Genomic DNA, 40,933 nt, shown 5'->3' on the forward strand with positions numbered 1-40,933 from the left:
AAGGACTTCCTGGAGCAATTCAGCGGGTCGCGGGTCGAGCGGCTGCGCGCGGTCTACTCCGGGATGGACGACGACCCCGTGGTGCGTCACGTCCTGGACTCCCTGGAAGAAGCCACCGACCACGTGTTCGACTCGGTGCACCAGGTGCGGATGCCGCGGTGGAGCAGGGGGCGGGTCGTGCTGGTGGGGGACGCGGCCTGGTGCATGAACCTCTACTCGGGCATGGGTGCCACGTCCTCGCTGCGCGGCGGCGCCGCACTGGGCGCGGCCCTGCAGGAGCACCCCGACGACCTCGCCGCCGCCCTGGACGCCTGGGAGACCGGCCTGCGTCCGTTCATCACCAAGCACCAGCGCACCGCGCGACTCAAGCAGCAGATGTTCGTCCCGTCCAGCCGTCGGGCCGCGGTACTGCGCTCGGTCCTCATCGGTCTGGCCCGCAGGATCCGCGGCCGCCGGACGGCGAAGGAGGCGGGCGGGCAGCAGGTCTCGGCGCTGTCCGGCGCGTCGCGGTGACGACGGTGTCCGCGTCGCGGAGAGGCAATGCGTGACGCCGGAGCCTGGTGCGCTACGGGCATCGGAAATCGGACCAGCACAGCGAGGAAGGTAGCTCCTGGGGCAATGCGTATCGAGAAGTGAAAGAAACAAGCCAAGCGTAGGTCGCCGGGTGGCATTATTTTCACACGGCGCGCACCGGCCGGCCGAATTGGCCCCGACGCGCAAATTGCCGGGGCCATACAGGCCACCGGCGAATCCGGCACGACCTCAACGCAGCCCAAGTGTCCTTGCGGAAAACCGTCGTTGACAATTCTAGGCTCATGCTTTTAGCGTGAATATCACATACCGGCAGGCGCGAAAAGGGAGTCAGAGAATGCTGTCCTATCTGCGAGCCGATGTGCACTTCGAGAACACCAACGGCGCATACAATCAAAGTTACTGCTTCGCCAACAAGGGCACCTACAACTTCGCAGCGAGCGGCCCGGGCATCACCGTGTGGGTCGACAAGATCTCCACCGGAAACAACAGGGTCAAGTACCACGACGTGAACGGGACAACCGGCACCTACCCCAAGCACTACGTCATCACCTTCCCCAACAGGCCGCCCCACGTCGACTGGATAGAGATCCTGTAACAGAACGTGTTGGGTATGCGGCTGCCGGGCTTCGCTCGCCCTGTCGTTCGGCAGCCTGTGGACGAGGCAGGACCGTCCTTGGCGCTGGTCCTCGACCAAACCCGGGCTGCTGTCACAGCCGGCTTCGACAGAGTCCGGCTGAACCAGCGCACGAGCCGAGCCGGGAATGCACCGACCACTCTGGCGATCATGGGGCGTGAGGTGCCCGACATCGAGTTCGGCACCTCGGTGGTCCCCCGGCCCCAGTTTGCCGGCGGAGATCACCGTCGCGTCGTCGGGCGGGCGGGTGTAGAGGCCGAAGATTCTCGGCCCATGGAACAGGGCTTGTCGCTTACTGGCCCAGGCGGGCTGATACAGCAGATGAACCGGGACGGGATCGACCCGAACTGATGACAGCCCAGGTGTGCCGCCGAATTAAGGACGATACCGCGGCACACTCATCGAGAAACGAGGAGAAAATGCCGAAATCGCTGGTGCACAAGAACCTGGCCATCGGGCTAGTGATCACGGCCGTCATCACGACGCTGTCGGTAGTTATGGCGGACGACGGCAGCAAGATGGAGGAGTTCAGGACGTCGCTGATGGTGGGCTTCTTGGTGACGGGGGCAGTGACAGGGGGTACCTGGCTGCTGCAGCGGAAACGTTCGGCACCGTGACGGGCGTTGGAGCGTCGCGGTGTCGGTGTAGAGGATGTCCATGCTCCCGTTGGAGAGATAGGGGGCCTTCCTCGCCGACGACGCCGACATCGTGGCCTTCCTGAAGGCACGCGGGAGGAGCTGAATGTTGGTGCGGGGTCTGGCATGTCGCGGTGACAGGTGGGGCAGGCGCCGGTCCAGATCGCGAGGAGTAACTGCAGCTCGCGAACGACTTGGTAGAGGCTCAGGCCGGCGCCGTCTCTTTTGGGGATCGGCTCAGTCGCTGCAGGGTGGAGAAGGCGTGGGCGACCGAGACGAGGGTGACGTGGTGGTGCCAGCCTGGCCAGGTTCGGCCTTCGAAGTGGGCCAGGCCCAGGGTCTGCCAGCAGCCAGCGGACCGGGAGCCCGGTGCCGGCCGTGGCCTTGCGGATCTCACGTCCGGCGGGCCGGACCCGCAGGGCCACGAAGCGCGAGTACATGCGTTTGTGTCCGCTGCGGCCACTGCCCGGCCGCGATCCCTCCCGCCACTGCACCGGCCGCGCGGCGCGTTTCCCGGCCGCGATGACCAGGCTCTTCACGGTCTGCGCGGGCTCGGGGCAGGCCGGGACCGGCCGTCGGCCCAGGCCGGAGTAGGCCGGGGTGCACGGCTGTGCATGTATCGGAAGTGGGTCTTGGAGCGGCTTGGAATCTGGGTATACAAGCCTGTCTCGCAAGATCGGCAGCGGTCGATGGGCAGGTACTGGTAGTAGTCGGCTGTGGCAGGAGACGTGTGGACCCCAGTGATTTCGATAGCCGGTGTGGCTGTAGGTGGTGCGTTGACGTACCTGACCCAGCGCACGACGCAGCGGGCAGCTGACCGGGCTGACGGGCAAAGGCGGGCTGCGGCGCGAGCGGAGGAGCGACGTGCTGAACAGATCAGGACCGTGCTGGAGTTCATCCGGTGCGCGTTGGAGGCTGAGGGCGTGGCGCATGCGAGGCCGCCCCGATGGGAGGTCGGCGATGACTGGTATGTGACGGCCAGACCGGCGATGGACGGTCTTCGAATAGCCGAAAAGAGCATCGAGTTGCTGTGCGCCCCTGACCTTCACACACCGACGACTGCCTACGCCCGCGCCTTGAATCAAGCGGTCTGGCAGGAGCGTGACGAGGGGAACCTGGCCGAGCGCCTGGAGCCGGTCAAAGCGGAATTTCTCGCCCTGGCACGCCGCAGTCTGACGTGACGCCGTCAGGTCACAGCCACTCGTTGATCGCAGCCATCAGTACGGTCGCCCCGTAGCGCACGGCCAGCTTGTCGTACCTCGTGGCCACGGCCCGGTGCCTCTTGAGGCGGTTGATGCCGCATTCGACAGCGTGGCGCTCACGGTAGTCGACCGGGTCGAACGTCGGCGGCCGGCCGCCGCGGGAGCCGCGCTTCCTGCGGTTGCGGGACTGGTCGGCTTTGTCTGGGATGGTGCAGCGGATCCCGCGCCGTCGCAGGTAGGCGCGGTTCTTCCGGGAGGCGTACGCCTTGTCGGCGCGCACTCGATTGGGTCGGGTGCGCGGCCGGCCGGGTCCGAGGCGTGGCACGCGTACCTTGTCCAGGACGGGCTCGAACTGGGGCGAGTCTCCTCGCTGCCCAGCCGTCACCACGATCGACATAGGCTTCTGGCCCTGCTCGACGATCAGGTGCAGCTTGGTGGTGAACCCGCCGCGTGAGCGTCCCCCTCCATGATCACGGCGTTCGGTGAAGTTACCGCCCGGCGGTTCCTTCTGCAGGTCGCCCTGCTTCCTTGCCCCGGCCGCATGCTGATGGGCGCGGCGCACCGTGGAGCCGACGCTCAGGTCCCACACGATCTCACCCTTCGCGTCGGCCAGGGACTGAAGCCGTGAGCATTGTTTGGTCATGACCTGTGGCTCTCCCGGCGGCGGACCCCACAAGTCGTGCCGCCGTGGCGTCGGTACGGACCACAAAAGGCGTTATGGACGCTGCTGGCCGCGTGAGGCTGGGCCCCTTGTCCTCGGTCGCCGTCCCGGCGTGGGCGGGCGCGGCTCGGCGTCGGGCCGACGCGAGGACGGCCGCCTCCGCCGTAGCGTTCGAAGCAGATCACGGAGCAGGTGTTTCCAAGGAGGTGGCTGAGGGCTGCCTCGACGAGTCGGTCGGCGAGGGCTGTTCGGTCGGGGTGCTCTGCCTGCTGTCTGCCTCTGCCCCGGCTCCCGTGAAGAGCAGCATCAGCGCGGTCACCACCGCCGCGGCGACCATGATCGCTTCGCCCGCGTTGCCGGGCGCCGCAGTGCCGGGCACGGCCGACTGCGTCTGTGAACGGCGGTAGATGGCGTACCCCACCACACAGGCGATCACGAAGATCGCGAGGGGTACGCCCTCGATGTGTACCGTCATTACGGGCCTCTTCGGCTCGGGGAGCACCGCCCGTCTCGACCCGCCAAGATCCCGGCGGACGGTGCCCCAATCAGGGCCCTGCGGATGCATGGCCCTACGCCCCTTGGGGAGGTCCGACGGGTCTCAGACAGCACTGAGGACCCACCTCCACAAATGCGGAGCGCGGGTCCTCTGTCGTTAACGAGAGGATTGTCATCCGCCGTTTTTCCCAAACAGTGAAGTGAGTCACACTGTGCTTCACCTGCGGCTGGTCACGGTCGTCGCGCTGCGCCCCGCCGCCTGATGCTCCGGTCTGCTGCCGCGTGTCTCAGTCCGTCGCCGTTCTGGTTCTTGATAATGCTCATTTTCTAGAACCAGAGCTGAAAGTGGGCCACATGGACGGAACAGCCCGTCAGTTGGCCGTCGTCACGGCGGCCGCCGACGTCGTGGAGGCGGAGCTGGTGGACGACGAGACGGCCGGCGCCTCCCCGGTCGTCCACGCGGGCCGGGGCCGGCACCTGTCTCCCGAGACCGTCGCCGCCATCCAGGCGAGCGTGGCCGACTCGCACCCACCGTGCCTACGGCGCCGACCGCGACACGTTCACCGCCTGGTGCACGAAGGAGGACAGAACGGCCGAGATCACCGGGCTCTACGAAACTCGGTACAGCTCAAGGTGCTGACCAAGACCATCACCCGCTACGGCCGACTCGATCTTCTCTGCATTGATGAGCTGGGCTAAGAGGACGTCTCAACTGGCTTGATCACTAGGCTGACGGCCGTGATGGCGATGGTGGGGCGTCTGATGCCGGACGGGTTGTGGGAGTTGTTCCAGCGGGTGGTCCCGGCTGCGCCGATGCGTCCGCAGGGTGGCGGCCGACGCCGCTACGGTGATCGCGAAGTGCTGGCGGCGATCCTGTTCGTGGCTACGACGGGGTGTACCTGGCGGCAACTGCCACCGGTCTTCGGCCCGTCCGGGCCGATCGCGCACCGGCGGTTTACCGAGTGGAGCTGGGCCCGGGTATGGGGCAAGCTTCACCGCCTGCTCCTGGACGAACTCGGCGCGCGTGGCGAGTTGGACTGGTCCTGGTGTGCCATCGACTCCGTGAACATGCGCGTGAAGAAAGGGTGGGACCTGACGGGTCCGAATCCCGTAGATCGCGGCAAGAAGGGACCAAAGATCCATCGGGATCTCCGCCGCGAACACCCACGACAGCCAGGGACTCGAGCCCCTGGTGCGCGGCATTCCGCCCATCTGCTCCCGCCGCGGACCGCGCCGACGACGGCCCGCCAAGCTCCATGGCGACAAGGGGTACGACTACCACCACCTTCGCTGGTGGCTACGCTCCCGGAGCATCACCCCACGCATCGCCCGCAAGGGCATCGAGTCCTCCCAGCGCCTGGGCCGTCACCGATGGGCCGTGGAACGCACGGTGGCCTGGCTTGCCGGGTGCCGCGGTCTCCACTGCCGCTACGAGCGCAAGGCCGAACACTTCCTTGCCTTCGCCGGCATCGCCGCCGCGCTCATCTGCTGCCGGCGTCTGGCTGCGTGAGCCGGTTCATGCGACTCCGAGGAACCCCGGGTCGGCGCCGTCGAACTGCAGACACGAGTCGCGGCTCAGCCCCAGGAGTTCCGCCATGGGCACCGCACGGCGACTGGTCGCCAGCAGGTCCTGGCGGGCCTCAGCCGACCACAACGGCGGGAAGAACGACAATCCCTGCCGGCCGTTCAGCACGGACACCTCGCTGCGCCAGCCGTCCCACCGCAGGCCCCCATAGAACTCCTGTAGCCCTCCGGAGAGAATCCAGGACAGCCAGGCCGAGTGCCCGGCGCCCAGCGCCTCCCAGCCAAGGGAATCAGGGGCGAAGTAGAGGATTTCGCCCGGCTCGCCGGGCCGACCGGCGGCACGGGGGTTTCCGCTGTTGAGGGCGAACACCCCGCCCAGCACATCGTGCGCAACCACGAGTCCCGCCCCTGGCCGCCAGGCCGGATCGAACGTCGAGGGCATCGCGTTGATCTCCGCCAGGCCCGGCAGCCTCTCGGCATGGGCGCCTCCCGGGCTTCCGAAGATCCGCAACCAGCCGCTGTCCACCAGCAGACCGCCGCTATTCAAGACAATCCCGCCCAGGTTCGACCGGGCCGAGACCTGGAGCTGCACCAGCGAGGCGCAGCCTGTCTCGGCATCGCCGGGCAGCACCTCGACTGGTACGTCAGTGCCGGACAGTTCCTGGAGGAGGAGCGGCCAGGCTGGATCATCGACGTTGAGCAGCTCATCGACCTCGCGCATGCCCGCATCGTTGCACCAGCACTGAAGATGCAGTCCGCCGGGGCACCTTCACTTCGATCCACCAAACGAGATGATCTCTAAATGGAGCTCGACCGCAGGGGCGCTGAGCTGCTGTTCCAGGTTCTGACCGAACGCGAGGAGAAGAACAGCGTCGCCATCGCCTCGAACGAGAGTTTCAGCAGCTAGACCAAGACCTTCACCGACCCCCGGCTCTGCGCGGCCATCGTCGACCGGCTCACCTTCGGCGGCAAACTCATCCAGACCGGCACCGAATCCTACCGCCTGGCCCTCACCCAGGCCCGGGCCGCCGCACAAGACGCCTCTGGCTGACGTCTAGCTGTTGTGGGGCAGGACGTTGGTGACGGGGGGCGGGTCACGCCTGCCGCGGGCTGAGATCAACGTGGACCTGATTGAACCCCTGGTCCAGCAGGGCTGGACGGTCCGCGTTCCCGTCTGATCGGGCCCACTGGCTGGATACAGCGTCGAGTACAGCCGTGGCGGCATTGGTGAACAGATCGGCGGTGTACGGGTCGAGGTCGGTCCCTGGCCGATTTTGGAGCGCGTCGCTGACTCGCCTGCGCCATTCGGTTCTGCGTTGGTGGAGTCGCCCGGCCAGTGCGGGCGTTGCCTCGATCAGGCGGATGGTTGCGAGCGCCTGCTCACTGGCGTGGATCTCTTCCTGCCAAGCCCGCAGGACCTGGTGCAGGCACTCCCACGGCCCTTCGCCCGCTGGTCGCATTGCGATGTCGGCGACGACGCTCTCTCCGGTGAGGTCGATGCCGTCGAAGACGACGTCTTCCTTGGTCGGGAAGTAACGGAAGAAGCTGCGCTTGGTCATGCCGGCTACTCGGGCGATGTCCTCGACGGTCGTCTCGTCGAAGCCCTGGCGGGCGAACAGGTCGATGGCCACCTTGGCGAGCTCCGCCCGCACTGCTCGGCGGGTGCGTTCACGCAGTCCCTCTTTCATGCGCTCAGTCTACTTTGCATCATTCGATGACTATCATGTCACCAAGTGACAGATTTCGAATGGGGTGGTGGCAGTGGAAAGCAAGACCGTCCTGGTGACCGGCAGCACGGGTGGCATCGGCAAGGAGACCGCGCGACAGTTGGCCGCGCTCGGCGCGAGCGTGATCCTCGTCGGACGGGACAAGTACCGCGCCGACGCTGCTGTGGCGGATCTTCGTCACACCAGCGGGAACGACGACGTCACGGCGATCACGGCCGACATGTCCCGGCTGCGCGACGTCCGTCGCCTCGCCCAGGAGGCCAGCGGCCGGGCCAGCGGCGTGGACGTGCTGATCAACAACGCCGGAGCGACCCGATCCCACCGCGAGGTGACCGAGGACGGCATCGAGACCGCGTTCGCGGTCAACGTGGTCGCGCCGTTCTGCCTCACCCACTGGCTGATGCCGGCCCTGACCGCGTCCGGGCAGGCCCGGGTCATCAACATCACCGGCGGCATCCCCCGGGGGCACATCGACCTCAACAACCTGCAGGGCGAGAAGTCCTATGTCGGCCTGTCGTTCTACAACCAGACCAAGCTGGCGCAGATGGCGATGAGCTACCGCTTCGCCCAGGAACTTGCGGCCACACCGGTAACGCTGAACGTCGCCTACCCCGGACACGCCTACACCTCGATGAACAAGAGCCTCACCGTCGGCACCTATCCGCCACTGGCTCGCCCGATCGTCCCGTTGCTGCGGCTGGCGATGCCCGTCGTCTACGGCCGCCGGGCACTGCTGAGGGCCACGCGCTCCAGCGTGTACCTCGCCTCCAGCCACGAGGAGCGCAAAACGAACGGCGCCTACTTCAACAGCAAGGGCAAGCGGACCCCGTGGCCCGATGCCGTCCTGGACGACACCACCCGCAACACCATCTGGGAGCTGTGCGAGAGGCAGCGCGACCGTCCGACCACGGCGTAACCCTGTCACCGACGAGAATGGACGTGCCCATGGTGCATCGCAACGCCCCGCTCAGACTCGAGGGGCGGCGCCGCCTGATCGCTCGGTGCCGGACTCGACCGATCGCTCACGTAACAGCCGAGATGGGAATCTCGCGTGCGTGCGCGTCCAAGTGGGGATGAACCGATGGCGGCGATATGGCGAAGCCGGTCTTCAGGACCGCCCCTCGACGCCGCACAGCAGCCCGACCAAGACGCCGCCCGAGACGATCCAACAGGTCGAGGCAAGCGGCGTGAGCACAAGTGGTCCGCCCGACGGATCACCGACGAACCCGCCGACCTGGGCATCGTCATCGACCGACGCACGGTCAGCCGCCACCTCAGCCGGCTCTGGCTGGGCCGACGACGGTTCATCGCCCCCAGCGGCGCACCAACCGCAGGCCAGGAAAGATCATTGCCCGCTGGCCCGGGCACATGGTCCACCTGGACGTGAAGAAGGTCGGCCGGATCCCCGACGGCGGAGGCCGGCGGGTTCACGGCCGAAACAGCGACCAGGCCAAAGTGACGGCACGGGCGAAGACGGCCGGCGCGAAGCACGGCTACATCTACCTGCACTCCATCGTCGACGGCCACTCCCTGCTCGCCTACACCGAACCCCTGCACGACGAGAAGGGCTCCACCGCGGCGCCATTCCTCGCCCGTGCGAGGGTTTGGTTTGCCACCCACGGCACCAACCACATCCACAGGATCGTCACCGGTAACAGTGCCTGCTACCGACCCGGCGACTTCGCCCGGATGGCGGCAACCAGACCCGCCACCAGAAGACCAAGCCCTACACACCCCGCCACAACGGGAAGGTGGAACGCTACCAGCGCATCCTGGCCGAAGAACTGCTCTACGCCCAAGACTTCACCAGCGAAGACGCGCGATCGGCATCGATCGCCAGGGTGCTCGTAGGTCCGGGCGTGAGGAAGTGGGAAACTCGCCCGTCAACCCCGCGACTCAGCCCCCCGGACTGCCCGCGTCGCGGACGAGGAGGGCGATCTGCACCCGGTTGGACAGGCCGCAGTTGGACCGGCGCTGCTCCGTTGTGCTCGGCGGCCGTCACGTCGAGGACCTTGAGCTCCTGGCCGAAGATGCTGATGGCGCCGTCCCGGTCGTTGATGCGCTCCTGGACGGAGATCACGCTGTCCTCGACCAGGGCGCCCAGGACGAGCTGGTAGGCGGCGGGGAAGAAGAGGATCTCGATCGTTCCGTCACGGTCGGCGAGGTTCACGATCGCCCAGGCGTTGCCCTGCTTGGTCACCTTGTTCTGGACGCTGGTGATGAGCCCGGAGAGCCGGACCGTTCCCTCGGTCCGCCCGGAGGCCAGCAGGTCGGGGACGGTGGTGTCCCGGTGGGCGGCGAGGATGTGTTCCGTGCCGTCCAGGGGGTGGGCGGAGACGTACATGCCGAGCATCTCCCGCTTGGTGGACAGGAGTTGCTTGCGCGACCACTCGCCGTCGTCGATCCGTACGTCGAGGCCGAAGCCGGACTCCCCGTCGTCGCCCGTACCGCCGCCCAGCCCGGCGAAGAGGTCGTCCTGGCCGTAGGCCGCGGCCTTCTTCAGCGGCACGACCGCGTCGATGGCCGTCTCGTGCACGGCACACAGTCCCCTGCGGGTGTGCCCCAGCGAGTCGAACGCGCCGGCCTTGATGAGCGACTCGACGGCCCGCTTGTTGAGAGCCGGAAGGTCGGCCTTGTCGAGGAAGTCGGCGAAGCTGGTGAACTTCCCCTTGGTCTTCCGGGCCGTGATGACCGTGTCGATGACGTTGTCGCCGACGTTGCGGACGGAACGAAGGCCGAAGCGCACGTCGTCGCCGACGGCTGTGAACTCGGCGACGGACTCGTTGACGTCCGGAGGGAGAACGGTGACGCCGAGTTTGCGGGCGTCGGCCAGGTAGATCCCGGCCTTGTCCTTGTCGTCGCCGACGGACGTCAGAAGCGCCGCCATGTACTCGGCCGGGTAGTTGGCCTTCAGGTATGCGGTCCAGTAGGAGACGAGCCCGTAGCCGGCGGTGTGGGACTTGTTGAAGGCGTAGCCGGAGAAGGGGAGCATCACGTCCCAGATGGCCTTGATGGCCTCCTCCGAGTAGTTGTTGGCTTTCATGCCGTCGTGGAACTTCTCCCACTCGGCGGCCAGGACCTCGGGCTTCTTCTTGCCCATCGCGCGGCGCAGCATGTCGGCGCCGCCGAGCGTGTAGCCGGCCAGGGTCCGGGCGATGGCCATGATCTGCTCCTGGAAGATGAGCAGGTGGTGGGTCGAGCCCAGGATCGGGTCGAGGACTTCCTTGAGTTCCGGGTGGATGGGATCGGGCTCCTGCTTGCCGTTCTGCCGCAGCGCGTAGTTCGTGTGCGCGTTGGCGGCCATCGGGCCGGGCCGGTACAGGGCGAGGGCGGCGGCGATGTCCTCGAACCGGGTCGGTTCCATCAGCTTGAGGAGCGCGCGCATGCCGCCGCCGTCGAGCTGGAACACGCCGAACGTGTCGCCGCGGCCGAGCAGCTCGAAGGTCTTCCTGTCGTCCAGCGGAATGACGACGGTGCCGCTGTCGCCGTCCATCGGGTCGACGGTGGCGAGCCTCACGCCGCGGTTCTCGCGGATGTTCTCGATGGCGTGGTCGATGACGCCGAGGTTCCGCAGGCCCAGGAAGTCCATTTTGACCAGCCCCATGTTCTCGCAACTGGGGTAGTCGAAGCCGGTGATCTTCACGCCGTCGGAGGCGCGCATGTGCAGCGGGATGCGGTCGGTGAGCCTGGTCTTGGACAGGATGACGGCGGCCGCGTGCACACCGGTCCCGCGAGTCAGGCCCTCGACACCCCTGGCAGTGTCGATGACGGTCTTCACGTCCGGCTCGTTCTCGTACATCGTCCGGCTCTCACCGGCCTCGCCGTGGCGGGGGTGTTCGGGGTCGAAGATCCCGTCCAGCGGGATCGACTTGCCCATGATGTCCGGCGGCAGCGCCTTGGTGATCCGTTCACCGTGGCTGAAGGGATAGCCGAGGATCCGTGACGAGTCCTTGATCGCGTTCTTGGCCTTGATCTTGCCGAACGTGTTCACCATGGCGGTGTACTCGTCGCCGTACTTCTCGGTGACGTACCGGACCATCTTGTCGCGCTGACGGTCGTCGAAGTCGAGGTCGACGTCGGGCGGGTTGATCCGCTCGGGGTTGAGGAACCGCTCGAAGAGCAGACCGTGCTCCAGGGGGCACAGCTCGGTGATGCGGGTCGCGTAGGCGACGATCGAGCCCGTGGATGTCAGCGACCACGAGGAAGTAGGAGGAGAACCCCATGGGACCGATGACCGACATCTCGGTCTCGAAGCGCTCCAGGACCTCGGTCGGGACGGGGTCGCCGTACCGCATGGCAAGCCCCGTCAGGACCTCCTTGCGCAGCCACGATTCCTGGGTCTCTCCGTCGGGTACGTCGGGGAACTGCGGCATCTCGTCGACGTTGTCGAAGACCTCGTCGTACGACCCGACCCGTTCGGCGATCAGGAGCGTGTTGTCGCAGGCCTCGGGCAGCTCCGCGAACAGGGCCCGCATCTCGGCCGCCGTCTTCAGGTAGTAGCCGCTCCCGCTGAAGCGGAACCGCTTCTCGTCGGCCTTGTTCTTGCCCACGCCGATGCACAGCAGATTGTCGTGCGCATCGGCCTGGCTCTCGTGGATGTAGTGCGCGTCATTGGTGGCCAGAAGCGGAAGGCCCAGCTCCCTGGCCAGCCGCAGCAGCCCTTCCCGCACGTCCCGCTCGATGGACAGGCCGTGGTCCATCAGCTCCAGGAAGTAGTTCTCCTTGCCGAAGATGTCCTGGTAGGCGGAGGCGACCTGCCTGGCTTCGTCGTACTGGTTGAGGCGGAGCCGTGTCTGGACGGCGCCGGACGGGCATCCGGTCGTCGCGACGACGCCCTCGGCGTGCTCGGCGATCAGCTCCATGTCCATGCGGGGCTTGCCCGCCGGGAACTGTCCTGTGTAGGAGGCTTCCGTGGACATGTAGAAGAGGTTCCGCAGGCCCTGCGCCCCCGTCGCCCACATGGTCATGTGAGTGAAGCGGCCACCGCCACTGACGTCCTTCGACCCCTCGCCGTCGTCCGACACGGCCCGCTGGCCGCCGGGCCCCCAGAACTCCTGCCGCCGGTTCCGGCGCGACGACGGGGCCACGTACGCCTCGATCCCGATGATCGGCTTGACCGAGCCGAAGCCCTTGGCCACCTGCTGGAACTCGTACGCGCCGAACATGTTGCCGTGGTCGCTCATGGCCACGGCCGGCATGCCCTGCCGGTCCACCTCGGCGAACATCGGCTTCAGCCTCTGAGCGCCGTCGAGCATCGAGTATTCGGTGTGATTGTGCAGGTGAACAAAGCTGTCAGCCACCAGGCGAGCACCTCCGAGAGCAGTCTCGTGAAGCCGCACCCTAACCCCGAACCAAGATCAATCCGGGGTTCTCGGCTGCCTCTCCGGCCGCACCAACTGGGCTCGGTGGTGGGGCCCTTGGCCTGTCGGCGAGAGACGAATTCTCGGCCCGGCGTGTCGCACACGACGCGCCCGTGTCGGTCGGCAGGGGGCGCGGTGGCTGATCGTTCGTGGGTTGGTGGAGGTGTGGGGGAGTGGGCCGAGGTGGGACTGGGGATCCGAGGCGGGGAGCGTCGCAGGTATGCCCGACCTCCCAGCGAAGTTCGCTGCCGAGTACGGCGTCGCTGGCGTCCCGGGTGGTGCGGCCCGGGCTCGGAGTCAGGCTCGTCACGGGGGGGGGCGGCTCCAGGACTTCGGTGCGTTGTCCTGTCCGGCTTACCGGGTGGCCGGTCGAAGTACGGGAGTCGTTCGGCCGGCGCTGCTTCTCTCGTGCGAGCAGATTGAGGTGGCGGTTGGCCTCCACACGTGGAAGCCGCAGGTTGGCGTGTGTACTATTTGCCGGAATCTGTAAAGTCGCCGAAACCGTGTCTCAGCGGCTGTAAAGATGCAGGTCAAAGAGTCTGCTCCCCGCACGCGCGGGGATGTTCCCGACGCGCCGATGCGCACCCCGGGAGAGGTGTACTGGCCTCCCGCCAACTTGGAGGTGCGGGTCAACGAGTTGGTGTGATGGTCGTTTGGGGTGTTCTTGCTGGTCAGGGGCGGCAGTCTGTGCAGTGGATGGTCCGTCCCTCCGTGCCCCAGAGTGACGGACGGTCGGGTGCTGTCAAGGGCTGGAGGTTTTGGTGTGTCGGCCGTGTTGGTGTCTGGCTGCCATCGTGTGGAATGCCTTCTTCGGTTCCCAGCGCCTCTCGTCGAGTGTCCGGACGGCGCCGTTGGAGCCTGGGTCTTGGTCCCCGGTCCTGCTGTGACCGGCGAAGGTGAACCAGAGTGCGGTGTCTACTCCTTCCTGCTCGAAGATGTCCAGCAGTTCGGTGAGGTGGCGTGCCTGCTCGTCTTCGTCCGGGACCGCGTCGTGCGGCACCTGCCAGGCCATGCCGCCATGTTCTCCCGCGCCCCGGTACGCGCAGGTTCCGTACTCGGTCACCGCGACGGGCTTGCTGTGGGCGAGGTGTCCACGCAGCTCGTCACGGAAGCTGTCGGCGTTGTGGGCGGCCCGGTAGGCATCGATGCCGACGAGGTCGAAGGCACCCCAGTCGACGAACTCCCAGGGAGCCGATGCGTAGGTGACCTGCCCGCCGAAGTGCGTACGGACGGTCGCGGCGATCTGGGAGAGGAGGCCGTTGAGGCGTTCTTGCACCGGTCCGAGGGAGGACCACCATTCCATGTCGGCGGCGGCCATGGCCCGCATACGGTCGCCGTAGGTGTCGCCGGGGAGGAAACCGCCGCAGAACGCGGTGATCTCGCAGCCGGCGACAAGCACCACGTCGGCGCCGGCCTCCCGTACGGCTTCGGCCCGAGCGGCGCAGTCGGCGAAGAACGGGAGCAACTGGCCGCGGGGAAGGTCCACGGGAAAGGGGGCGAACCAGACCTCAAGGCCGGCGTCTGCAGCGTGTCTTGCGGCGATGTTCAGCCGTTCAGGCTCTCGTCCCGAGATTCGAATGGCGTCACAGTGGAGGTTTCCGGAGATCACCGCCATGTCGCGGCGGACCGTCTCAGGGGTGAAGCTCTTGCGGGAGAGTTCTTCTCCTGGGAGGAACCCTGTGTCGTAGTTGATGCCCCGTGCGCGCACGTCCGTGTCCCTTCACTGCCGTTGCCGTGTTCGAGCAAGTCAAGGCCGGGCTCGGGGTTCTTGGCCAGAGGACGGCTACGAAAGGTGATGTCGCCGGGAACCCCGTGCGGTGTGGTCTCAGCGGTTGACTTCCAGGTTCGTCGGAACGAGCGGTACACGCAGGCCGCGCGCCTGGCTTGGTGGCCCGCCGTCGCCATCAACGACGGCACCGACGGCTTCGTCCCCCTTGACGCTGTGTGCACCACCGTCGTCGAAGCCGTCCTCGGGGGACCTTGCCCGGGATGTGGAAGACGTCGACAAGTCCATGGATGTCTTCCTGGGGCGACATCCGGGGCGATGTCGTGCGCCTCATAGGCTGGTACATCCTGCGAGAGCCCCGGCTCGCCCCCGCGCTCTTCGGCGAGATCTGCCTGGACGCCGGTGTGCGTTTCGGACTCGACCCAAGGACGTCGGGGCCCTTCTACGACGCTCCCTTCACCTCGACAGCAGCCTTGAGCGCGAAACCCTCAAAGCCCTTTTCGACCTGGCGCTCCCGCCCTCCACGCAGTCCTCCGGCGGACGGTGACCACTCAGGTGATGACCGGCGCCGAAGCCGCCGATGGGTTCACCGCCACGGCGGCCGGGGCGGTCGGGAAGATCTGTCCAACGTCCGGACACCACGGGTCCTGGGGAGGGAAGACATCCGCGGGACCCGGTGTATGGAGTCGTGCTGTTCAGCAACGGCGAGACGATGTCGTGGCTTCGTTCATCTCCGGGAACGGCGTTTGTCGACCGGTTCTGGAGTCAGTTGTCGATCGGCCGGCTCGCACGTGTCGAGGAGAAATGACGGCACTGCCGAGTGAGTGAGGCAACGCGGGACGGCCGGCCGCCCGTCAGGGCGGCCGGCCGTGGAGGCAGGTAGCGGCAGAGGCGATGCGTATGTGGCGGCCGCGGTGCTGTGAGACCAACAGAGCCAGCGCTTCCTTCGCGTTGTGCTCGGCGATTTCCTGCATCACCGTGCGGTGCGGGAAGTCGCCGTCGAGCAGACGAAGGGGGCCGGCCACCAGTGAGAGACGCATCGCGAGCATGTAGAGGTCGAGCCGTGCCGGGTCGAGTCCGGGGCGGGAGAAGGCTGGGTACTGGTCACCGAAGCGAAGCTGCGGGAACACGTGCTCCCACTCGGCATCGAAGAACATCAGGCCCTCGATGTCGATCAGGACGGGGTGTCCGGAGTCATCGACCAGGACATGGTCGGGCCCGAGTTCGCCGTGGATCAGTGCGTGCTGCGTGCGCGGCGTCACTCGTGTGGCCAGCTCCTGCAAGCGATCGTGCAAAGAAGCTGTGGCTGATCCGATGCTGGGGTCGCGTTCGGCCGCCTCAGCCAGGTCCTCGATGGCACGTTCGAGCACCAGTTGCTCGCATGAATCGCCACTCGCTTTGCCGCCCCGTTCGAGCACGTCCACCCTGCCGTAGTGCTGACTGTGCTGCTGGTGCATCACGTCGAGCATGGCGGCCAGCTCGCTCAGGGCATGTGATGCGCGTGCGGGATCCCTCCCCTGGAGCGCTTCCAGAGTGCCGCCGGCAACGTCCTCGACAGCTGCCACGTCAGCCGGGTGGCGGCGTCGGCTGTCATCGGCGAGGAGCACCCCTGGAACCCGGACTTCAAGGCGGTCCAGTCTCTGCTGGGCCGCTAGGAAGGGGGCCAGCCCGGAGGCGGGTGCGAACGGGTGGGCCGGGTCGATGGCTTCCGCAGCAGGCCAGAAGTTCTCGGCCTCGGCCCAGCTGTAGACGATCACACTTGCTGCACGTGATCCGCTCGTGTGAACCCGGTAGACCCCCTTCTTGCTCCCGCCGCGCAACCGGTCCACTCCGACAACGTGGGCCTTCGCCCCCAGTGCCTCATGCACGATCCCTGACAAGGCTTCACTATCCGTGAACTGGTGCATCCGCCGACCCTGTCCCCGGCCGGATGCACCGTTGGGCCGAGTCGGCTTCCGGCGAATCAGCCGGCCTTGGCAGGTTCTTCGGCTTGAGCCCGGGCTGGGGGGTCTGCGGGACGAACGCCTCCAGCGGGTCAATCACTGGCTTGTACGGGTCCAGAGCGGTCGCCCGGGCGGCAGCCTTTTCCGAGGCTCGGGCCAGGCCGAATCCAGTGCCTTGCGAACCGTCCGCCACGTCACGCCGTGCTTGCGCTCGAGCTCCCGCATCGACATGCCACCGCGATGGTCACGCCGGATCGCCGCGTACAGCTCGGCCTTCGACATCTGCGGCATGGCCGGCACCTTTCACCGGGGGCATCCCGATGCTGCCCTGGCAAGGGACCCGGTGCCTCCCAAGCATCACCCGTCTGTGGAACGGGGCGCCTCCCCAACTCATCGACAAGCGACGTCACTGCTGCTCGATAGGGCCAGGGGTGACGAAATGAGTGTGGCTGGGGCTGCTCCGTGCGCCATTTCGCGCTGATCCAGCCCGCGTGCGGGAAGCTCTCGGGCGCTGTCAGTGTGGTGTGCAACGCTCGGTATGTGGGCTTCTTTGATGATCTTGTGTTTCCGGAGGGACCTGCTGCGGAGCAGGCGGTGTTGGCTCGGTTGGGGCCGCCGGGCAGGGAGGATGGGCTGTACGCGCCGCCCGTCGACCGGTTCACGCCCGTGCTGTTATCGCAGCTGGAGGTGATCGGCTCCGCTCCGGAGACCCGGGTGGTGCTGACGGGATGGTCGGTGTGGCCGCGGTCGGTCACGTTGCATGTGGCGGTCTTCCGCAAGAGCTGTCGGCAGGGTGGGGACGCGAGAGGGCAGTCCGGGCTCCGTGTGGGTCTGCTGTTCTCCGACGGCCGGCGCGTGACCTCGCTGGACGGCGCGGTGCTGCGGAGGGTCACGGGGCGGCAGGAGCAGGCGGGGACGGCTGCGATGGAGCAGGCGGTCGGGCTGATCCCGCTGGATGCGGGCCTGCACTGCTCCCGCAGGTCCCTGTTCAGGACCGACATCGACCTGTATCTGGCGGAACTGCCTCCCCCGGGGATACGCAGCTGGTGGTGGAGTGGCCGGACGAGGTGATGGCCGAGGTCCGCACCTCGGTCGATACGGCGGCACTTCACGCTGCGTCATGCCGGGCGCTCGAGGTCTGGCCGCAGCTTGAGCCGCCGGACCTGCAGCCGCGGCCGGGTGTGTTCGCGACCGTGGAGAGGAGCGGACCGCCGGCGTTCCTGGCGCCGCCGCTGACCCGGGGCCGGCGCGAGCGGCTGCGCCGCGAGGAGGAGGCACGGCAGCGCTACGTGCCGCGGGCCGGCTGGCAGCAGATGGGCTACCGGGACTGGGCGGACACGGCCCTGATCCGGGCCCGGCTGGAGGGGGAGCGCCGCCCGGTGCCGCAGTCGGATGGCGTGGCACTACTCCGCTGCACCTGGTGGCGGAGCAGGGTGCGGCACAGGCGGTGGCGGCGCTCCTGTCGCACGGTGTGGACGTCGACATACGCGACGATGCCGGGCACACGCCGTTGTGGTATGCCGTCCACGGCATGGACGGGGCCACTGTCCGTACGCTGATCGGCGCCGGGGCGGATGTCTGGGCATCGCAGTCGGGGTCCTGGTCGCCGGGTCGGCTGTTGTTGACCACGTCGCTCGCACCGCTCGTTCAGGGTCTGCCGGGGGCAGTGAAGTTGTCCCCGAAGGAGGTCGCCGGGCAGCAGGCGGCGGACGGCCTGATTGCGGCGTTCGGCCAGGGGCCGTTGTGGACCGAGGGGCTCGGTGTCTGCTTCGTACGTGGTCTGGGAGAGGACGACCTGATCCGGCGGCTGGGTGCCGATCTCACGCAGTGCCCGACGGCGGAGCTCGAGCATGCGCCCTTCGGTCCGGCAGACTACGAGGAGTCCCTGCGCTACGTGGGTGTGAGGAGCGTGGACGGTGACCCCGGTGGCTGCGTGATCACACAGGACGGGTATATGCCGAGCGACAACGCCGTGATGCAGACAGTTTCGGTGGGTACCGTCGCCTGTGGGGTGTACTTCAATCCCAAGGGCGGGACCTTCGGTGCCCTGGCTCGCGACGGTGAAGTCGTCGTGTCCGAAGAAATCGGCCTCTCGCCGCACGCCTCGGACCCGGACGCCTACTGGACCTTCCGTTTCTGGCAGCGCGGAGACACGTTCCCCTGCGGAGCCGGCATCCTTGCCTACTCCTGTGCCGCGGCCGGCCTGAGGATCAGTGACGGCAGGGACGCGGTTGATCGGCGCACTCCGCGCCGCTGGGCCGCACTGCCTCCGCGACTTCGGCGCTGAGAACCTCCGCACACGAGGTGGGACACTTTGACGCCTTGAGCAGGGGGCATCTGACCTGCTCTGCTTAGGAGCGACGAGGCCCTGAGCGAGCGCAAGATCATCGCGTTCGGCGGCCACGGTCCTCGCAACTCCCACGGATCGCGGGTGTTGCGAGCACCGTCAGAACCCATGGCTGCGGGGCCCACGTGTGTCTGGTGTCGAACCGGAGTCGATGACTCCGCCGGCCACGTAGAGCGGCGCTCCGGCGCGCGATGCCGGTCGCAGGGAGCACTCGGTTGACGAAGGCTCAGGCCGCCGGCGCGGCCAGGCTACTTCCCGCGTCCAAAGCGCGCTGCCAGCGCGGTCCCGCTGGGTGTGCCGTTCAGCATGCGGCGCAGTCCGTGGGTCATGACCAGCTGTTCCTCCGGGCTGAGGCCGTCGGTGACCATGGCGTCGGTGCGGGCGTCGATGTCGCGCAGTGCGGGGAGCAGTTCCTCTCCGCGCGAGGACAGCCGCAGGTAGACGACCCGGCGATCCACCTGGCCTGGTTCGCGGTCGACCAGGCCGCGCTTGGTGAGGGTGTCGACGATGCGGCTGGGGCTGCCGCTCTCGCACACGATCAGGCGGCCCACCTCGGCGAGCGTGAGGGGCGCACGCTCGCCGAGCACGAGGAGGATCTCGGCCTGGGCCGGGGTCAGATTGAGGGGCCTGAGATGCCCGGTCATCTGCCGGGCTCCCTCGCGCTGGGCCGCCAGCAGCAGGTAGCGCAGTTCCGAGTCGTTCGGGGGTGGCTCGGGCGTCGCGCCCGGCGGCGTTTCCATGGTGGCCGGGGAGTGGGGCATGGCGGCTCTCCTGGGGGTTGAGTCGGCTGCGGCAGCCGGACCTAGGTGCATCGTTTCTCGATGATGCACCATTCATGACGCATCATTCAATGATACGTCATCGATATGAGTCGCTTCAAGTCTTTCCGGAGTCCCGCCTGCCACTTTGGGCGGATCCGGGAATGTTGTTGCAACAACGATGCTGTGACATGCATGATGAAGCATCGGTGTTATGCCATCGATGTCGGAACATCGATGCCGGTGTCGTCGCATCGCTTCTTGACCCCGGTGCACGACCTCAGCGCAAGCCCACGTCAAGCAAAGGAAGCAAGATGACCGCGCAGATCCTTGAAGGCACTCACGTCGCCCTCGACGCCCCGATCGTTCTCGACGATGCCGCGGCCGCCGTGGCGGCCATCGCCCGCGGTGAGCTCGTCGTCGTGGTGGACGACGAGGACAGGGAGAACGAAGGAGACCTCATCGTGGCGGCGGAGTACGCCGACGCCGCGGCCATCAACTACATGATCACCCACGGGCGCGGCCTGGTCTGCGTCTCGGTGACCGAGGAGCGCGCCGCGCAGTTGGAGCTGCCCCCGATGGTCGAGCGCAACGAGGACCACCACGGCACCGCGTTCACCGTCAGCGTCGACGGCGGTCCGGAGCACGGGGTGACCACCGGGATATCCGCCCCGGACCGTGCCAGGACGATCGAGCTGATGCTGAAGGGCTCCAGCGGCGACCTGCGCCGGCCGGGCCACATCTTCCCGCTCGTGGCGCGCCCGGGCGGTGTTCTGGAGCGCCCCGGCCACACCGAGGCCGCGGTCGACCTTGCCCGCTTCGCGGGGCTGACGCCCGCCGGCGTCATCGTTGAGATCATCCGCGAGGACGGGACGATGGCGCGCCTGCCCCAGTTGGTCGAGCTCGCCCGGCGCGAGGGTCTGGTGCTCACCAGCATCGAGAAGCTGCGTGAGTACGCCGCCGCCCGCAGCGAGCGGGTTCTGTGAGCCGCACCTCCCGGTGGATGGCCGGTGCGTCGACCGCGCTGACACGCCCTGCGGTCACGCACCGGTACCTCGCCGGTGTAGAAGGAGCGCGGCACCTGCCGACCGACACACCGTTCGTCCTGGTCGCCAACCACAGCAGCTTCGCGGACCACCTCGTCCTGGACGCCGTCCTCGACGGTCTGCGGGACACCCCCACGTCCTATCTCACCAAGGCGGAGGCCTTCGTCCATCCCGTGCGCCGCCGGTGGACGCAGGGCATGGGGGGCATCCCGGTGAACCGTGACAGGCCCGACAGGGAACTGCTGGCCGCGGTGGACGGCGTCTTCGCTGCCTGCGGTGCCCTGGTGGTCTATCCCGAGGGCACCCGCGGGCCGGGCTGGCCGCTGCTCCCCTTCAAGGACGGTGCCTTCCGCTTCGCGGTCCGGGCGGGCGTGCCCGTCATCCCCGTGGCTCTGTGGGGGGCGCAGGACGCCCTGCCCAAGGGGGGTTTGCGGCCCCGGCGGGCCCAGGTACGGGTCGTCTTCGGCCCCGCACTGCCCGACGACACCGCACGGCCCAGGCCCCAGCGGGTCACGGCGCTGGTCGAGGCCGCGCGTCAGGCGCTGGAGCGGCTGGTGGGCACCGCGCGCACGGCCCCCGACCCCCGGCGGGCCCGGCAGGCGGCCGCCGAACTCGTCCAGCGGGCCGAAACGGTCGTGGAGACGATGCTCAGCCACACCGATCAGCTGCCCGCCCGGCGGCGGATGCAGCAGGCGCGCCTGCTGCTCGACCTGGCCCGCGTCACCGATTCCGGCAGCTTCACCGGTCCCGGTACCCCTCTCGGTGCCGACGCCCGCGTCCTGGAGGCCCGGCTCACCGGACTGCGCGCCCTGAACGCCCCCGCACCGCTGCGGCCCGCCGTGCTGCGCGGGGTGCGGCACACCGCGCAGGAGGTACTGCGCACACACCCCGACCACCTGATGGCCCGATACCTGCTGGGCCGCTGGCACCTGCTGATGCCCCGGGCCCTGGGCGGACGTCGCCCCCAGGCGCTGGAGCACCTGCGGCACGCGGCCCGCTTGGGCGCCCACGACACCCGTTATCCCATGGCGTACGCCGAGGCGCTGATCGCCGTCGGCCGTGACGACGAGGCAGCGCCGCACCTGCGCGGCATTCTTGCCGCGCCGGCCCTCGACGCCAGAACAGCGGACCGACGGCGCCGGGCCGAAGCCCACTACCAGCAGCTCGCCGGCGTCGGCGGCCCTGCGAATTCGAGGTCGTGAGACAACCGTGAGCACATCAGCGTTCCTGCGGTGCGGTAAGACACTCGTGGTCTTCGACGGGCCCCGTCGCCTGTCCTGGCACGCTTCCGCACCCGGCGACTACGTCCCCACGGCTCTGTGGCCGAGCCCCGCGCAGGCGGCCGAGGTCATGGACCATCTGTCCAGCGGCGGTTGTCTCCTCGTCCTGATCGAGCAGGAGCGCATCTCGGTACCGATGTACGCCGAGGAGGCCGAGCGTCTTCCGCCCGATGTGGCCGCCCGAGCCACGCTGACCAGTGACGGTGTGGTGAGCGAGCTGCACCTCCCGGTCCTGGACTGGATGCCGGCCGCGCTGCGCGAACGCGGCCTGCGCTTCCTGGAGAACAGCACGCGGCTGCTGCGCCAGGAGCCCGGCCTGCTGCTGCCGCATCTGATCGTCGAGGAGCCTCCCCACGACCTGGGGAACCTCAGGTTCGCCCGTCTGCGCACGCCGCGCCCCTTCGCCGACGACCGCCTCGCGCCGGTCACCGACCACCTGTTCACCAGCGACACAACTACCGGTATCACCGCCACCGTCGACCCCGCCGCCGTGCTGTGTCCGTCCGCCGGGGTGGTTGCCGCGGTCCGTACCTGGGAGACCACGCCATGACCCTTCCGACTTCACCGGCCCCACCCCCGGCAAGCCCGCTGACGGGACGGGTGGTGCTCCTCACCGGGGCGGGACGGGGTCTGGGCCTGCTGACCGCGGAGACGCTCCTGGGCCAGGGAGCCACGGTGGTCGCCAATCACCGCTCCCCCTCGGAGGGACTGGAACGTCTGGCGGGCGAACACCGCGACAGGCTCCGGCTCGTCCCCGGTGACGTGGCCACCGACGACACGGCCGCCCTGCTGGCCTCGGAGGCCCGCAGATTCGGCCGGCTCGACGTCCTCATCCACAACGCCGCGATCACCCGCGACCAGCCTCTGGTGCGGATGTCGGTCGAGGACTGGGACGAGGTGCAGCGGGTCAACCTGCGCGGTGCCTTCCTCACCACCAAGTACGCGGTGAAGAGCATGATGCGGGCGCGCTACGGCCGCATCATCTACATCTCGTCGATCACCGCGCTGACCGGCAACGCAGGGCAGGCCGCCTACGCCTCCTCCAAGGCCGGCCTGCACGGCCTGGCCATGACCGTCTCGCAGGAGTACGCCTCCTACAACATCCGCACCGCCACCCTGGCCCCCGGGATCCTCGGCACCGGCCTGGGCGCCGCCGTGGCCGGCCCGCAGCGGCGGCGTATGACCGACCGCTCCCTGCTGGGACTGGGCGAAGCCGCGCAGACGGCCGAGACCATCGCCTTCCTGGCCTCTCCGGCCGCCGACTACATCAATGCCACGGTCATCCGCTCCGACGGAGGAATGAGGTACTGATGAACACCGCCGACGCACACATCCTGATCCCCGCCCCCCTGCGGACGGTACGGCAGATCCTCCTGGAGCCCGCCGAACTGGCCGAATGGAACCCCGCGTTCTTGTCGGTCGGGGGCCCCGAGGCCGCGATCACCGGCCGGCGCTACCCCCTCACTGCCCGCGGTGGTCTCACCGGGCACTGGGAGTACCGCAGCATCGGTGAGAACCACATCGAGGGCCGGTGGGAGGTTCCCGGCCTGGCCGAGACCAACAGCTGGCGCTTGCTGCCCCACGGCGACGGCACCCATGTCACGCACTCCTTCACCAACCGGGGGACCCTCGCCGCCCTGCTGCGCCCGGCGTTCGCCGGCGTCGCCGACCTGCGCCTGGGCCGTCTGTCTCAGCGGGCCCGGCAGCGCGCCCTGGCCGGGGTGGCCTGACCATGCCGCTTGCCGCCTCGTCCGCCACTACGACGTCCGGTGATCACACGCAGCCGGACACCGTGTTCCTGCCCGCCGCCGGTACCGACTGCTGGGCGCTGCCGGTGCCGCTGCACCTGGCCCGCCTGGACGGCGAGGCGGCCGAGGAGCACATCCTGCGCGGCCTCGACTGAAGAGACCGCCCCCCTTCGTGACGGGCCCGGATACATCCCCCGTTCGGGCCCGTCACCCTCCGCCCTTGCCTCCGGCCGTCCTCGACGGCCCGTCCCAGGGAGACCCGTCGTGTCTGCACCCTCCGTGCTCCGGCCCGCCGTGGGTCCGGCGTACGCCCGCATCACCGGCGTGGGCGGCTACCGGCCCTCCCGCGTGGTGTCGAACCAGGAGATCGCCCCCCGGATCGACTCCAGCGACGAGTGGATCCGCGAACGTTCCGGCATCGCCGAACGGCGCTGGGCGGCCGAGCAGGAGAGCGTCGCCCTCATGGGTGCCGCAGCCGCCGAGAAGGCCCTCGCGCACGCCGGAGTCACCGCGGACCAGGTCGGTTGCGTACTGGTGGCCACCTCCACCCACTTCCGCCAACTGCCCGCGCTGGCCGCCGACATCGCCCACCGGATCGGTACCGCGCAGGCCGCCGCCTTCGACCTGTCCGCGGCGTGCGCGGGCTTCACCCACGCCCTGGCCGTCGCCCACGACCTGGTCCGCGGCGGCAGTGCCGGCCACGTCCTGGTGGTGGCGACCGAGCGGATGTCCGACCTGATCGACCACGACGACCGCGCCACCGCCTTCCTCTTCGGCGACGGGGCCGGAGCCGTCGTCGTCAGCCCCAGCGACACCCCGGCCATGGGCCCCGTGGTCTGGGGCTCCGACGGGGCACAGGGCGGCGCCATCGACCAGAGCTCCTCCTGGCTCGAACTGCGCCACGGCCGCCCGCCGCACTTCCCCGCTCTGACCATGCGGGGCCAGACGGTGTTCCGCTGGGCCGTGTACGAGATGGCCCGCGTCGCCCGTCGCGCACTGGACGAGGCGGGCATGGACGCCACCGACCTTGAGGCGTTCGTCCCGCACCAGGCGAACCTGCGCATCGTGGAGGCCCTCGCCACCGCACTGCGCCTGCCCGCACATGTGGCCGTTGCCCGCGACATCGTGCACACCGGCAACACCTCGGCGGCCTCCGTCCCCTTGGCGATCGAGCACATGCTGGCGGCCGGAGCCGCCCGCAGCGGCGCGCTCACCCTCACCATCGGCTTCGGCGCGGGACTCTCCTACGCCGCCCAGGTGATCACCCTGCCCTGACGCCCGTCCTCGTGCCCCACGCACACCGCGAACCGCCTCCCCGCCCGTCCGACCCAGCACCGGAGTTGCCATGAACGTGACCACCGCGCAGCCGGACACCGGCCTCCTCGCACGCGGCGAGAAGGCCCTCGCCACCGACGCCGACCGGCCGGGCACGACGCCCCAGGAGCTCACCACCGTCCTGGACATCATGGCCCGCATCTTCCAAGCCGTCTGACCAGGTCCTCCACGTCCTCGGAGTACATCCAGGCGAGACCACAGCAGAACCTCGAGATCCCCACCTCCAGGAGACCCACGATGACGCCCGCCGGCCGCAAGGTGCTTGTCACCGGACTCGGAGCCACCACACCGCTGGGCGGCGACGCCGCCTCCACCTGGCAGTCCCTCCTGGCCGGGCGCTCCGGCGCCCGGACCCTGACCGAGCCGTGGGCGAGCGACCTCACCGTACGCATCGCGTGCCCGGCAGCAAGCGAACCCGCCCCGCACATCGGCCACACCCTGGCCCGGCGGACGGACCGCTCGGCACAGTTCGCGCTCATCGCGGCCCGGGAGGCATGGCAGGACGCCGGCCGGCCGGACGTGGACCCCACCCGGCTCGGTGCCGTTATCGCCTCGGGCCTGGGCGGCCTCACCTCGCTGCTGGCCTCCCACGACGTGCTGCGTGAGCAGGGGCCGCGCCGTGTCTCCCCGCACACCGTGCCGATGTTCATGCCGAACGGGCCGGCCGCGCACGTCGGCCTCGAGCTGGGCGCGCGGGCCGGCGTCCACACCACGGCTTCCGCCTGCGCCTCGGGGGCCGAGGCGGTGGGACACGCCCTGACGATGATCCGCTCCGGCCGGGCGGACGTCGTGGTCGCCGGAGGGGCCGAGGCCCCCATCCATCCCCTGATCATGACGGCCTTCGCCAACATGATGGCCATGTCGCGGCGCAACGACGACCCCGAGGGGGCCTCCCGTCCCTACGACCGCGACCGGGACGGGTTCGTGATGGGCGAGGGTGCCGGCATCCTCGTCCTGGAATCCGAGGAGCACGCCCGCTCCCGCGGCGCCCGCGCCTACGGCGAGGCGGCCGGCGTCGACCTGACGTCCGACGCCCACCACATCGCCCAGCCCGAACCCGAGGGCCGTGACGTGACCCGCGCCGTGCGCGCGGCGCTCGCCGACGCGGGCAGCTCCCCGCAGGAGGTCACCCACGTCAACGCCCACGCCACCTCCACGCCGCTGGGTGATCTCGCCGAACTCGCCGCTCTGCGCCAGGTGATGGGCTCCCACGCCGAACGGGTACCGATCTCCGCCACCAAGTCGATGACCGGGCATCTCCTGGGCGCGACCGGGGCGGTGGAGTCGGTGGCCGCGGTCCTGGCCCTGTACCACCGTCTCGCGCCGCCCACCATCAACGTCGGCGCCCTCGACGCACGGGTCGAGGTGGACGTCGTCCGCGACAAACCGCGCGAGCTGGCCCCCGGCCCCGCCGTCGTCCTCAACAACTCCTTCGGCTTCGGCGGCCACAACGTCTGCCTGGCCTTCCGCGGCGCCGATGACGCCACCCGCCGGCACTGAGCCGAACAGACGGCCGGACCCCGCCCGGCCGCGTTGTTTCAGTCCAACGCAGGACTCGATTCTGTAAACCCCTGATGCCGGACCGGCGGTGAAAGTGAAGGCCGTGCGCATGGTGACGGAAGAGGCCCCGCGGTGGCCGGCGGCAGATTCAAGCCCCGTCACGGGACCGTCCACCCGGCGCCTCAGGCACGTACTAGCGTGGCGAACGCGCTGCGGCGAACGACAGGCGTTGATCCTCCGCCGCACCGGCAACCGACGCAGTGAGTGACAGAGGGACGATGAAGGACGCCACCTTGAATCTCCCCGTTTCCCGTTTCGCCGAGGCCCACTCCTCGCCGCGCACCAGGCTGTGTCCGCCACGCTGCGGACAGGTCGGCACCCTGGGCCTGTCACGGCGCTCATGACGCCGGCCGCCGTCCCGCCGGAGCATTACTACGTCCGGATCGTCGCGCGCATCACCGACCTGGCCGAACAGGGCTGCACCGCCCCCGCCATCACCCGGGTGCTGGGGAACGAGGGCTACACCATGGCCCCCGGCCGCAGCGATTCCATCAGTCTGACCACGGTGCGCCGGCTGCTGCGCGAGAACGTCCCCCTGGCCCGTCGCCGGCCCGCCCCGGCTCCCGAGGAGAGCCTGATGGCCGACGAGTGGTGGCTGAGGGACCTGGCCGCGGAACTCTCCATGCCGCACATCACCCTGTACGCCTGGGCCCGGCGGGGCTGGGTCACCGTGGCGCGCCAGGAGAGCCGTCCCCCGTACCGCCTCATCCTCCGTGCCGACCACGGTGAAGTCGTGAGGCTCCGTGCCAGGCGCCCGAGCGCCGGCGGGCGTGCGGCGGCACCCGGCCTTTCCCAGATCGCTCTCTGACGCACCGCCGTTTCCCTCGCAGATCACAGCCACTGTTCAGGCCCCTGGCGGGTCCGGCGCCAGAAAATCATCTTCAAAGATGTTGCATCATCGATGTCGTATCACTCATGATGAGTCATCGATAACGCGTCATCGTTGTTTCAACATCGAAATGCGCGTGTCCGGCTGCTGTCGTACGGCCCGCTCCCGCAAGCGGTGGACGGACCCCCGGAACCCAGGAGTAGAAGTGAAGAAAATCGCCCACCTCGCCGTTGCGCGGCCCAAAGCCGTGATTGCCGGCTGGCTGCTGCTGCTCGCCCTGGCCGTCCCCTTCGCCCTCCAGCTAGAAGGAGCCCTGAAGACCGGCGGCTTCTCCGACCCCCGCGGCGAGTCCGTCAAGGCCCAGCGCACCCTGGAGCGCGCCTTCAACGAGGCCCCCAACTCCTTGCTGGTCGTCCTGCACAGCAAGGACGGCGCCGTCCAGGACACTATCGGCCAGGCCCGGGAGGCAGTGCAGCGCGAGGGAGTCTCCGCCGTCACCGACCGCACCACCCACCCTGAGTGGCTTTCCGAGGACGGCCGGACCACCTTCCTCCAGGTGGGCTTCACCAGTGACAACACCACGGTCCAGAACCTCGTGCCCGACCTCCAGGACGACGTGCGCGATGCCGTCGGCGACAAGGTCGAAGTCGACGTCACCGGCGCCCCCGCCCTGGACTACGCGCTGAACGTGCACTCCAAGGAGGACGTCACCCGCGCCGAGATGATCGCCTTCCCGGTGCTCTTCATCGTGCTGCTGCTGGTCTTCCGCTCCGTGGCCGCGATGGTCGTCCCCCTGCTCATGGCGGGCGTCACCCTGATGGCCACCCAGGCCATCGGCTACGGGATGACGCAGTTCACCGACGTCAACAGCCTCTTCACCAACATCGTGAGCATGGTCGGCCTGGCCGTCGCCGTCGACTACTCGCTCTTCATCATCAAGCGCTTCCGCGAGGAGTTGGCCGTCGGGCACGCCGTGCCCGACGCCCTGGACCGCACCATGCGCACCGTCGGCCACTCCGTGGTCTTCAGCGGCCTGGCCGTCGTGGTCGCCCTCTCGGCCCTCTTCATCCCCCGCGCCATGTCCTTCACCAGCATCGCGCTGGGCGGCGTGGCCGTCTCCCTGGTCGCCGTGGCCATCGCCGTGACACTGCTGCCCGCCGTGCTGAGCCTGCTGGGCCACCGCATCAACTGGGGCACCCTGCGCCGCCGTAAGAACACCACCGGGGCGACCACCTCCCGCAAGGCCGGCAAGGACGACCGCCCCGGCAACCGCTTCACCCGCCGCCCCGGCCTCGTCCTGGCCGCCCTCGCGGTCGCCTTCGCCGCACTCGCCGCCCCCGCCGCCCAGCTGACCCTGCGCGTCCCCGTCGCCAGCGCGGACATCCTGCCCACCGACGACAGCGCCCGCATCGGGATGGAGCGCATCAAGCAGGACATCGGCGTCCGCGAGATGTTCCCCATCCAGGTCGTACTCAGCGCCGACCGCGACCAGCCCGACGCCCTCCTCAAGAGCGCCGCCGACATCGCCTTCTACGCCCGGTCCGCACCCGGCGCCGACAAGGTCCAGTCCGTCGAGCCCTTCTCCCGGTCCCTGGACGATCCCGCCTCCCTGGACGCCGCCGCCCGCACCGCACTCGACCAGTTGTGGACGCAGGACGGCGACAACCTGGTCACCCGCGTCATCATCACTCCCAGCGCCGATCCCGACAGCTCCTCGGCCCACCACCTCGTCGACGACCTTCGCGACCACCTCGACGACCGCACCCAGCCCGGGGTCGCCGTCCAGCTCGCCGGCGCCACCCCCACCGGCTCCGACTTCGACGACCTCGTTCTGCGCTCGGCCCCCCTGGTCGTCCTCTCCGTCGCCCTGCTCAGCTTCCTGATCCTGCTCTACGCCTTCCGGTCCGTCCTGCTGCCGCTGCTCGCCCTGGCCTTCAACATCGCCGTCGTGGGCGCCAGCCTCGGCTTCCTCGCCATGTTCACCGGCAACGCCGACAACTCCATCAACAGCGTCACCCCCCTCATGCTCTTCGCCGTGATGTTCGGCCTCAGCATGGACTACATGGTGATCATGATCTCTCGCATGCGGGAGACCTACCTGGGTGGAGCCACTCACCGCGAGGCCGTCCTCGGTGGCCTCGCCCGCACCGCCGGCCTCGTCAACGGCGCCGCAGCAATCATGGTCGCGGTCTTCGCCTCCTTCACCAGCGCGCAGATCAGCATCGTCCGCGAACTCGGCATCAGCCTCGCCGCCGCCGTCATCCTCGACGCCGTCGTCATCCGCCGCCTGGTCATGCCCGCCGCGCTCCTGCTCATTGGCGACCGCACCTGGGGCCGTCACCGCCGCACCGAACAGCAGTCCCCCGCCTCCGAGCAGCCCTCCGCTCCCGAGCCGGTCCCCGCGACGGCCGTGGCGGCGGACACCTCGAGCCGGCACCCGCAGCTGGCCGACCACACCACACGGTGACACGCCCCGCCCACCCCGACCTCCCTTCATAGGACCCGCTGCGACGTCGACTCACCTCCCCGAGCCGACGGCGCAGCGGTCGGTTCCGCCGCCCCACACGAACCCGTGACAACCCGCCAGGACAGGGAGCCCGACCCGGTGAGCGCGACTCTGTACGACCCCGCCATCACAGATCCCACCCTGCCGCCGCTGGTGCAGACGGGCGACGCGATCTTCCAGCGAAGTACCCTGCTGATCACCCGACGAGGCTGGTGCCAGGGACAGGGCCTGCTGTACGTCGGCTCCCCCCACGACCCGCAGGCAGCGAGCCTGGTCGGGGCCCTCGCCTGGGCGGCGACCGGAGACGCAGAGTCCTGCGGCGCCGAGGTGAGAGCCGCCCTGGCCGCGGTACGGGCCCGCCTGGACCCCCACAACAGCGCCTTCTTCAGCGACTGGGAACTGGTGTGCGCCTGGAACGACACGCCGGCCCGCACCCGCCAACAGACCATCGCCCTGCTCCAGTCCTGCCGCTACCCGACCCTGCCCTTGCCGCGAAGGGGCGACAGGCTGGAGGGGTGACAGCTACGGCAGCTGTTGTCCCGTGTTGGGCGCTACGCACACTTGATCTCCGCCGTGTCCGGTGGGCAGGTCACGGCTGTCCACGGCGGTGGTGAGCATTGGCTCGGGCAGGGTCCACATCGTCACGGTGGAGGCCTTCGACAGGGTGGGCCGGGCCGGTGCCCGCTGGTTCAGCCGTTGCTGACGGCGTTGTCCTGGCCGTCGTCGGGGTGGAGGTCGAGGAAGAGCCGTAGCCGTACGCCGGGTTCGCCGGGCTCGTGCATCGTGCGTTCTGCCGCGGCGATCGCGCACTGGGCGGCGAGCAGCTCCTGGACGGCGAAGCGGTCGCGTCGTCCAGGGCGGCGACCTCCACCACGGCCAGACCCACCCGCGCCACGTGTGCCTCGCTGATCGATCTCATGCCCGCTGCCACACGCCACGGTGCGCCGGAGGTGCGCCGGAGAGCGGTCTGTCACCCGATCGGGACGCCGGTGAAGGCGCGCACGGGACATGGGCCCAGCCCCCAGAGGAGCCATCCCACCGGGGGTGGGTGTCTGCCGCCGTTGCCGGCGGGCACGGTAGTGCCGGGCGGCTACCGGGCCAGCTCGACGGTGACTACGTCGTCCGGGCAGTCGGCCAGTTCGCTGGCCAGCGCGGTCTTCTCCGAGGGGTCCACGGACAGACGGAACCGGGTCTCACCACCATCCACAGCGTGTTGTACTCGCACCGGTTCCCGGCGGCCGGAGGCTGCCACTGGGCGGGGTCCAGGCTGCGACGCCATCCGCCGCTCAGGCACCGACCGCGGCATGGGCAAACTCGCCCAGATGCCGGCCCAGCGCCTGCAGCGGGGCTGGACGGTTGAGAAGCTCGGCAAGCCCTACGACCTGCGCTGCCTCCGCGGCACCGAGGAACGCCACGTCGAGGTCAAGGGCACCACGGGCGCCGCCACCAGCGTCGAACTGACCATCAACGAGGTCCTGCACGCCCGGGACAAGGACAACACCGTCGACCTCTACGTCGTCAGCGACATCAAGGTCGACACCGCCACCGACCCCTACACCGCGAGCGGCGGCACCGTCTCGCACTACCCAGACTGGGAGCCGGCCGAGGAAGACCTCCGGCCCCGCAAGTACGAGTACCGCCTCCCCGGCCTCACCTCCTGAACCCACGGACTCCGGCCGCAGGAAGCGAGTCGACGGGCTGACGCCCGGTCACCTGTCCTGCGGCCCGAGAACCACATTGTGCCCCTGCCCCCTTGTCCTCTGCGCGGAGGCCGCTGTGACGTACGAACCCACCGCGTAGTGGGCAGGCGGCCGGACGGGCGGGGCCGTCGGGCCGAGGGGTGCCGTGTTCTGGCGTAGTGCGGTTGGGGACCTGCCCCCCAGTACACCCAGATGCGCGGGTTGAGAAAACAACATCCGCGCAGAGGCCCGGGAGCGCCCATCCAGCGCGGGACGCGCTGGATGGGGCGGCCGGAGTCGCCCTTGTCGCCGAGATGGCCAGCCTCTGACAAGTCGGCCCTGCGGGCGGCACCCTGACTGTGGGGTGCCGCCCGCAGCCGTGTTCACCCCATTCCTCCTCTCCGGCTGTCGCTGAGAAGGAGGTGTCGGCGTCCGCCGGCGGCTTGCCCGCCAGGGGTGACCTGCACAGACAACGGCCTCTCGGGCCGGAGGGGTGCAACCCTCGGTCCTGCCCTCGGTGCAACTCCCGCGTAGGCGACAGCGGCTCGCGCGGCGTCCTGCGGGCCGGGTGGGCAAGCTGTGAGGTTCGGCTGTGATGTCGCTGGGATGTTCGGCGTTGTATGTCACTGACGTGTAGATGTATTCGTGCTGCTCAGGAGTAGTTGAGTCGCTCGATCATGGTGACAGTTCCCCGAACATTACGGTGACGTGAGGCCGTGTCGGCCGGTGTCGTGTTCGCCGTGTCTCCTTTGTCTTCTTGATCTTCGTGGGGCCGTCCGGGTGTGCGGAGATGTGTCCGGCGGTTCCTGGCAGGTGCCGCGGAGGCTGGCTGGTCCAGATTCCCGCAGCAGTCCCGAAGACCCCCGTTAGCACGCGCGTCCGTCGAACTGGCGGGAACGTTCTGCTGCCACCCGTCCGAGTGAGCGGCTGGGCGGGAAGCCCATGTGCGGCTCATAGCCTCGCATCAGACGCATCCGTCACACACATGCGTCTGGCTGAAGTGACCTGTACGCAACCGTTGTTCGTTGTTGGAGGCTGTACGTGATCTCCGTGCCGTTATCCGGCCGCCCGCCTTACGGCTGCGGTCGCCGGTGACGCCGCTGGACGGCGACTCACAGGCTGCGGAGGCGGGCTTGGGCCGGCATCAGGACGAGTTGCGGCCCGCTGCGGTCCGGCAGCTGCTCCGGTTGCGCGGGGCGGGCGAGTTGACCACCGCGCATGTGCGGCTGGTCGCCGATTCGCTGGATGTGAGCGTGCGGCAGGTGTGGCGCTGGCTGGCCCGCGCCGAGGAGACCGGCAGCACGGAGAAGCCCGAGCGCAGGCGGTTTCGGATCACCGACGAGATCATCGATGTTCTCGCCGACCACCAGGGCAACGTCAAACGCGCTCACGAGCACCTGGTGCGCGCCGCCAAGGCGGTGGGGGAGAAGCCGATCGGTCTGACCACGCTGCACGACGCCATCGGCCGTGACCTTGACCCCGGTTTCATGGCGGGTCTGCGGGAGGGTATTCCGGCCGCCCGCGGTTTCGATCCTGCCTTCCGGCGGCCGGCGGTGGCCCGGAACCAGGTGTGGGAGGGGGATCACAAGCAGGCCCCGTTGGTGGTGTTGATGCCGGACAAGACCACGTCGAGGGTGTGGGTGACGTGGTTCGAGGACCGCGGTACGGGCTGCGTGATGGGCTGGGCGGTCACCGCGGGATCTGCGCACCGGGGATCGGTTCTGGCGGCGGTGCGGGCGTCGGTGCTGCGGGAGGATCCTTACGGGCCGGCCGGGGGCGTGCCGCACCTGGTGCGGGTCGACGGCGGCGCCGACTTTATGTCCCGGACGGTGCGGCGGGCGTTCGGCCTGCTGGGGGTGCCGGTGCACCGGGTGCGCAGTGCCCGCCACAAGGGCGGTATCGAGCGGCTGAACCGCACCAGCATGACCCGCTTCTTCGCCGATCTGCCCCGCTACACCAAAGCACCACGGCTCGATCACTGCCGTCAGGTGGGCGACGAGGACCCGCCGTTGACATTCGAGGCCTTCGTTGGCCTGCTGCGCGAGTGGGTCATCGAGCACAACACCAAGCACGTCGTGGAACGCACGGGGATGACGCCGCTTGAGGCGTGGCTGGCCGACCCTGCAGAGATCCGGCCCGAGCCGAGTGCGGCCGAGTTGCGTGCGTTCATGCTGGAGAGCGATCACCGGCGGCGGAAGATCACCAGTCACGGGGTGGAGTTCGCGGGCCGCTGTTACATGCCGGAGAACGGGGTCGGCCGGATCGGGGTCGAGGTGCGGGTGCGGTGGATGCCGCACCACGCCCATGAGATCGACCTGTACACCTTCCGTGGCGACCGTTACCTGGGCCGGGCGTTCCTCAGCGACGAGGCCACCGAGGAACTGCGTGCCAGGGTCCTTGACGACCGCCAGGAGCACAGCGCTGCCCTGCGCCGGGCCTTGCAGCGCTCCGGTGAGCGCAGACGCGACCGTTATCTGCCGGCTACCGGTCCCGAACTGCCCGTCTCTGCAACCCGCATGACCAAAGAAGAGGCGCTCGCTGAACTCGCGGGCACCAGTCGGTCAGCGCCGGCTGCTCCCCGCCGTCGCGAAGAGCCGTACCAGCCACTGACCCCCATCCCGGCTGGCTGGCCACGCCCCGGCCAGGCCACCGCCTCGGATCCGTCTTCGGAGGACACATGACCACTACTGCCACCGTGCCGCCGCCCCAGCCGCCCGAGCCGGCGGCGCCGCGCCGTCCGGATCTGCGCCCGCAGTTTTTTCTCGGCCTTGAGGACTCCTCGCTGGTCGCCACCGACACGCTGCTGCAGATCAAGGACACCGTCGTCGACACCGTCGAATCACGGGCGATGTCGGTGATCTACGGCGATGCAGGTCTCGGCAAGAGCTTCGGTACCCGCGCCACGATCCAGGAGATGAATCCGGATCTGATCCTGCCGCTGGACTTCGCCCGTTCCCGCCCGGGGCCGAAGGACCTGCGCGAGGAGCTGTTCCACCAGATGAACCTGTCCTGCAAGATGCCGGGAACGCCGACCGCGTTCGACAAGCTGCTGCGCGAGACGTTGCCCCGGCGCCCGTATGTGATCGTGTGCGACGAGGCCCAGCAGTACCGGCGGGAGAACTTCGAGTTCCTGCGCAAGCTGTGGGATACCTGCGATCCCAAGCCCGCCATCGTCTTCGTCGGCGGCCGGGAGGCGTACGAGACGCTGCAGAGCGATCCGGCGCTGGCTTCGCGGATCTACATCCGCCTGGAGATCCTGGCGATGACCGAGGAGGAGGTCCTCAAGACTGTGCCCGACTCGCACCCGGTGTGGAGGGGCGCGGATGAGGCGTTGCTGAAGCGGGTCGACACCCAGTACGCGCTCGGCTCGTTCCGCGAGTGGGCGAAGGTCACCAAGCACGTGATCAAGGGCATCGAGCACCTGGGGGCCGACAAGGTCGACGACCGGGTCGTGGGCTGGGCCCTGAAGCGGTGCTGACCACCCCGCCTTTGCCGTCGGGCGTCTGGGGCGAGGCCGCCGCAGCCGAACCCTTCGCCGTCATGGAAGACGCCGCCCCACCCGGCCTGCACTTCCTTAACACCCCAGGTGTGCGCACCCTGCTCACCCCGGGCATGCTCGCCGTCGGCGAGGCGCTCGTTGATGCCTACGCCCAGGGCCGGTTTGTGTGCGTGCTGGGCGGTGCCGGGGTCGGCAAGACCTTTGCCGTCCACACCGCCGCCCGCCGTCTCGGTGAGCTGGTGCCGCTGGAATTGCGGGCTCAGCCGACGCCGGCGGACCTGCGCGCCGCCCTCCGCTGTGCACTTGGTCTTGGCGGCGAGGCGCCTGCCGACCCCGGTATCGCCGACACGCTGATCCGCCGCGCCCTGGCTGTCAGGCCGCGGATCGTCGTGGTCGAGGACGCCGACCGGCTGTCGGCGTCCTGCTTTGAGTACGTGCGTTTCCTGCACGACGACCTCCCACAAGGGCTGTGCGTGGTGCTCATCGCCCAGGCGTGCGGCGAACGCTCGTTGCGCGCCCGGCGGATGCTCGCCACCCGCACTGCCGACTGGCCTTGCATCCGGCCGCTCACCCGCGACCAGGTCCCGCAGGCCGTGCCCGCGTTGCATCCGCTGTGGCAGAGCGTCGCGCCCGGCGACCTGGAAGCGCTGGATGCCCGCCTCGCCGATGGCTGTCTGCGTCGCTGGGTCGTGCTGACCCTTCACACCCAGCGGGCTCTGGCCGCCACCGGAGCGAAGAAGCCGGATGCGGGCATGCTGCAGGCGGTGGCCGACCGGGTCGACGGCGGGCGGCACCCATGACCGCACCCACGCGTCCTGGTGCCCCCACCCCGCAGGCCGGCACGTCGCCGGCGGCCCGCACCGATTCCGCCGGCGACTTAACGTCGGCGCCCGCTGCTGCCACGCCACCACCCGGGCCGCGGTGAAGCCGATGCCGCGCCCGGTCGCCGTGCCCGAGACCACCACCGGCTCGTGGAGGCCTACATGGTCACCCGGCCATCCCAACCCCGGTCGGCCCCCGCTCACCGTCGTGCACGACCCTCATGACGACTACGCCTTCATGGCCGCCGCGCTGGCCGCCCACACCCCCGCGCTGGGCTGTATCACCGTCCACCCCACCCCCGTCGCTAGCGCTCCCGCCTCCATGGCCCACGACCTGCTGCGCAGCATGGGCAAACACCTCCCGCTGACCGGCAGCGGGGACGGCACCTACTGGACCGGTAACACGGAGACCGCCTGGCGCGTGGTCGCCGCCTGGATGCTCGCGCTGCGCATCGGTCACGTCATCGTCACGCGGGTCCATCGCATCAGCTCCCGGCACTTCGAGTACCTCTTCGCGCTGCGGGAGCTCACCGGCGTCCGGCTGACCTTGCTGTGCCACGGCTCTTTGCCGTCCGCTCTGGCCGCTGCCCTCGCCGCGCTTCCGCATGAAGAGGCCCACAACCTGGCCGCGGCCCGCCGTGCCGTGGCCGCTCCTGTGCTGGCTCCACCACCGCCCGCCGGCCGGTTCGCGTGGTGGGAGGCGGACGGGCAGTTCCCGCCCCGCGAGGGCGAGCCGTGCTTCCTGTGGCCGGCGCGGCGCACACTCGGCTGCGGCGAAGTCGAGGCAGTGGCCTGCCGCCTGGGCCGCGCGGTGCTTTTGCTGCCCGCTGCCGGCCGCTTTCCGCCCGAGCCCGACGAGCCGACCGCGCTTCTTGCGCGCCGGCTCCATGCGCGTATCGCCCATCCCGTTCACGCTGCGGCGCTGGCGGTGCGCATCCTCACCGGCTGTCCGGCCGCGCAGCTGCAGTTGCCCGCCGCCCATGAGGCTTTGCCGGCCCGGTCGAACCGTGGTCCTAAACGCCCGGCCCCGTCCTGGGCGGTGGACTTGATCGAGGCAGCCCGTCGCTTCGGGCAACTGGAAGGGCGCCAGCACAGCGCTCGCCCCCTGCGGCTGCGCTCCTGGGACCAAGCGGGCGTGACCGAAGCGGCCCACACCTGCGGTGTGGTCGAGTACCAAGCGCCCCGCTCGAGATGGCACCCAGCCGCGAGGACCCCGAGTTCCCCACGGCCCGCTGCCGCACACCGGGGCAGCGCACCGGCACCGAACCGGGCAGCATGAGGTGGGTGCGCGCGCCAACCAGCCCGCAAACACATAGGGAGTAGACGATGGCCGAGCCAGGGACAGAACTGTTCGAAGCGATCCGCCGTGACCACCGCGCGGGCGACAGGCTGCCGCGCTCCCTGGCTGCCCGGCATGGTGTGGTCAGAGCGACGGTCAAGGAGGCGATCTCGACCGTGCTGCCCCTGCCGCATTCCCTCCCGGCCGACGAAGAGGGCCTGGGTGAGGCCCGTCAGTTCCTGGATGCGCTGCTGGAAGAAGACCGGGCCAAGGCGCCCGAGGAGCGCCGCTCGGCCTTCGAGCTGTATGAGGAGCTGGACCGTCGCACCGACGGGCTCCCGGTGTCCTACCGGTGGGTGTGGGAGTACATCACCGATCGCCGCTCCCAGCAGCACGCTGACACCGGCTCGCCTAAGCCACATGAGCGGACCTGGGCGGCAGGCGTCTCCTCCGACATGCCGGAGTTCGTCGCCGATCTGATTACGTGCGCGGTGCGTCACCTGGCGGAGCTGAAGATCGAGGGCACCTTGCCGGCGGCCGACGGCGTCGAGCTCGGCATGGTCTCCCTCGGCACTGCCAGGGCCCGGATCAACCAGGCCCTGTGGGAGCTCGCGCTGGTCGGACGCGGGAGCGGTCTGTCCTACGCCCAGATGAGCGCCTTCACCGGCATCCCCGAAGATGACCTGGCCCGGCAAGCCGAGGACTACCACCGCCTCATGACCTGCTGAGCCGCTGCCCCTCACTCACGGGGGTACGGCAGATGTGGTGGCTCCTGATGGTGGCGAGGGCGTTGATACCGATGGCCGGCTATGCCCACCGCATCTCGATCGCGGAGAGCTGCTCGACCCGCTCCGGCGGCAGCGTGGCGGCCCTGCTGCGCTGGTTTGCGATCCACGACCCCAGCTTGAGGTCTCGTTCCTCCTGGCTCTGGCCGCCGCCTGCGGTGACGATCCGCTCGACGTGTCCCCTGGGCACCCGAAGGTGCCCCTCTCGTTCGTAGAACTGGCGGGCGGCGGTGTAGTTCAGCGCCCACTTGTCGCTCTGCGTGCGGCGTGGCTTCGGCTTCTCGTCCTGGGCCGCCGGTTCGATCCCGAGGACCTGCTCACACATCCACTGCTGCCCGCCAGTGAGCCGGTCCCATCCCAGGCGCTGTGCCCTGACCCATCGCCCGAGGTCCTCGCCCTGGTGCACGACCTCGCCCGGCACGGTCGGCAGCACGCCGCGGGCCTGAAGGTGCTGGCGGACGAGGTGGAAGGCACGCTGCCATTCCACGGGCCAGGTGGGGCACCAGGACGGGTCGATGTCCTCCAACTGCTCGCGCCGCTCCGGGGCCAGCGTCCCGGAGCGGACGTCGGCTCGCGCATTCTTCAGCCAGATGCCGACTTTGTGGCCCCGGTAGACGGCGCCCAGCGGCGCCAGGAGGTGCCCGTTTTCCTCGGCCCACCCACGCGCCGCGGTGAGTCCTTCCTCCCACGCGACGTCACGGTGCGACCAGACCATGCCGAGCGTCTCCAACTGCTGGACGCGTTCGGCGTTCAGGCGGCCGCGGGCGTTCAGATGGCGGGTGTCGGCGATCCACTGTCCGAGCGGGAAGTCTGCGAGCGAGGCCGGCCACCTCTCACGCACACCCTCGCTCTGCTCTTCGCCCCGGCCATCGGTCTCCCGCTCCCGGCTGTCGGGTACGCGGTACGTGAACGGGATCTTCAGGCCGCCGTGGAGCCGGGTGTAGATGACGGCCGCCTCCACGCCGCGCCGCCAGTGCTCCTTCTCGGGGTTGAGGACGCGCAGGCTGATGAACGCCGCGAGCGCGGCCGCATCGCGCGGGGTGCTGAACTTCAGCAGTGCCCGGGCCGGCACCGAGATAGGGACGCCGTCTTCGCCCTCGGTGCTCTCTGCGTCCTGGCTTCCTGTGCGGCTCTGGACGCCCTTGGACCGGCTGGGCGCTTGCGGTACGGCCAGAGCCTCCACGACACGGGTGTCGTGCGCCCGCAGAGCCTCCAGGAGCTTGGCGAGCCCGCCGTAGGCCTTGCTGGTGAGCATGTTGTCCGCACTCTCCCCGGGCCCGAGCAGGATCGGCACCACCAGCGAGGCCACCTTGCCCTCACCTGGCTGGATGCGCAGGGCACGGCCGACGGCCTGGACAAGGTCGGGCATGGAGCCGCGGACGTCGGCGAAGTACACGCTGTCGCAGTTGTGGATGTCGACGCCCTCACCCAGGACCTTTGCCGACCCCAGGAAGCACCTGGCCGCGTCCGTACCGCTGGCGAACTCGTCCAGCACACGGCGCCGGTGGGCCGGTGGGTGATCGCCACAGAGCCAGTCGGCCCAGACCGTGTTCGGGTACGACTCCGGGTCGTCCGCATGCAACTGCGCGGCGACGCCGGGAAGGCCAGCCGCGAAGGCCTCGGCCTCCTTGACCAGGTGGTGGAAGACCAGCGTCCTGCCGAAGTCCTCCTCGGCCGCCGCCTTCACCAGCGCCGTCTGAAGAGCCGCGAGACGCGCCCCGCGCACCTCATCCGACCGGCCCTTCACGCCCAGGAGCTGCGTGGCCTGGAGCTGGGTGTCGGTGATGTCCACGCACACCACCTGGTACGGCGCGCAGATGCCCCAGTTGATCGCCTCGGACAGGGTCAGGGTGTAGCACCTGCTGCCGAACGGTCCGTCCGGATCGTCCTCCATCGACGCGACCAGCTCACCGGGTACCTCCGGCTCGGTGTCCTCGTCCAGCTGCCACAGCCGGGGTGTGGCGGTCATGTACAGCCGCCGCAGTGCGGGGATGCGGGTGTTGTCGTGGACGACCGCCCAGGGCTTGCCGATCCGCCCCGAGGTCCGGTGCGCCTCGTCCACAACGACCAGGTCCCAGCCGGGAAGGCCGGCTGCGTGAGCGTGCTCCAGCGTGCCCAGGCCGAGCGAGGCGTATGTGGCGAACACCGTCACCTTGTCGAACGGCCGTAACCAGTCGACCAGCTCCTCAACCGCCGTGGTGTTCGGGAAGACCGCCTGATCCCCGCGCAGCGACGACACCCCGATCATCAGCCCCTTGCGGCCTCCCTCATGCCACTCGGCCTGGGTCTGTGTGAGCAGGTCCAGCGAGGGCACCAGCACCAGCACCCGGCCCGCCCCCAGTTCCTCCGCGCTGCGCACGGCAACCAGAGTCTTGCCCGAGCCGGTCGCCATGACCACCTGCGTCCGCAGCCCCCGCTCGGGCACAGCTGACCGCGCCGGCAGTTCGAGCGCGCGCAGCACCGCGTCGACGGCCTCGCGCTGGTGGGGACGGAGAGTCTTCGGCACGTTCCGCTCCTTTGCGGGCTCTGCTGTCGTTGGTGACGCGATCGTGGTGACGTTTCGGTGGGGGATGCTGAGGCAAGTTTGGATCTCGATCTCATTTTGAAGCATACTAGAGAGGCGGCTTCCCCGCCCGGCACTGTGCCACGCCTGACAGACCGTCACTCATATTCTTGAGCAGCCGTCACCCCACACGTCCCCCTTGCTGGCGCCGTCTTTTTACTCCCGAAGCGAAGCGGAGGGAGTCGGTTCTAAAGGCGAAGCCGGAAGAACCGGCGGGCAGGGGAGCGCAGCGGACCTGCCCGGAGTCTGGAGCAAAGCGGAAGACTCCAGTGAGGGCGTAGCCCTCACAAGCTCCGGGAGCGCAGCGGACGGGGCGTCAATCCGCATGCTACGCATGCGGATTGTGCGGGACGCGCAGCGTCCCGCTTGCGCTCCCGCGGAGCGGGAGCGCAACAACCTTGCGCAGCAAGGTTGTTCGCTTGCACATCGCGCAGCGATGTGGTACCCGCTCCGCGGG

General features: G+C 69.1%; 37 protein-coding genes and 6 pseudogenes (1 of these 43 running past the window's edge). 30 read left to right on the forward strand and 13 right to left on the reverse strand.

Going from position 1 to position 40,933, the window contains the following annotated elements:
- The 4 genes from ACH4D3_RS13755 to ACH4D3_RS13770 all read left to right on the forward strand — a co-directional run.
- Nucleotides 1–513: the final stretch of an FAD-dependent monooxygenase gene (locus tag ACH4D3_RS13755; RefSeq protein ID WP_398320956.1), read on the forward strand. It extends 690 nt beyond the left edge of the window; the window shows 513 of its 1,203 coding nt (coding positions 691–1,203); the start codon falls outside the window, past its left edge; the stop codon is at nucleotides 511–513.
- Between the two features lie 355 nt (nucleotides 514–868).
- Nucleotides 869–1,129 (forward strand): beta/gamma crystallin domain-containing protein, encoded by a 261-nt coding sequence (locus tag ACH4D3_RS13760; protein ID WP_398320959.1) that lies wholly within the window; start codon nucleotides 869–871, stop codon nucleotides 1,127–1,129.
- A gap of 78 nt (nucleotides 1,130–1,207) precedes the next feature.
- Nucleotides 1,208–1,519: a hypothetical protein gene (locus ACH4D3_RS13765; RefSeq protein ID WP_398320962.1), complete on the forward strand. Its 312-nt coding sequence runs from the start codon at nucleotides 1,208–1,210 to the stop codon at nucleotides 1,517–1,519.
- Complete coding sequence (locus tag ACH4D3_RS13770; protein WP_398320965.1) at nucleotides 1,519–1,785, forward strand: hypothetical protein; 267 nt, start codon at nucleotides 1,519–1,521, stop codon at nucleotides 1,783–1,785. Before ACH4D3_RS13765 ends, ACH4D3_RS13770 begins: the two co-directional genes overlap by 1 nt.
- 223 nt (nucleotides 1,786–2,008) lie before the next feature.
- Here the strand turns inward: ACH4D3_RS13770 and ACH4D3_RS13775 are convergent.
- A pseudogene (locus ACH4D3_RS13775) lies at nucleotides 2,009–2,426 on the reverse strand (IS701 family transposase); the annotation flags it as partial.
- Between the two features lie 261 nt (nucleotides 2,427–2,687).
- On the opposite strand from ACH4D3_RS13775, the gene ACH4D3_RS13780 reads away from it, so the two are divergent.
- Nucleotides 2,688–2,984 (forward strand): hypothetical protein, encoded by a 297-nt coding sequence (locus ACH4D3_RS13780; protein WP_398320967.1) that lies wholly within the window; start codon nucleotides 2,688–2,690, stop codon nucleotides 2,982–2,984.
- 10 nt (nucleotides 2,985–2,994) lie between these two features.
- Here the strand turns inward: ACH4D3_RS13780 and ACH4D3_RS13785 are convergent, their stop codons facing one another.
- Together ACH4D3_RS13785 and ACH4D3_RS13790 are read right to left on the reverse strand one after the other, a co-directional pair.
- A complete protein-coding gene (locus ACH4D3_RS13785; RefSeq protein WP_398320970.1) occupies nucleotides 2,995–3,648 on the reverse strand; it encodes an IS5 family transposase in 654 nt (217 codons plus the stop codon).
- A gap of 199 nt (nucleotides 3,649–3,847) precedes the next feature.
- Entirely contained in the window at nucleotides 3,848–4,141 is a 294-nt protein-coding gene (locus ACH4D3_RS13790; RefSeq protein WP_398320973.1) for a hypothetical protein, read from the reverse strand.
- 374 nt (nucleotides 4,142–4,515) lie between these two features.
- On the opposite strand from ACH4D3_RS13790, the gene ACH4D3_RS13795 reads away from it, so the two are divergent.
- On the forward strand, nucleotides 4,516–4,860 hold the full coding sequence (locus ACH4D3_RS13795) for a hypothetical protein (protein WP_398320976.1): 345 nt from the start codon (nucleotides 4,516–4,518) through the stop codon (nucleotides 4,858–4,860).
- Between the two features lie 48 nt (nucleotides 4,861–4,908).
- A pseudogene (locus ACH4D3_RS13800) lies at nucleotides 4,909–5,671 on the forward strand (IS5 family transposase).
- A 6-nt stretch (nucleotides 5,672–5,677) separates the two neighbouring features.
- Here the strand turns inward: ACH4D3_RS13800 and ACH4D3_RS13805 are convergent.
- On the reverse strand, nucleotides 5,678–6,406 hold the full coding sequence (locus ACH4D3_RS13805) for a DUF2625 family protein (RefSeq protein ID WP_398320979.1): 729 nt from the start codon (nucleotides 6,404–6,406) through the stop codon (nucleotides 5,678–5,680).
- Nucleotides 6,407–6,487: 81 nt separating this feature from the next.
- On the opposite strand from ACH4D3_RS13805, the pseudogene ACH4D3_RS13810 reads away from it, so the two are divergent.
- Nucleotides 6,488–6,736: pseudogene (locus ACH4D3_RS13810) on the forward strand (ATP-binding protein); the annotation flags it as partial.
- A 43-nt stretch (nucleotides 6,737–6,779) separates the two neighbouring features.
- Here the strand turns inward: ACH4D3_RS13810 and ACH4D3_RS13815 are convergent.
- On the reverse strand, nucleotides 6,780–7,373 hold the full coding sequence (locus tag ACH4D3_RS13815) for a TetR family transcriptional regulator (RefSeq protein WP_398320982.1): 594 nt from the start codon (nucleotides 7,371–7,373) through the stop codon (nucleotides 6,780–6,782).
- 67 nt (nucleotides 7,374–7,440) lie between these two features.
- Between ACH4D3_RS13815 and ACH4D3_RS13820 the strand changes: the two genes are divergently transcribed.
- Together ACH4D3_RS13820 and ACH4D3_RS13825 are read left to right on the forward strand one after the other, a co-directional pair.
- The gene (locus ACH4D3_RS13820) at nucleotides 7,441–8,328 is read left to right on the forward strand and encodes an SDR family NAD(P)-dependent oxidoreductase (protein WP_398320985.1); all 888 of its coding nucleotides are present in this window, start codon (nucleotides 7,441–7,443) and stop codon (nucleotides 8,326–8,328) included.
- A 29-nt stretch (nucleotides 8,329–8,357) separates the two neighbouring features.
- Nucleotides 8,358–9,247 (forward strand): annotated as a pseudogene (locus ACH4D3_RS13825) (helix-turn-helix domain-containing protein); the annotation flags it as partial.
- Here ACH4D3_RS13825 and dnaE read toward each other — a convergent pair.
- From dnaE to ACH4D3_RS13850, 5 genes and pseudogenes are all read right to left on the reverse strand, one after another.
- Nucleotides 9,202–12,712, reverse strand: a pseudogene (gene dnaE / locus ACH4D3_RS13830) (DNA polymerase III subunit alpha). The pseudogenes ACH4D3_RS13825 and dnaE sit on opposite strands and share 46 nt — an antisense overlap.
- Nucleotides 12,713–13,514: 802 nt before the next feature.
- The gene (locus tag ACH4D3_RS13835) at nucleotides 13,515–14,258 is read right to left on the reverse strand and encodes a hypothetical protein (RefSeq protein ID WP_398320987.1); all 744 of its coding nucleotides are present in this window, start codon (nucleotides 14,256–14,258) and stop codon (nucleotides 13,515–13,517) included.
- A 339-nt stretch (nucleotides 14,259–14,597) separates the two neighbouring features.
- Entirely contained in the window at nucleotides 14,598–14,786 is a 189-nt protein-coding gene (locus ACH4D3_RS13840) for a hypothetical protein (protein WP_398320990.1), read from the reverse strand.
- A gap of 566 nt (nucleotides 14,787–15,352) precedes the next feature.
- Entirely contained in the window at nucleotides 15,353–16,405 is a 1,053-nt protein-coding gene (locus tag ACH4D3_RS13845; protein ID WP_398320993.1) for a phosphotransferase family protein, read from the reverse strand.
- 132 nt (nucleotides 16,406–16,537) lie between these two features.
- Complete coding sequence (locus ACH4D3_RS13850) at nucleotides 16,538–16,732, reverse strand: hypothetical protein (RefSeq protein ID WP_398320996.1); 195 nt, start codon at nucleotides 16,730–16,732, stop codon at nucleotides 16,538–16,540.
- Between the two features lie 171 nt (nucleotides 16,733–16,903).
- Between ACH4D3_RS13850 and ACH4D3_RS13855 the strand changes: the two genes are divergently transcribed.
- Entirely contained in the window at nucleotides 16,904–17,512 is a 609-nt protein-coding gene (locus ACH4D3_RS13855) for a hypothetical protein (RefSeq protein ID WP_398320999.1), read from the forward strand.
- Between the two features lie 349 nt (nucleotides 17,513–17,861).
- Nucleotides 17,862–18,728, forward strand: coding sequence for a DUF6461 domain-containing protein (locus ACH4D3_RS13860; protein WP_398321002.1), 867 nt, complete (start codon nucleotides 17,862–17,864; stop codon nucleotides 18,726–18,728).
- A gap of 308 nt (nucleotides 18,729–19,036) precedes the next feature.
- Here the strand turns inward: ACH4D3_RS13860 and ACH4D3_RS13865 are convergent, their stop codons facing one another.
- Nucleotides 19,037–19,549, reverse strand: coding sequence for a MarR family winged helix-turn-helix transcriptional regulator (locus tag ACH4D3_RS13865; protein WP_398321005.1), 513 nt, complete (start codon nucleotides 19,547–19,549; stop codon nucleotides 19,037–19,039).
- A gap of 311 nt (nucleotides 19,550–19,860) precedes the next feature.
- On the opposite strand from ACH4D3_RS13865, the gene ribB reads away from it, so the two are divergent.
- From ribB to ACH4D3_RS13925, 12 genes are all read left to right on the forward strand, one after another.
- Nucleotides 19,861–20,532: a 3,4-dihydroxy-2-butanone-4-phosphate synthase gene (ribB, locus tag ACH4D3_RS13870; protein ID WP_398321008.1), complete on the forward strand. Its 672-nt coding sequence runs from the start codon at nucleotides 19,861–19,863 to the stop codon at nucleotides 20,530–20,532.
- Nucleotides 20,529–21,794, forward strand: a complete 1,266-nt coding sequence (locus ACH4D3_RS13875) for a 1-acyl-sn-glycerol-3-phosphate acyltransferase (protein WP_398321011.1) — start codon at nucleotides 20,529–20,531, stop codon at nucleotides 21,792–21,794. Before ribB ends, ACH4D3_RS13875 begins: the two co-directional genes overlap by 4 nt.
- Before the next feature lie 7 nt (nucleotides 21,795–21,801).
- Nucleotides 21,802–22,422, forward strand: coding sequence for a hypothetical protein (locus ACH4D3_RS13880; RefSeq protein WP_398321014.1), 621 nt, complete (start codon nucleotides 21,802–21,804; stop codon nucleotides 22,420–22,422).
- Nucleotides 22,419–23,183: an SDR family NAD(P)-dependent oxidoreductase gene (locus ACH4D3_RS13885; RefSeq protein WP_398321017.1), complete on the forward strand. Its 765-nt coding sequence runs from the start codon at nucleotides 22,419–22,421 to the stop codon at nucleotides 23,181–23,183. Before ACH4D3_RS13880 ends, ACH4D3_RS13885 begins: the two co-directional genes overlap by 4 nt.
- Nucleotides 23,183–23,602 (forward strand): SRPBCC family protein, encoded by a 420-nt coding sequence (locus ACH4D3_RS13890; RefSeq protein WP_398321019.1) that lies wholly within the window; start codon nucleotides 23,183–23,185, stop codon nucleotides 23,600–23,602. The genes ACH4D3_RS13885 and ACH4D3_RS13890 overlap by 1 nt, the downstream gene beginning before the upstream one ends.
- Nucleotides 23,603–23,604: 2 nt before the next feature.
- Complete coding sequence (locus ACH4D3_RS13895; protein ID WP_398321022.1) at nucleotides 23,605–23,775, forward strand: hypothetical protein; 171 nt, start codon at nucleotides 23,605–23,607, stop codon at nucleotides 23,773–23,775.
- Between the two features lie 109 nt (nucleotides 23,776–23,884).
- Nucleotides 23,885–24,895 carry a beta-ketoacyl-ACP synthase III gene (locus ACH4D3_RS13900; protein ID WP_398321025.1) on the forward strand — a complete coding sequence of 337 codons (1,011 nt, stop codon included), beginning with the start codon at nucleotides 23,885–23,887 and terminating at the stop codon, nucleotides 24,893–24,895.
- 70 nt (nucleotides 24,896–24,965) lie between these two features.
- Complete coding sequence (locus tag ACH4D3_RS13905; RefSeq protein ID WP_398321028.1) at nucleotides 24,966–25,112, forward strand: hypothetical protein; 147 nt, start codon at nucleotides 24,966–24,968, stop codon at nucleotides 25,110–25,112.
- An 80-nt stretch (nucleotides 25,113–25,192) separates the two neighbouring features.
- A complete protein-coding gene (gene fabF, locus ACH4D3_RS13910; protein ID WP_398321031.1) occupies nucleotides 25,193–26,455 on the forward strand; it encodes a beta-ketoacyl-ACP synthase II in 1,263 nt (420 codons plus the stop codon).
- A gap of 400 nt (nucleotides 26,456–26,855) precedes the next feature.
- A complete protein-coding gene (locus ACH4D3_RS13915) occupies nucleotides 26,856–27,323 on the forward strand; it encodes a hypothetical protein (RefSeq protein WP_398321034.1) in 468 nt (155 codons plus the stop codon).
- Nucleotides 27,324–27,549: 226 nt separating this feature from the next.
- Nucleotides 27,550–29,811, forward strand: coding sequence for an MMPL family transporter (locus ACH4D3_RS13920; RefSeq protein WP_398321037.1), 2,262 nt, complete (start codon nucleotides 27,550–27,552; stop codon nucleotides 29,809–29,811).
- A 138-nt stretch (nucleotides 29,812–29,949) separates the two neighbouring features.
- A complete protein-coding gene (locus ACH4D3_RS13925) occupies nucleotides 29,950–30,369 on the forward strand; it encodes a hypothetical protein (RefSeq protein ID WP_398321040.1) in 420 nt (139 codons plus the stop codon).
- A gap of 272 nt (nucleotides 30,370–30,641) precedes the next feature.
- Here ACH4D3_RS13925 and ACH4D3_RS13930 read toward each other — a convergent pair.
- A pseudogene (locus ACH4D3_RS13930) lies at nucleotides 30,642–30,769 on the reverse strand (DUF6207 family protein); the annotation flags it as partial.
- Nucleotides 30,770–31,154: 385 nt separating this feature from the next.
- Here ACH4D3_RS13930 and ACH4D3_RS13935 point away from each other — a divergent pair.
- The 6 genes from ACH4D3_RS13935 (at nucleotide 31,155) to ACH4D3_RS13960 (ending at nucleotide 37,856) form a co-directional block, all read left to right on the forward strand.
- Nucleotides 31,155–31,511 (forward strand): protein NO VEIN domain-containing protein, encoded by a 357-nt coding sequence (locus tag ACH4D3_RS13935; protein WP_398321043.1) that lies wholly within the window; start codon nucleotides 31,155–31,157, stop codon nucleotides 31,509–31,511.
- A 1,109-nt stretch (nucleotides 31,512–32,620) separates the two neighbouring features.
- Entirely contained in the window at nucleotides 32,621–34,210 is a 1,590-nt protein-coding gene (locus ACH4D3_RS13940) for a Mu transposase C-terminal domain-containing protein (RefSeq protein ID WP_398321046.1), read from the forward strand.
- Nucleotides 34,207–35,007, forward strand: coding sequence for an AAA family ATPase (locus ACH4D3_RS13945; protein ID WP_398321049.1), 801 nt, complete (start codon nucleotides 34,207–34,209; stop codon nucleotides 35,005–35,007). Before ACH4D3_RS13940 ends, ACH4D3_RS13945 begins: the two co-directional genes overlap by 4 nt.
- Nucleotides 35,001–35,828: an AAA family ATPase gene (locus tag ACH4D3_RS13950; RefSeq protein ID WP_398321052.1), complete on the forward strand. Its 828-nt coding sequence runs from the start codon at nucleotides 35,001–35,003 to the stop codon at nucleotides 35,826–35,828. Before ACH4D3_RS13945 ends, ACH4D3_RS13950 begins: the two co-directional genes overlap by 7 nt.
- A 259-nt stretch (nucleotides 35,829–36,087) precedes the next feature.
- On the forward strand, nucleotides 36,088–37,128 hold the full coding sequence (locus ACH4D3_RS13955; protein ID WP_398321055.1) for a hypothetical protein: 1,041 nt from the start codon (nucleotides 36,088–36,090) through the stop codon (nucleotides 37,126–37,128).
- A 47-nt stretch (nucleotides 37,129–37,175) separates the two neighbouring features.
- Complete coding sequence (locus tag ACH4D3_RS13960) at nucleotides 37,176–37,856, forward strand: hypothetical protein (protein ID WP_398321058.1); 681 nt, start codon at nucleotides 37,176–37,178, stop codon at nucleotides 37,854–37,856.
- 79 nt (nucleotides 37,857–37,935) lie between these two features.
- Here the strand turns inward: ACH4D3_RS13960 and ACH4D3_RS13965 are convergent, their stop codons facing one another.
- Nucleotides 37,936–40,419 (reverse strand): Helicase associated domain protein, encoded by a 2,484-nt coding sequence (locus ACH4D3_RS13965; protein ID WP_398321061.1) that lies wholly within the window; start codon nucleotides 40,417–40,419, stop codon nucleotides 37,936–37,938.
- Nucleotides 40,420–40,933: the final 514 nt, after the last annotated feature.

This window comes from Streptomyces sp. NPDC018026 (genome assembly GCF_044327745.1).
In the GTDB taxonomy this organism is placed as follows: Bacteria; Actinomycetota; Actinomycetes; order Streptomycetales; family Streptomycetaceae; genus Streptomyces; species Streptomyces rubrogriseus.

Bases quoted from the DNA above. Each gene is read 5' to 3' on its own strand.
- ACH4D3_RS13760 (WP_398320959.1), top strand. From the start codon at position 869: ATGCTGTCCTATCTGCGAGCCGATGTGCACTTCGAGAACACCAACGGC.
- ACH4D3_RS13770 (WP_398320965.1), top strand. From the start codon at position 1,519: ATGACAGCCCAGGTGTGCCGCCGAATTAAGGACGATACCGCGGCACAC.
- ACH4D3_RS13785 (WP_398320970.1), bottom strand. From the start codon at position 3,648: ATGACCAAACAATGCTCACGGCTTCAGTCCCTGGCCGACGCGAAGGGT.
- ACH4D3_RS13790 (WP_398320973.1), bottom strand. From the start codon at position 4,141: ATGACGGTACACATCGAGGGCGTACCCCTCGCGATCTTCGTGATCGCC.
- ACH4D3_RS13795 (WP_398320976.1), top strand. From the start codon at position 4,516: ATGGACGGAACAGCCCGTCAGTTGGCCGTCGTCACGGCGGCCGCCGAC.
- ACH4D3_RS13805 (WP_398320979.1), bottom strand. From the start codon at position 6,406: ATGCGCGAGGTCGATGAGCTGCTCAACGTCGATGATCCAGCCTGGCCG.
- ACH4D3_RS13815 (WP_398320982.1), bottom strand. From the start codon at position 7,373: ATGAAAGAGGGACTGCGTGAACGCACCCGCCGAGCAGTGCGGGCGGAG.
- ACH4D3_RS13840 (WP_398320990.1), bottom strand. From the start codon at position 14,786: ATGGACTTGTCGACGTCTTCCACATCCCGGGCAAGGTCCCCCGAGGAC.
- ACH4D3_RS13845 (WP_398320993.1), bottom strand. From the start codon at position 16,405: ATGCACCAGTTCACGGATAGTGAAGCCTTGTCAGGGATCGTGCATGAG.
- ACH4D3_RS13850 (WP_398320996.1), bottom strand. From the start codon at position 16,732: ATGCCGCAGATGTCGAAGGCCGAGCTGTACGCGGCGATCCGGCGTGAC.
- ACH4D3_RS13865 (WP_398321005.1), bottom strand. From the start codon at position 19,549: ATGCCCCACTCCCCGGCCACCATGGAAACGCCGCCGGGCGCGACGCCC.
- ribB (WP_398321008.1), top strand. From the start codon at position 19,861: ATGACCGCGCAGATCCTTGAAGGCACTCACGTCGCCCTCGACGCCCCG.
- ACH4D3_RS13885 (WP_398321017.1), top strand. From the start codon at position 22,419: ATGACCCTTCCGACTTCACCGGCCCCACCCCCGGCAAGCCCGCTGACG.
- ACH4D3_RS13890 (WP_398321019.1), top strand. From the start codon at position 23,183: ATGAACACCGCCGACGCACACATCCTGATCCCCGCCCCCCTGCGGACG.
- ACH4D3_RS13895 (WP_398321022.1), top strand. From the start codon at position 23,605: ATGCCGCTTGCCGCCTCGTCCGCCACTACGACGTCCGGTGATCACACG.
- ACH4D3_RS13905 (WP_398321028.1), top strand. From the start codon at position 24,966: ATGAACGTGACCACCGCGCAGCCGGACACCGGCCTCCTCGCACGCGGC.
- fabF (WP_398321031.1), top strand. From the start codon at position 25,193: ATGACGCCCGCCGGCCGCAAGGTGCTTGTCACCGGACTCGGAGCCACC.
- ACH4D3_RS13915 (WP_398321034.1), top strand. From the start codon at position 26,856: ATGACGCCGGCCGCCGTCCCGCCGGAGCATTACTACGTCCGGATCGTC.
- ACH4D3_RS13935 (WP_398321043.1), top strand. From the start codon at position 31,155: ATGGGCAAACTCGCCCAGATGCCGGCCCAGCGCCTGCAGCGGGGCTGG.
- ACH4D3_RS13945 (WP_398321049.1), top strand. From the start codon at position 34,207: ATGACCACTACTGCCACCGTGCCGCCGCCCCAGCCGCCCGAGCCGGCG.
- ACH4D3_RS13955 (WP_398321055.1), top strand. From the start codon at position 36,088: ATGGCCGCCGCGCTGGCCGCCCACACCCCCGCGCTGGGCTGTATCACC.
- ACH4D3_RS13960 (WP_398321058.1), top strand. From the start codon at position 37,176: ATGGCCGAGCCAGGGACAGAACTGTTCGAAGCGATCCGCCGTGACCAC.